This window comes from Methylobacterium sp. NMS14P (assembly GCF_028583545.1).
Classification (GTDB): Bacteria; Pseudomonadota; Alphaproteobacteria; order Rhizobiales; family Beijerinckiaceae; genus Methylobacterium.
Genome location: NZ_CP087106.1, coordinates 3,902,501 through 3,958,630, shown reverse-complemented (window position 1 = coordinate 3,958,630; position 56,130 = coordinate 3,902,501). Strand labels below are relative to the sequence as shown.

The window sequence follows — 56,130 nt, the reverse complement described above, 5'->3', positions numbered from 1 at the left end:
GCAGACCTACTACGAGAGCACCTTCAACCCGGCCCGCACCAACCTGAAGGCCATGCGGGCCGAGATGCCCAAGAAGTACTGGCACAACATGCCCGAGACGGCCGCGATCCCGGCCCTGGTCCGGGCGGCGGCCGGGCGCACCGAAGCCATGATCGAGAGGGAGCCGACCTTGCCCACACGCCGCGAACCCGCCCGGGCCGTCGCCGCCATGGCCGACCAGGATCCCAAGACCCTGGAGGCGCTGAACGCGATCATCCGCCGGACCGAGCCGCTCGTCCCGGGGGCTACCCAGGCCGTGCTCGGCGAGGGGCCGGTCGGGGCAACAGTGGCCTTCGTGGGCGAGCAGCCCGGCGACCAGGAGGACCGGCAGGGCCGGCCCTTCGTGGGTCCCGCCGGCCAGCTGCTCTCCCGCGCCATGGCGGAGGCCGGGATCGACCGGGGCGCGAGCTACCTGACGAACGCGGTCAAGCACTTCAAGTTCGAGGAGCGCGGCAAGCGCCGCATCCACCAGAAGCCGACCGCTGGCGAGGTCAGCCACTACCGGTGGTGGCTCGACCGGGAGCTCGAATTCGTCGGTCCGAAGCTCGTCGTGGCGCTCGGCGCGACCGCCGTGCTGGCGCTGACCGGCAAGGCGATCCCGATCACGCGGGCGCGCGGCCCGTTCCGCTTCGACCGGCACGACAACCGCTTCCAGGGGTTCATCACGGTCCACCCCTCCTACCTGCTCCGGCTGCCGGACGAGGCGAAGGCGGAGGCCTACGCGGCCTTCGTGGACGACCTGCGCCGGGTCGAGGCGCTGGGGCGCGAGCTCGCCGCGTGAGGTCGGACGCGCCGCCTGCTCGGCGACGCCGACACGGCGCGCGTTCGGCCGCTTTCCGCGCAGCGTCGGACGGATGCCCGCCCGACACTTGGCGGGTGCCGCTGGACAACGTTCGGCTCACCGTCCACCACATGCGGCCCGTTCCGGTCGCGGCCTGCCGCGCCGAACTGGACCGCGCACACGACCCCTGATCGCCCCGAGCCGCCTGAGCCCATGACCGACTCGAAGCCCGACTCGAGCCCCGAGACCAAGCCCGTGGGACCCGGCGATCAGGTGATCCTGGTCGACGGCTCGTCCTTCATCTTCCGGGCCTATTTCCAGTCGATCAACCAGGACCAGAAATACAACTCGCGCCCGTCCGACGGGCTGCCCACCGGCGCCGTGCGCCTGTTCTGCACCAAGATCGCGCAGTTCCTGCAGGACGGTGCCGCCGGCACGATGCCGACCCATCTCGGCATCGTCTTCGACAAGTCCGAGGGCTCGTTCCGCAAGGAGATGTTCCCCGACTACAAGGGCCACCGCCCGGACGCCCCCGACGACCTCAAGCGGCAGATGCCGCTGATGCGCGACGCGGTGCGGGCCTTCGGCCTGCACGCGGTGGAGCTGGAGCGCTACGAGGCCGACGATCTCATCGCCACCTACACCCGCCAGGCCGAGGCGCGGGGCGCGGGCGTCATCATCGTCTCGTCCGACAAGGACCTGATGCAGCTCGTCGGGCCGCAGGTCCGGTTCTACGACTTCGAGTCGGGCGCCAAGGGCAAGCCCGGCTACCGACCCGAGCGCAACCTCGACGTCGAGGCGATCGTCGCCAAGTGGGAGGGGCTGCAGCCGAACCAGATCGGCGACGCCCTCGCGCTCATCGGCGACACCTCCGACAACGTGCCGGGCGTTCCCGGCATCGGCCTGAAGACCGCGGCGGCGCTGATCAAGGAGTTCGGCAGCCTCGAGGCCCTTCTGGAGCGCGCGGGCGAGATCAAGCAGCCCAAGCGCCGGGAGACGCTGCTCGCCAACGTCGATCAAGCCAAGCTGTCGCGCAAGCTCGTCGCGCTGATGGAGGACGTGCCCGTCCCGGTGCCGCTGGACGAGCTCGGCGTGCCCGAGCCGAACCCCGAGAAGCTCGTCGGCTTCTTGAAGGCGATGGAGTTCAACACCCTGACGCGCCGCATCGCCCAGATGCTGCACGTCGACCCCGAGGCGGTGAAGCCCGACCCGCGGCTTCTGCCGGGCGCCCGGCCGCACGGCTACGGCAACGCCGCCGGCGGCAGCGACGCGGTGCCGTTCTTCGGCGATTCTGTCCCGCCGGATCCCGAGACCGCGGCGGCGGGGGCCGAGCGACCGCCGGGCGCCGCCCCGCCGGAAGGCGGCGAGATCGACCCCTTCGCCGATCTCGACCTCCCGGACGCTCCCGCCAAGCCCCGGGCACCCGTCGAGGCGACCCCCGGCAACGTGGTGGCGGCCCGGGCCGCGGAGGCCGTGGCGCCCTTCGACACCGCCGCCTACGAGACGGTCTCGTCCCTGGAGCAGCTCGACGCCTGGATCGCCGAGGCCGAGGAGGTCGGCGTGATCGCGGTCGACACCGAGACCGACTCCCTCGACGCCCACAAGGCCGGCCTCGTCGGCGTCTCGCTGGCGGTCGCCACCGGCCGGGCCTGCTACATCCCGCTGGCCCACGTTCAGGCCGCCAAGGTGCAGGCCGACGCCACCGACCTGTTCGGCGAGGGCGCCGCGCCGTCGGACGTGGTCGAGCCGGTGCCGGGCCAGATCCCCCTGAAGGAGGCCGTCGCCCGGCTGAAGCCGCTCCTGGAGAACCCGGGCGTCCTGAAGGTCGGCCAGAATCTCAAGTACGACTGGGTGGTGCTCGCCCGCTACGGCATCGAGGTCGCGCCGTTCGACGACACGATGCTGATCTCCTACGTCCTCGACGCCGGCAAGGGCGGCCACGGCATGGACGAGCTGGCCCGCCGGCATCTCGGCCACCAGCCGATCACCTTCTCGGACGTGGCCGGCACCGGCCGCAACAAGGTGACCTTCGACCGCGTCGCGATCGACAAGGCCACCGCCTACGCGGCCGAGGACGCCGACGTGACCCTGCGCCTGTGGCGGATGATGAAGCCGCGCCTCGTGGCCGAGCACCGGGTCGCCGTCTACGAGACGCTGGAGCGGCCCCTGCTGCCGGTGATCGCCCGGATGGAGCAGCGCGGCATCCGCGTCGACCGGGAGATTCTGAGCCGCCTATCAGGGGACTTCTCGCAGATCCTCGTCCGCCTGGAGGAGGAGATCCAGGAGGATGCCGGCGAGAAGTTCTCGGTCGGCTCGCCGAAGCAGATCGGCGACATCCTGTTCGGCAAGATGGGCCTACCGGGCGCCAAGAAGACACCCTCCGGCCAGTGGGCGACGCCCGCGACCCTGCTGGAGGAGCTCGCCCAGGCGGGCCACGATCTGCCCAAGAAGATCCTGGAATGGCGCCAGCTCTCGAAGCTGAAATCCACCTACACGGACGCGCTCCAGGCCCATGCCGACCGCGAGACCGCGCGGGTCCACACCTCGTTCTCGCTGGCGGCGACCACCACGGGGCGGCTGTCCTCCTCCGAGCCGAACCTGCAGAACATCCCGATCCGCACCGAGGAGGGGCGGCGCATCCGCCGCGCCTTCGTGGCGGCGCCCGGCAACCGGCTGATCTCCGCCGACTACTCGCAGATCGAGCTGCGGCTGCTGGCCCACATGGCCGACATCCCGGAACTCCGGAAGGCGTTCGAGGACGGCATCGACATCCACGCGGCGACCGCCTCGGCGATGTTCGGCGTGCCGCTCAAGGAGATGACCCCCGACCTGCGGCGCCGCGCGAAGACCATCAACTTCGGCATCATCTACGGCATCTCGGCCTTCGGCCTCGCCGACCGGCTCGGCATCGGCCGCGAGGAGGCCTCGGCGTTCATCAAGCAGTATTTCGAGCAGTTCCCGGGCATCCGAGACTATATCGACACCACCAAGAGGAGCTGCCGCGACAAGGGCTACGTCACGACCCTGTTCGGCCGGGTGTGCCACTACCCGCAGATCCGCTCCAACAACCCGTCCGAGCGGGCCAGCGTCGAGCGGCAGGCGATCAACGCGCCGATCCAGGGTTCGGCCGCCGACATCATCCGCCGGGCCATGACCCGGATGGAGGCGGCGCTCGCCGCGAAGCGCCTCAAGGCACGCATGCTGCTCCAGGTGCACGACGAGCTGGTGTTCGAGGCGGCCGAGGACGAGGTGGAGCAGACGATCCCGATCATCCGCGGCGTCATGGAAGAGGCGCCGGCGCCGGCCCTGACGCTGAAGGTGCCGCTGGTGGTCGAGGCCAACGCGGCGGGCAACTGGCAGGAGGCGCATTGACGGGTCGGGTCGGATCGAGGCTCAGCCGGCCGTCTTCGCGAGCGGAGCGAAGCGATCCAGTCGGCGCCACGCTTGCCGACGTCCCGTAGCCCTGGGTTGCTTCGCTCCGCTCGCGAGGACGGCGGCGCGCTGAGACGACGTCGTTGAACCGCGAGCGGGCATCTTGGAGATGCCGCCGAAGACGGTCATACGCCGTACGCGTATGACCTGCATTTCTCAGAGCCCGTGACCGAGCCCTTCCCCTTCCTCTCCGGCGGCGGTGAGGCCGCGCGCATGATTCGCGCGCGCGACTGGTCGGATCATCCCCTGGGGCTTCTGGAGACGTGGCCGGCGGAGTTCCGCGCGGCCCTGTCGCTCGTCCTCAACTCGCCGGAATCGATGATCCTGGCCTGGGGGCCCGACCTCCACTTCTTCTTCAACGACACCTACTTCCCGCTCCTCGGACCCCGGCTACCCTGGGCGATGGGCGAGCGGTTCGACGTGGTCTGGGCGGATGCCTGGGGTCAGGCCAAGCCGATCATCGACGCCGCGATGGCGGGGCGTCCGGAGCGCTTCGTCGACCTGCCGTGGCAGCTCGACACCGATCGGGGCGCCCGCGAGACGTGGTGGACCTTCTCGTACTCGCGGGTTCTCGATGCCGGGGGCCAAGTCGCCGGCCTGTTCATCCTCACCAACGAGACCACCGGCCGCGTCCTGGCGGACGCGGCGCTGAAGGAGAGCCAGGGCCGGCTCGAGGCGGCGCTCGCGGAGTTGCGCGAGCTCAACGCCACCTTGGCGCAGCAGGTCGAGGAGCGGACGGCCGACCGCAACGCCCTGTGGACGCTCTCGTCCGACATGATGCTGCGCTGCCTGTTCGACGGGACGATCACCGCGGTGAACCCGGCCTGGACCGAGGTGCTGGGCTGGCGCCCGGACGAGTTGATCGGGACGAAGCTCATCGCCTTCGTCCATCCGGACGATTTCGAGCGCACCGTCGAGGGCGCGCGCCAGCTCTCCGCCGGGTCGAGCCTCGCGCGCTTCGACAACCGCTACCGCCACCGGGATGGCAGCTATCGCTGGATCAGCTGGGCGGCCCGGCCGGAGGAGGGGGTCATCAACGCCGTCGGCCGCGATTTCACCGCGGAGCGCGAGCGCGCCGACGCCCTGGCCGCGGCCGAGGAGGCCCTGCGGCAGTCTCAGAAGATGGAGGCCGTCGGCCAGCTCACCGGCGGCATCGCCCACGACTTCAACAACCTGCTCGCCGGCATCTCCGGCTCGCTGGAGCTGATCCAGACCCGTCTCGGCCAGGGCCGCGTCATGGATGTGGACCGCTACATCAACGCCGCGCAGGGGGCCTCGAAGCGGGCCGCGGCGCTGACCCACCGGCTGCTCGCCTTCTCGCGGCGCCAGACCCTCGACCCGAAGCCCACCGACGTGAACCGGCTGGTGGCCGGCATGGAGGAGCTGATCCGGCGCACCGTCGGGCCCGCCGCGGTCGTCGAGGTGGTGGCGCCTCCGGGCCTGTGGCCCGCCCTGGTCGACCCGCCGCAGCTCGAGAACGCGCTCCTCAACCTGTGCATCAACGCCCGGGACGCGATGCCGGAGGGGGGCCGGATCACGATCGAGACCGCCAATGCCTGGCTCGACGAGCGCGCCGCTCGGCGCCACGACATGCCGCCGGGCCAATACCTGTCCCTCTGCGTCACCGACACCGGCGTCGGCATGCCGCCGGAGATCGTCGGCAAGGTGTTCGAGCCGTTCTTCACCACGAAGCCGCTGGGGCAGGGTACCGGCCTCGGCCTGTCGATGATCTACGGCTTCGCGCAGCAATCGGGCGGCCAGGTGCGGATCCACTCCGAGCTCGGCAAAGGCACCACGGTCTGCCTCTATCTGCCCCGCCACCGCGGCCCGGTGGTCGAGGAGGACGCGCACGCCGCCGTCGGCGCGCCGCCGCGGGCCGCGCCGGGCGAGACCGTGCTGGTGGTCGACGACGAGCCGACCGTCCGCATGCTGGTCACCGAGGTGCTGGAGGAACTCGGCTACACGGCGATCGAGGCCGCCGACAGCGCGGCCGGCCTCAAGGTGCTGCAATCCGACGTGCGCATCGACCTGCTGGTGTCCGACATCGGATTGCCGGGCGGCATGAACGGGCGCCAGATGGCCGAGGCCGGCCGGGTCACGCGCCCCGGCCTCAAGGTCCTGTTCGTCACCGGCTACGCCGAGAGCGCGGTCTTCGGCAACGGGCCCCTCGATGCCGGGATGCAGGTCATCACCAAGCCGTTCGTGGTGGAGGTGCTGGGAGCCCGCATCCGCGAGATGATCGGAACGGCTTGACCGCACGGCCGGTTCGGGCCTGATCGGCCGGATATTGCCGGGGAGGAGGGACGCCATGCGGGCGCTGCTGTGCACGAGGCTCGACGGGCCGGAGCATCTGGAGATCGTCGAGCGGCCCGACCCGGTGCCGGGCCCCGGGCAGGCGCTGGTGCGGATGCGGCTGGCGGCCCTGAACTTCTTCGACACGCTGATCACCGCCGGGCGCTACCAGGTGAAGCCGGCCCTGCCGTTCTCGCCGGGCGGCGAGGGGGTCGGCGTGGTCGAGGCGCTGGGCGAGGGGGCCGCTGGCGTGTCCGTGGGCGACCGGGTGATCGTCCATGCCGGGCACGGCTGCTGCGCGGAGCTGATCGCCCTCGACGCCGCCCGGCTCACGCCGGTGCCGGACGCCGTGCCGGACGAGCAGGCGGCCGGGCTCACCATCACCTACGGCACCTCGCTGCACGCCCTGGCGAACCGCGCCCGCCTGCAGCCCGGCGAGTGGCTGGCGGTCCTCGGCGCCTCCGGGGGCGTCGGCCTCGCCGCCGTCGAGCTCGGCCGGCTGATGGGCGCCCGGGTGATCGCCTGCGCCTCCTCGGAGGAGAAGCTCGCGGTCGCCCGCGCCCACGGCGCCGAGGCGGGCGTGGTCTACGACCCCGCGACGCTCAAGGACGAGCTGCGCCGGATCTCCGGCGGCGGGATCGACGTGGTCTACGACGCGGTCGGCGACGCCTACGCGGAGCCGGCCCTGCGGGCGCTCGGCTGGCGCGGACGCTTCCTCGTGATCGGCTTCGCCGCCGGCGCCATCCCGCGGCTGCCGCTGAACCTGATGCTCCTCAAGGAACTCGACGTGCAGGGCGTCCACTGGGGCGCCTTCCTGGATCGGGAGCTCGAGGCGCACCGGGCCGATCAGCGCCGGCTCCTCGGCTGGGTCGCCGAGGGCAGGCTCACCGCGCAGGTCCACGGCGTCTACCCGCTGGCGGAATACCCGGAGGCCTTCGGGCTCCTGACCCGCCGCGCGGCGATGGGGAAGGTGCTCCTGCGGCCTTGATCGGGCCGCGGCCACCCGCCTGCGACAGGATCGGCGCTCGACCCGCTGCACGGCGTTGGCGGGCGACGAGTTATGCGCTCCGCGCTGCTCTGCGGCGCGGATCACCTCCGAAGTAGAGGTTGCGCAAGAGTCCGTCCTTCATCTTCATGCGCCTCGATGCGGTGGTGTCGTCATCTGTGGTGCCCGAGATGAAATTTCGAAGAAGTATCGTATCAAAGCTGATACTGCCCTCGATCATCGGCTTTTTACTCTTCTTGGCAAGCTCTAGCATCGGCTTGATGCAAATACAGGCCATCAACGGCGCCGCCGTGGAGACTCGCGACGTCTGGGTGCGCAAGGACAACGATCTCCACACGATTCGATTCCTGATGCTGCGGTACCACACGACGACGATCCGCAAGGTGGTCGCCATCGACGACGGTGAGAATGGGGACCTCGATGCCGAGTTCGTCGAGATGGATCAGACCATCCCCGAGGCCTTCCGGAGCTACCGCGCGCGCGCGACGACGCCCCGGGAGCGCGCGCTCTGGGACGCGTTCGAGAACCGGTGGAAGGTCTATCGCGTCGCCCAGGAGGCCATTCTCGCCCCGCTCAGACGCGGCGACCGGGATGCGGCCCGCGACGCCATCGCGCCGGCCCGCCCGCCGCTGGTGGCCGCCTTCGATGCCCTGGCGGATCTCGCCCAGGTCACCGCCGAGGGCACGAACGTCTCGGTCCAGCGCTCCGAGGACGCGTTCCGGACGGCGTGGTCCGTCACCGTCGCGCTCTCGATCATCGGACTGATCATGACCGGCGCGGCGGTCTGGTGGGTCTGGCACCGGGTCGCCCGCCCGATCCGGTCCCTGGCCGAGATCATGGGTCGGCTCGCGGCCGACAACCTCGACGTGGCCGTCAGCGGCTCAGAGCGGACGGACGAGATCGGCGTCATGGCGGCGTCCGTCCAGGTCTTCAAGGACGGCCTGATCCGGGCGCGCACGCTCGAGCACGAAGCCGCGCAGGCCCGCGCCACGGCAGAGGCGCGGCGGCGGAGCGGCATGCACCGGATCGCCGACGCCTTCGAGGGCACGGTCGGCGGCATCATCGGCACGGTGTCGGCCGCCGTCGCCGCGCTGCAGGACACGGCCTCGGCCATGAACGAGGCGGCCGCCGACACCGCCGATCGCTCCGGCCGGGTGGCGAGCGCGGCCGAACTCGCGGCCAGCAACGTCAGCGTCGCGGCGGCGGCGGCCGAGGAACTCGGCGCCTCCGTCCAGGAGATCAGCCGCCAGGTCGCGGGTTCGACGGCGCTGACCCAGTCGGCGGTCGCGGACGCCGCGGCGACCGCTCACTTGGTTCAGGAACTGAACGGGGCGGCAACTCAGATCGGTCATGTCGTGACCCTGATCTCGACCATCGCCGAGCAGACGAATCTCCTCGCGCTGAACGCCACGATCGAGGCGGCGCGGGCCGGCGCGGCGGGCCGCGGCTTCGCGGTCGTGGCCGCAGAGGTGAAGGAGCTGGCCGGTCAGACCGCGCGGGCAACCGACGAGATCGGCGGCCACGTCGCCCGGATCCAGTCTTCCACCGGCGACGCCGTCTCGGCGATCGGGCGCATCGGCGGTCGGGTCCAGGAACTGAGCGCGGTCGCGACGCGGATCGCCGGCGCCGTCGAGCAGCAGGGCGCCGCGACACAGGAGATCGTCCGCAACGTCTCCCAGGCCGCCCAGGGGGCGGCTGACGTCACCGCCACCATCACGGGCGTCGCCGACGCGGCGAAGGGGACCGGCGCGGCGGCCGATCAGGTTCTCACGGCCGCCTCGGAGCTGTCGCTCCGGTCCGGGCATCTCAGGGACGAGGTGACGCGCTTCCTCGCGACCGTCCGCGCGGCCTGAGCGCGCGGGATCGGAGCGGACGCAACCCTCCGACCGCGCGCCCGGCGCGCCGGCCTAGAGGAGCCCGCGCGCCTTGGCCAGGCCGACGAGATCCGCCTGCGGGCGGGCGCCGATGTGCTGGATGACCTCGGCGGCCGCGAGCGTGCCCAGGCGGGCGCTGGCGACGTTGTCGAGCCCGCGGGCGTGACCGGCGAGGAAGCCGGCCGCGAACAGGTCGCCCGCGCCGGTCGTGTCGACCACCGTCTGGACCGGGCTCGCCTCGACGGCGCGGACCTCGCCACCCTGAACCACCAGGGCGCCGTCGGCCGAGCGCGTGACGAGGCCGAGCAGGTGCCGGCCGCGGGCGTTGCGCTCGTCGCGCAGAGCCGCCACGGCGGCCTCGGGATCGTCGGTCTCGTAGAGGCTCTGCAACTCGGCCATGTTGGCGAACAGGATGTCGATGCTGCCGTCACGCACGAGGCCGAGGAACTCGTCGCGGTAGCGGCCCACGCAGAACGCGTCCGAGAGGGTCAGCGCGACGGCGTTGCCCGCCTGATGGGCGAGCTGCGCGGCCTTGCGGAACGCGTCCTTGGCGGCCGGCGGATCCCAGAGATAGCCCTCGAGATAGACGACGCGGGCCGAGCTCACGAGCGTCTTGTCGACATCGTCGGGCGACAGGCCCTGGCAGGCGCCGAGATACGTGTTCATCGTGCGCTCGCCGTCCGGCGTCACGAGCACGAAGCACCGGGCGGTGGCCGGACCCTCGGCGGCGGCCGGGACGGTGAAGTCGACGCCGGTCGCCTTGAGGTCGTGGCTGAACAGGCCGCCGAGCTCGTCGTTCCGGACCTTGCCGACGAAGCCGGTCTTGGCCCCGAGGAGCGCCGCACCGACCGCGGTGTTGGCACCCGAGCCGCCCGACACGATCGTCGCCGGTCCCATCGCCTGGAACAGCGCCTCGGCCCGCGGCTCGTCGATGAGCTGCATCGCCCCCTTGGTGACGCCCTGCGCCGACAGGAAGGCATCGTCCGTGCGGGCGATCACGTCGACGATGGCGTTGCCGAGCACGAGGAGATCGAGGGGTGCAGTCATCCGGGCGTCCTGATTCGCGTTCGCGCCGCTGTGGCATCCGTCTCGGATCGGATCAAGCTCCGTCGTCGGCGGGCACGAGGTCGGCGAACAGCTCGGGCACGGGCAGGCGCAGGCCGGGCGGCGTCAGGTCCAGCGTCTCCTGGGTCGCGATGCGGGTCTCGATCAGGCCGCCCTGCGCGCGGCGGTGATGGATGACGAGACGCTTCACCGGATCCACGATCAGATAGTGGATGACACTCTCCAGACCGAAGTAGCGGGTCAGCTTCAGGCCCGAGTCCACCGCGCGTGTGCCCGGCGACTGAACCTCGACGACGATGACGGGATCGGTGATCTCGGTCGCATCGGGGTCAGCGCGCATCCCGCAGTAAACGAGGGCGTCGGGCTCGAAGACCGTATCCCGATCGACGCGAACGCTGATGCCATCCGGCAGCGCGTAGCAGGCGCTCCCCGCTTGCTTCAGTGCGGACCGGAGCGCCAGATAGGTGGCCGCCTTGACCTCGGCATGCCGAACGCGCTCCGGCGACATCGCGAACACCTCGCCGTCGACCAGCTCGAAGCGTCCCGGCTGCCCTTCGGCCCAGGCGAGAAACTCGTCGACCGTCATCCGGGATCTCGGCTGAGCGACCATGCCCGAGGCTAGCACGGATTCGGCGTGACGGGAGCCGTGCTCCTCACGAGCCTCACCCCGCGATCTTCTCCAGCGCGACGTCCCGCGTCCGGGGACCCAGCAGCCCGACGAGCAGGCCCGCGGCCAGCATCGCCGCCGAGATGAACAGGAACACGCCCGGCGTCCCGGCCTCCCGCAGCACGAACGCGATGACGAAGCCGGTGAAGATCGCCGAGAAGCGGCTCCAGGAATAGACGAAGCCGACCGCCCGGGCCCGGATGCCCGTGGGGAACAGCTCGGCCTGATAGGCGTGGAAGCTGTACGACATCACGTTCGAGGCCAGCGTCAGGCCGATGCCGAGCGCCACGATGGCGTTGACGTCCCGCGTCTGCGCGAAGGCCAGGCCACAGGCGATGTAGAGGAGGGCGGCGGCCACGATGACGTGCTTGCGCTCGAACCGGTCGGCTATGGCGAGGCCGATCAGGGGCCCGACCGGGGCGGCGAGCGCGATCAGCGCCGTGTAGGCGAGGCTCGACGTCACCGTGATGCCCTGGGCCACCAGGAGGGTCGGAACCCAGTTGGCGAAGCCGTAGAAGCCCACTGTCTGGAAGACGTTGAACCCCGCCATCATCAGGGCCCGGCGCCGGTAGGGCTGGACCCAGAGGTCGCGGAACGCGCCGCGCGGCTGCACCGGCTCCGGCGCGGCCGGTGCGGGCAGCGCGCCGCCGTGCTCGGCCGCGATCCGCGCCTCCAGCCGCCGCAGGACCGCCTCGGCCTCCGCGAGACGGCCGTGCTCGACGAGCCAGCGCGGGCTCTCCGGCAGGCCCGCCCGCATCCACCAGACCACGATCGCCGCCGAAGCGCCGATCAGCACGACCCAGCGCCACCCGTCGATGCCGAGGGGCGCCGTCGGGATCAGCAGGTAGGACAGGAACGCCACGACCGGCACGGCGGTGAAGCCGATGCCCTGGCACAGGGCGAAGGCCCGGCCGCGGATCGCCTTCGGCACCAGCTCGGAGAGGTAGCTGCCGATCGTCACCATCTCCAGGCCGAGGCCGATCCCCGCGATCAGGCGCCAGAGATTGAGGCCGAAGGCGTCGCTCTGGCAGGCCATCACGACGTTGGCGGCGGTGTAGGAGAGCAGCGACCACGTGAAGATCGCCCGCCGACCGAACCGGTCGGCGAGCCAGCCGCAGGCGATGGTGCCGATGAACAGGCCGGTGAAGAGGGCGGCCACGAAGCTCGCGACGCCACTGGCACCGAACAGGCCCGGAGTCGTCGGCGTCAGGATCCCGGCCTTGACGAGGCCCGGAGCGACGTAGCCGGTGAACAGCAGGTCGTAGAGCTCGAAGAAGAAGCCGAGCCCGAGCAGCATCACGAGGCGCCAGACCGCCGGCGTCGCCGGAAGCCGGTCGAGACGGGCCAGGATGGCGCCGGGATCGAGATCTTCATCGGCAGCCCGGACCGCCGTACGCGTCGCCATGCCGATGAGCCTCGTCTCGGCGCCGCGGCGCCCTGCCGGCGCAGTGCCGCGGAAGCGGGCGCCGCGCAAGGGGGCGGGGCGCAGGGGCGCTCTCAGGCCCCGAAGACGGACCAGCCCATGCGCTGCGTCAGCCGCTCGAGGGCGATGCGCCCGAGATGCGAATTGCCCGCCGCGTCGAGGCCGGGCGACCAGACGGCGATGGAGGCCTTGCCGGGCGCGATCGCCAGGATGCTGCCGCCGACCCCGCTCTTGCCCGGGAGGCCGACGCGGTACGCGAACTCGCCCGACCCGTCGTAGTGGCCGCAGGTCAGCATGATCGCGTTGATGCGGCGCGCGCGCTCCGCCGAGACCACCGAGTGGCCGGTCGACGGGTTGACGCCGTTATGCGCCAGGAACCGGCCGGCCCGCGCGAGCTGGCGGCAGTTCATCGCGATGGCGCAGTGATGGAAGTAGACGCCGAGCGTGTACTCGACCGGATTGTCGATGACGCCGAAGGACTTCATGTAGTTGGCGAGCGCGGTGTTGCGGAAGCCCGTGCGCTTCTCCGAGGCCGCCACCGTCTCGTCGATGATGATGCTGGAATCCTGGGCTAGGAACTGCAGGAAGCGCAGGATCTCGCCCAGCGCCTCGCGGGGTTCGTGACCCGAGAGGATCACGTCGGTGACCGCGATCGCGCCCGCGTTGATGAACGGGTTGCGCGGCACGCCGCGCTCGCGCTCCAGCTGGACAATGGAATTGAACGGGTTGCCCGAGGGCTCGCGGCCGACGCGCTTCCAGAGCCGGTCGCCGACCATGCCGAGGGCGAGGGTGAGCGTGAACACCTTCGACACGCTCTGGATCGAGAACGGCGTCTCGCTGTCGCCCCCGGTGAAGACCTGCCCATCGGCGTCGATCACCGCCATGCCGAACTGGTCTGGATCGACCCGGGCGAGTTCGGGGATGTAGTCCGCGACCGCGCCCCGGTCGGGGCGCTGGGCCATCTCCTCGGAGATCTCCCGGATGACGTGGGCAAGGTCGGGCACGGTCGGGCTCGGGCGTCGCGTTGCGTCGGAACCGGGCCGATTCGCGACGTCTCAGGCGATGCAAGGTCCGGTCCGGCCGCGCGGTGATCTAGCAGCGCCGGACGGGCGTGAAAACAGGACCGACCGATACCCCGCCGTCCTCGCGAGCGGAGCGAAGCAATCCAGCGGCGCTGCGTTCGGCGGCGTCGCGCTGCCCTGGCTCGCTTCGCTTCGCACGCGATGACATGGGGGCTTGAGGTCGATGCGTCAGGCGGCGGCGAGCGCCATCGCCATGGATTCCTTCTTCATCAGCTCCCGGAAGAAGCCGTCGAGATGCGTCAGCTTGTCGGGCGAGCCGTCCTGCGCGATGCGGCCGCCGTCGAGCACGACGATCCGGTCGAAATCCTGCAGCGTCGAGAGCCGGTGCGCGATGGCGATGACGGTCCGGCCCTTCATCAGGTTGGCGAGGGCGTGACGGATCGCCTGCTCGGATTCCGCGTCCAGCGCGGAGGTCGCCTCGTCGAGCAGCAGGATCGGCGAGTTCTTCAGGATAGCCCGGGCGATGGCGATGCGCTGACGCTGGCCGCCCGAGAGCTTCACGCCCCGGTCGCCCACGATCGTGTCGAAGCCTTCCGGCAGGGCCTTGATGAAGTCGGTGCAGTGCGCGGCCTCGGCGGCCTGCCAGACCTCCTCGTCGGTGGCGTCGGGCCGGCCGTAGCGGATGTTCTCGCGCAGGGAGCGGTGGAACATCGAGACGTCCTGCGGGACGACCGTGATCGCCTCGCGCAGGGATTCCTGGGTGACGCGCTCGATGTTCTGGCCGTTGATGCGGATCGCGCCGCTCTGCACGTCGTAGAAGCGCTGGATCAGCGAGAACAGGGTCGACTTGCCGCCGCCGGACCGGCCCACGAGGCCGACGCGCTGGCCGGGCTCGATGACGAGGTCGAAATCCGTGAAGACGGGGCGCCCGTCCGGATAGTTGAACGCGACGTGCTCGAACTCGATCTTGGCGCCCTGGCCGGTCAGCGGCTGCGCCTCCGGATGGTCCACGAGGTCGTGGGGCTGGAGCAGGGTGTGCAGCGCCTCGGAGAGACGGGCTGTGTGCTGGGTCGCGTCGACCAGCGCCACCGCGAGGTCGCGGGTGGCGGCGAGGATGCGGATGCCGAGCGTGCAGACCAGGACCACCTGTCCGTTCGTCGCCTGGCCGGCCTCCCACATCTGGATCGCCCAGTAGAGCAGGCCGAACACCGCGAGCACGGTGAGCACCGCGTGCACGATGCGCAGCTTCTCGAGGTAGAGCAGGGACGAGCGACGGGCCCGCATCTCGGTGGCGATGGTGCCCTCGAAGCGCTGGCCCTCGCGCTTGAACGCCGAGAAGGCGCGCACGAGCGACATGTTGCCGACGAGGTCGACCATCTCGCCGTCGACGGAGGCGGCCTTGGCGGCGAAGTCGTGGTGCAGCGGCTTGCCGGCCGCGGCCATCTTGAACATCAGCACGACGACGGCGGCGAACACGCCCGCCAGGATGCCCGCCATGGTGAGGTTGACCGTGGCGATGTAGGCGATCGACCCGAAGGCCGCGACCGTCGGCGGCATCACGTTGAACACGAACATGTTCTCGACCGTGAAGATCGCGTTCGAGGTCGCCGTGATCCGCGACGCCAGGGTGCCCGGCTGCCGGTCGGAGAAGAAGGTCGGGGAGTGGCCGGTCAGGTGCCGGAACAGGTCGCGCCGGATGTCGCCCGTGATCCCCACGAAGGTGAAGGCGCCGGTCAGCGCCGCCACGCGCCAGAGCATGTTGTCGGCGGCGATGAAGGCGATCAGGACCGCCAGCGCGCCCCAGATCACGGTGTTGCCCGGGCCGGGACCCTTCGTCAGCGCGTCGACCACGCCCTTGAGGGCGTAATCGGTGGAGACCGAGAACCCGACGGCGCCGAGCACCGAGATCAGGATGACCAGGTGCGGCAGCCAGCGGCGCCGGAGATACCGCCCGACGAAGGCGAAGGGCCTGTCGGCGTATCGGTGCAGCTCTTCCATCGCGGTGACCATTCCGTATTCGCGCGGCTTTGGCTTACGGGCTGAGGCGGAGTGCAGCGCGGGCGCAGTCTGACCCGCAGCGGCAACGCGAGAGCGTTGCCATATGTTTCACCGGCTCGCACCTTCGTTGCGCTTTTATCCGCAGAACCTGAACGCCGCTTGAGCGGCGCGGAAACACCCAAGCGAATCCGATGCCGCGGCGGGTCAGGCCGGGCGCTCCGACTGGCGCGTCTCCGGCATGATCAGCGCCACCAGCATGAAGGCCGCGAAGCCGACGACCGCGAGCCCCAGGAAGGCGCTGTGGCTGCCGAGATGGTCGGCCATGATGCCGGCGAGCGAGGTCGAGAGGGCCGCGCCGATGCCCATGGCGGTGCCGACCGCGCCGAGGGCGAGGTTGAAGCGGCCGGTGCCGCGGGTGAGGTCCGACACGATCAGCGGCACCATCACGCCCAGCACCGAGGCCGAGATCCCGTCGAGGACCTGGATGGCGACGAGGCCGTACGGGTTGGTCGTGTAGGCGAGCATCAGCCCGCGGACCGGCAGCGCGCCGAAGCCGAACAGCAGGACCGGGTAGCGGCCGAAGCGCTCGGCGGCCCGGCCGACCGCCGGGGCGCTGACCGCCAGGACGGCCTGCGGGACCATGATGCAGGCGGCGACCAGCGCGGTCGCGGTCTCGCTCGCCCGCAGGGTCAGGACGCTCCCGACCAGCGGCAGCATCGCGGCGTTGGCGAGGAAGAACAGCACCATGCAGGCCGCGAAGCACAGGAGGCCGCGATTGGTCAGAAGGGCGCGGATGCCGTCCTGGCCGCGCGTCGGCGCCGCCTGGGCCGCGGCCGGCTCCTTGAACACGCCCGAATCGATGTCGTGGGCGCGGATGCGCGCCAGCGCGATCACCGTCGGGACCCCGAGGGCGGCGGTGAGGTAGAAGACGGCGCCGTTCGACAGGTAGTAGCCGATGGCGCCCATGCCGGCCGCGCCGAGGGCGTTGCCGAGGGCGGCGAAGCTCGCGTTTCGGCCGAGGCGCTCGCCGGCCCGGGCGCGCCCGACCAAGCCGATGCTGATCGCCGCGATGGCCGGCGTCAGCACGCAGCTCGCGGCCGAGTGGAGCGCCATCGCCAGGAGCACGACGAGGAAGCTCGGCCAGACCGCCAGCGCGAAGGCGCTGCCGGCGATTCCGATGACCGCCACGGCGGCGGCGAAGCGCTTCGAGCGCACGACGTCGACGAAGGCGCCCCCGGGCACCTGGCCGAGGAGCGCCACGAGGCTCCCCACCGTGAGGGCGAAGCCGATGTCGGACTGCGTCCACTTGGCCTGGGAGAAGTAGACCGCCAGGAATGGGCCGAACCCCGTCTGCAGGTTGGCCACGAAGAACGCGAAGGCATCGAGGCCGTAGCGGCTCGCCGACGAGATCGCGCGTTCGCCGTGGGCCGAAGCGGCCGGCGAACGCGCGGCCTCGGCCGCCTGATCCTTCAGGCGGGCCGGACGGGAGCGGATGTCCTGCCGGGGCACGTCGCGCTCGCGGGGGGCGGCGGCGGTTCTGACCTTCAACCGGGCCACCGTCACTTATCCGGTGCCTTCTCCGGAGGCAGGGCGGGTGCGGTTGCGGCCGGGGCTGCGGTCGGCGGGGGCGCGGCGGCCGGCGGCGTGGCGGCGCCGGAAGGGGCGTTGCCCGGCGCGGCCGGGGCCGGCTGCGGTGGCGTCGCCGAGCCCGCTGCGGGCGCCGCCGCCTGCTCGCCCTCGGCCGCGGGCGCGGCCGGGCTGGCCGGGCCCAGGACCACGATCGGCTCGCCGGCCTTGTATTCCGGGGAGACGCGGACCTGGTTGCGGGTCAGCGCGACCGACAGCTTGCGCTCCTTCGCGCCGTCCGGCGCGAAGCGCAGGGCGCGCCAGTCCACGGCGATCTTGCGGGTCCCGACACCGAGGAAGCCGCCGAAATCGATGATGGCGGCGCGGGGATGGCCCTCCTTGTCGATGATGATGTCGATGACGCGTCCCAGCTCGTCGCCGCCGGCGCTCCGCACGCTGCGGCCGAGCAGGCTCTCGTAATCCTGGGTGTCGAGGACGGTGGCCGGCGTTCCCTGCTGCTGAGCCGGGGCCGTGGAAGGCGGCGCCCCCGCGGCAGCCGGCGGGCTGGACGGCGGGGAGGCCGGCGTCGCCGCGGCCGGCGGCGTCGGGACCGGTGTCTGCGCCGGTGCCGGGGCCGGAGGTGCGGATTGCGGCGCGGCCGGAGTCTGCGGCGCGGCCTGACCGGCAGGACCCTCGCTGCCGCTCACCTGGGCCTGCGCCGCGGCCCCCGACGCCCAGAGGGCGAGCGTCACGGCCGCGATCATCCGGTTGGTTCTGAACACGCTTCGTCCTCTGAGGAAAGGCCGGGCCGCACCGGCGCCGGCGCGTCCACGACCGCATTCGGCCGGTCCCGGGTCCGCCGCCGGCAGGACCCCGCCTGCGGATGGCGTCGTGCCGCAGGACCTGGGCGAAGTTATGGACCGCGGCGGCCTGACAGCAAGGCTCGGACCGCGCGTGTCGGCCGCGCGGCCGACGGCGTCCGGCGATCATCCCCCGGCGTCCCGCGGCGCTGTCTGGTTTTCGCCGCATCCCCAGCGTAGACAACCGCGCATAAACCCGTGCGAGCCGCGGATGACACCGCGGCCACTGTCGAGGACTACACGATGTCGACCCTCCCCACGTCGCGATGCGCGGCAGCGCGCGGCCTCGCGCTCGGCGCCGCTCTGGCCGGTCTCGTGACCGGCTGTCAGGCGCTCGGCGGCGGCGGCGGCGTGATGCCGGCGACGGAGGTCGGATTGCCGCCGTCGCTGCGCGGGTCCCTGCCGAACCGCGAGCCGCGCAACGCCGCGGTCGATGCCGACGGCCAGCCGCTCCAGACGGCGCCGACGAGGCAGCTCGCGATCCCCAAGAACGCCGGCGGCGCCACGCGGACGGCCGACAGCGGCGAGCGCAGGATCCGGCGCGAGGATCTCGACGGCGGCAACGCGGCCGTCGGCGGCGCCGGCGGCAGCGGCTCGATGGGCCCGATGCTGTCGCCCGGCGGCAGCGTCGGTCTCGGCGGGAAGTTCTGAGCCGAGACGTCTCGGCACCCGCACCGGTCCGGAGCGCGGGCACCCGCACGCCGTGATGAAGGTCGAGCCGGGCGAAGGCCCGGGTCGGCGCGCCACGCCTAGCCGACTGCCTGGCTCGGCGCCTCCGCGAGCACGCCGGGCTCGATGTCGACCACGTAGCCGCCGAGTTCCGTGCTGTAGCTGAGGCTCTTCCAGGGCAGCGGGTGGTGGGTCTCGCCGAGCCCGAGGAAGCCCCCGAAGGCCAGAACCGCGTAGGCGACCTGTCCGGAGACCTTGTCCACCATGATATTGTGGATGGCGCCGAGGTGGCGGCCGCTGCGGTCGTAGACGGCCGTGCCCTCGACCTTGTTGGACGCGATCAGCCGCGGCGTCTCGTCGATCGCCATGCCCTCGCCGGTGGGGTCGAGTTCCAGCGTGCCGGGCTCTCTCAAGGTGCGTTCGTTGGGCAGGTCCGTCGGCATGGTCTCTCCCGGTTCGCGCGCGGAGCAGTGCCCGCGTGGCGGTCCCTCGGCTCACTAAGCGCGCGGGTCGGGACGGGTTCCGCCGGCCGGGCGAGCGTCCGGGCCCGCACCGAGCGCTCAGCGGTCGGGCGGCATGCCGGCGCTCGCCCGCCGCTGGTTGATCCGGTCGCGGACCGATCGGTTCGCCAGCAGCATCTCGAACCCGAAGGCCACGAGGGCGCACAGCGTGCACAGGATCGCCGCGCCGAAAAGGCCGAACAGCAGGGTCGCGACCGTGCTGTCGCGCAGCGCGCCCACGAACAGGGTCAGCACCGAGCCGCAGGTCGCCACGCCGCCGAGCGCGGCCAGGAACACCGCGGCGTCCAGGGCCAGGGAGCGCCGGTGAAGGCGGTCCAGGCGCTGCCCGAGGCGGACGCGCTCGGCATCGCCGGCTCCCGCCAGCAAACCGGAGACGTGGTCGGCCTGGTCCGCCACGCGCGCGAGACGGGCGCCGAAGACGTTGAGGAGCGTCGCGATGCCCGACAGGAGGAAGACGGGGCTGAGCGCAACCTGGACGACGTGGGCGGTGCTCTCCAGGCTGGCGAGGGTGATCGGGTCGGTCATGCGGTCGGGCTGATGCACCCGGCGGACCGGCGCGGCAATCCCGGCGCCCTCAGATCAGTCCGCGGACAGGCGCGATGCCGGAGGCGGTCGTCTCCGCGCGGATCACGAGCCCGAGACCCGTGACGAGGCCGGTGGCGAGCAGAAGCGCGAGCGTGAGGGCCGGGGCGAACATGCCTGTACTTCGCGCGCAGGATTGTTAAGAGCAGGTTTCGCACCCGGCATCTGACCCAATAATCTTCACGACGGCGTCGATCGGGCGGTCCCACAGGGGATTCTCGTGCGTGCCTTGTGGATGAGGGGGCTTCAAAGGCAATTTCCCCTTGGAACGGCGGCGGCACCGCTTAGTTGCTGCTATGCTGGCTCGGCCGTGGGGCGATCATGCCCCGGCCTGCGGCCCGAGAACCGGAGGAAGTTTATGGCCACAAAGACCGAGAAGGCTGCGCCGAAGGCGGCCAAGACCACCAAGACTGCGGAGAAGGCCGCCCCGGCGAAGGCCGCGAAGCCGGCTGCCGCCAAGACGGCCGGCACCAAGCCCAACGCTCTGCAGCAGCCGCTGAAGCCGTCGGCCGAGCTCGGCGCCATCGTCGGCACCAGCCCGCTGCCCCGCGGCGAGGTGGTCAGCAAGGTTTGGGACTACATCAAGAAGAACAACCTTCAGAACCCGCAGAACAAGCGCGAGATCGTCGCCGACGACAAGCTCAAGAAGGTCTTCGGCAAGGACAAGTGCTCCATGTTCGAGATGAACAAGCACCTCGCCGCCCATCTGAAGGCCTGATCACGACCTAGAGCCAAGTCCGGCGATCTCGTCCGGGCCGACGGCTCTAGGCGCCTTCGTGACGCTCCAGTCGGGCCGGAAGACCGGCCGACACGGCTCGGCGCGCCGCGGGCGAAAGCCCGGTATCCAGCGCCACCGGTCGTTCCGGAGGGCTCGGGCCATCCGCAGAGCCGGACGTGCCCCACGGGTCTGGATCCCGGGCTTCCCCGCGCGCCCTCGCCAAGCCGTCGCTGTCCCGTGCCCGCAGGGTCGTCGACAGGGCCCTCGCTTCGGTGACCGGCCGGGCACGCCCGCGCCGATCCTGATCCCGCGTCCCGCCCGATCCTAGGCGAGGCCCTGCAGGACACCGCCATCGACCCGCAGCGCTGCGCCGGTTGTGGCGCTGGCGGCCGGGCTGCAGAGATAGGCGACCAGGTTCGCCACCTCCTCGACCCGTGCGAGGCGCTGGATCAGCGAGGAGGGCCGGTGCTCCGCGACGAACGTGCGGCCCATGGCCTCGAGGTCGGCATCGGCCGCGCCACCGGCCATCTGCTTCATGAACTCCGCAACACCTTCCGACAGGGTCGGGCCGGGCAGGACGCTGTTGACCGTCACGCCGCTGCCGGCCACCGTCTGAGCGAGCCCGCGGGAGATCGCGAGCTGCGCGGTCTTGGTCATCCCGTAATGGACCATCTCGGTCGGCGTGTTGATGCCGGACTCGCTGGAGATGAAGATCACCCGGCCCCAGCCCCGCTCCACCATGCCGGCCGTGTAGGCCCGGGACAGGCGGACGCCGCTCATCACGTTGACGTCGAAGAAGCGCTGCCAGTCGGCGTCCGGGATCTCGAAGAACGGCTTCGGCTCGAAGATCCCGGTGTTGTTGACCAGGATATCCACGGCCGGCAGCGCCTGGATGAGCGCGGACACGCCGTCCGCGGTGGCGACATCCCCCGGCGCCGCGAAGGCGCGGCCGGCTCTCGCCTCGCCCCGCAGCTTCGCCAGCGCTGCCTCGACCCGCTCGGGGGTGCGGCCGTTGATGCCGACCTCGGCGCCGAGATCGAGGAGTTCCTTGGCGATGGCGTAGCCGATGCCGCCGGTCGAGCCGGTGACCAGGGCCTTCCGGCCGGTGAGATCGAGATCCATGGGACGCTCCTGCACGTGACTCGTCGCGTCAACGCGGTCCCGCGCCCGCGGTGGCATACGGGGTCGGTCTAGCCGCTCCGACTCCGCCGCAGGACGCTGGCGCAGCCGCCGATCACCGAGAGTGCCACCGCGCAGGAGAGCGAGATGGTCACGGCCCGCTCGGCCCCGAGCCCGTGCGTCAGGCCGAAGATCACCGCCACCAGCGCCGCGCCGAGCGACTGGCCGGTGAGCCGCGCCGTCGACTGCATCCCGCTCGCCCCGCCGGCCCGCTCGCGCGGTGCCGAGGTGACGATGACCTTGTTGTTGGGCGACTGGAACAGGCCGAAGCCGAGGCCGCACAGGGTCAGCCGCCAGACGATGTCGAGGGTGGCGGGAGCTGCGGGCAGAAGGGTCACGCTGACGAGCCCGGCGGCCATCATGGCCAGCCCGATGCCGCCGAGGATGCCGGGCGGGTAGCGGTCCGCGAGGCGGCCGGAGATCGGCGCCATCGCGGCGACCGCGATCGGCCAGGGCGTGAGGAGGAAGCCGGTCTGGGTGCTGGAGAGGTGCAGCACGTCCTGGAAGTAGAACGGCAGCGCCACGTAGGAGACCATCTGGGCGCAGAACGAGGCGACCGACGTCGCCATCGACAGCGCGAAGGCGGGGATCCGCAGCAGGTCGACCGGCAGGAGCGGGGCGGGCAGCCGGATCTGACGCCGCACGAACACCGCGCCGACCACCAGGGCGGCCGCGAGTTCGACGACGGCGACGCCCCGGGCCTCCGGATCGCCGAGGCCGTCGATCCCGATGATCAGCAGGCCGAAGGTCAGGGCGTTGAGCACCGCGCTCAGGAGATCGAACGGCCGGCCGCTCGCCGGTGTGACCGGCAGGGTCCGGGACGCCACCGCCAGGGCCAGCAGGCCCACGGGGATGTTCACGAGGAACAGCCAGGGCCAGGTCGCCACCGACAGGATCGCCGCCGCCACGGTCGGGCCGGCGGCCGAGGCCACCGCCACCACCAGCGCGACGTTGGCGACCCCCTGGCCGATCATCCGGTGCGGGTAGATGAAGCGCACGAAGCCGATATTGACGCTCATGATCGCCGCGCCCCCGAGCCCCTGGACGATGCGGGCGGCGATCAGCAGCGGCAGGTTCGGCGCGACCGCGCAGGCGAGGGAGGCGGCCACGAACACCGCCAGCCCCGGCAGGTAGACCTTCCGGAAGCCGAAGATATCGCCGAGGGCCGCGAAGGGCAGGAGGCTCGCCGTGACGGCGACCTGATAGGCGTTGACCACGAAGATCGCGTCGGCCGGCCTGACCGCCAGGTCCTTCGCCATGACGGGCAGCGCCACGTTGACGATGGCCCCGTCGAGGACCGCCATGGTCATGGCAAGCCCGATCGCCGCCATGGCGAGGACGCGCTCGCGCGGTGGCAGGCCGTCCTGGACGGGTGCATGCGGGGCGTCCCGGGGGCTGCCCGGCGCGCCGCCTGTCGGACCGTGCGGGACCTGCGCCATGCGTGCGCGCTCCTGCGGCGTCCCGGCGGGTCCGTGACGTCGATGGCTGGGAAAATCCGGACGCGGGACGCGCCGCGGATGCTGCTCCCTGTCGCGCAGGCGGGGAGGCCCGTCGAGGGCCGCCGTGTGTCCTATGTCACGGCGCGGGCGGGTTTGTTGGCGTCGGGCGCGCGCGGCGCGCATCGGGCGCGCGCCGGGGCGTCGCGGCTCCCGATCGGGCTCAGGCCAGCATGTAGGTCAGCAGGGAGCGGAGCTGGGCCGGCTTGATCGGCTTGTGCACGAGTTCCGCTCCGGCGGCGGAGACGCGATCCTCGACCGCGCCGGTATGGTCGGCGGTGGTGACGATGACCGGGAGCGGGTCGGTTCGAAGCGCCCGGAGATAGGCGGCCACGTCGAGGCCGCAGGCGCCGTCGTCGAGATGGTAGTCGAGCACCAGGATGTCCGGTGCCCCGGCGCCCGCCGCGACGGCGGCCTTCACCCCCGCGAGGTCGCGGAAGGTCGAGACCCGGGCGTCCCAGTTCTGGAGGAGGCGCGCGAGGGCGTCGGCCGTCGAGGCATCGTTCTCCACGACGAGGACGTGGGCCCCCGAGAGCCGGGTCGCCACCGGTGCGGGCGGTGCGGCGGCGGCCGGGACCGCGCTTATGGGCAGCGTCAGCGCGACCCGGGTGCCGTGGCCGACCCGGGAGCGCAACCGCAGGGGATGATCGAGGGCCAGGGCCATGCGGCGGACGATCGACAGGCCGAGGCCGAGGCCCGGCTCCTCGCCGCTGCTGGGCCGTTCGCCGCCCCGGAAGAACTCGTCGAAGACGAGATCGCACTCCTCGGCGGCGATCCCGCAGCCCGTGTCGGTCACTTCGATCCGGGCACCGCCGGACCGGCGCCGGGCTGCGAGGACGATCCCGCCGGCGCGGGTGTAGCGGACGGCGTTGGAGACGAGATTCTGGAGGATCCGCTGCAGGAGCACCACGTCGCTGGTGACGGTGACCTCCGGGCAGTGCACCGACAGGCGCAGACCCTTGCGTTGCGCGAAGGGCTCGAAGCTCTCGGCGATCCCCGCCAGCAGGTCGGGCAGGAAGACGGGCTGGAACTGCGGCCGGACGATCCCGGCATCGAGTTTCGAGATGTCGAGCAGCGTCTTGATCAGGTCCTCGATGGTCTGCAGGCCCCGCTCCACCTGGCCCGCGATGGCGCGCGCTTCCGGCGGCACGTCGAGGTCGGCGAGGGCCGATATCGAGAGGCGGGCGGCGTTGACCGGCTGCAGCAGGTCGTGGCTCGCCGCCGCCAGGAACCGGGTCTTGGACCGGTTGGCGGTCTCGGCCTCCTCCTTGGCCGCGGCCAGCGCCTCGTTCGAGCGCTCCAGGCGGTGCATCAGCCCGGTCAGCTCCTCGGTGCGGGTGCGGACCCGGCCCTCGAGCATGATCGCCGTCTGGAACAGCGAGTAGGCGCTGCCCCGCTGATCCATGGAGCGCTCGACATGGGACATCAGCGCGGCGTTGATGCGCTCGAGCTTCTCGATCCGCCGGTGCAGGGACGCGTCGGTCTCGAGGCCGTTCGGGTGCAGGGTCACGACGCGGCCGGAGCGGGGGCCGCGGCCGGCGCGCCCGCGGCGAGTGTCTTGCCGATGGCGATGCCCGTGAAGGTCTGGTTCAGGTGCATCGCCCGGTACTGCTCGCCGAAGGTCTCGAAGCCGACGACGTTGTAGCGGCGGTAGAGGTCGGCGATCCCGTGGCGCACCTGCCGGCTCTCGGCGTCGAGGCGGCGGAGCACGCACTCGAAGCCGATGATCAGGTCGACGCCGCCGAGCACCGCGTCGAGGCGCGCCAGTTCCGCCCGGGTCGAGGCGACGATGTCGCGCGGCTCGGCGAGGGTCAGCACGACGCCCTCGTCCACCGCGCAGAAGAAGCTGAGCGAGCCGTCCTCGTTCATCCGCCGGATCGAGCGGCAGAAATACTCGCCGCCGACCTTCACGGCGAGCGGGTAGGCGGCGAAGCTCATCGGCGACAGGCCCTCGGGATCGAGGCCGATCGCCATCGCGTATTCCCGGGCCGCCGGCTCGGCGTTGAGCTCGTGCACGGTGCGGCGCTCGCCGTCCGAGGCGGTGACCACGAATTTGGTCCGCGTCGGCTCGAAATTGTCGCTCTTGAAGATCTCCACCGAGAAGTCGGTCTCGACGAGCACCAGGACTGCCGCCTTGCGGTGGATCTTCCCGCCGTGGAGCATGACGGCGTCGCGGAAGCGCAGGTCGTCGCCGGCGGAGCCGCCGACGATCGGGATGCCGTCGAGGGCCCAGGCGATCGCCGAGACCACCGTCTCCTCCGCATTGGCGAGCCCGTCGATCAGCGACAGGGCGAAGCGGTGGCCCGTGGCGGCCGCGTCGACCTCGCGGCACCGGTCCAGCGGGTCGAGGGTCCGGCGCAGCGCCCGGACCGCGGAGGCGGTCCGCTCCACGTCGAGGTGATCGATGGCGTCGAGGACGGTCGAGACGATCCGGAACCGCTCGGCCGGGAACGCGATGACGACGAGCCCGCGGTCGAGCCCGCCGGCCGGGGCGATGCCGCCCGACATCGAGCAGCCGGCCACCGGAACGCCGGGGAACCGGGTCTCCAGCGCGCGGGCCAGGATCTCGGCATCGTAGTCGGCGGAGAAGAACGCGACGACTTGCGACAGGGCGGTGTCACCGACCGCGAGCGCGACCTCCGCGGCCGCGTCGGCGGCCCCGGCCGCGTCCGTCCAGGCCGTCCAGATGCCGCACAGATGGCGGCGCACTCCCGATCCTTGAGCCACGTTCCACCCCCTGCGACCCCCTCGGCAGGCTTGGCGCCCGCTCTTCAGCGTCTTGCGCGGAGTATGTCGTGCGCAACCGAGCGGTGCAACGGGGCGTGTTGCCCCCGGTCCGGTTCACGCGCGGTGCCGGACCGGAGGGCGGCGCTCACTTCATGCAGGCATCCTCGGCCTTCTCGAAGGCCGCGGGCTTTGGCTCGTGCTCGGCCGGCCGGTTCCGGCCGAGCGCCCCATCGGAGCGGGCGCGGAGATACGTGTAAATGTCCGGCAGGTAGCACGTGACGTTCTTGTTCTCGCCGAAGGCCGGCATGACCAGCTCCTGCGAGGCGTTCACGTCCCTCTTGCCGCCCACGACGATGCCGGCGAACTGCGCGTAGTCCATGCCCTTGAGGGCGTCGACCAGCGACGGCGCGTAGGTCGAGCCCAGCCCGTCGGGGCCGTGGCAGGCCATGCAGTTCGCACTGTACCGGACGTAGCCGGACATGGTGTACCAGTCGACCATCTTGCCGCCGTCCGTGACGTGGTAGGTCGGATTACCGTTCTTGTCGGTGTACTGACCGTCCTGGACCTTGGCCGGCTGCGTCGGCCCCTCGCTCTTCAGGTCGGTCGCGGGCGGGGCGGCGGTCGGAGCCGCGGCGGAGGCCGGCAGCATCCCCAGGGTTCCCGCTGCGAGCCCGGCCAGGACGAGGCCGGCCACTGTGTCTGCAACGCACCGCATACGTCTTCCTCCTGCCGCCCACAGGCTTGTTCTCGGTGGCGCGGCGCCGGGATAACGACGGATCTCGCTCGAGAACACCTTGGTGCGCCTTCACGTTTTCGCGCCTGACCGGTGAGCGTCACGATGACCGGCCAAGAGTGCGCTTATCCGCGTTGCGCACAGCATTAACCTTTTGTTAATCGGCGGATTGCCGCCGGCCCGCCGGCGTGAGAGCTTTCGTTAACGAGAGCTTAACGGTTGGGTCCCGGCGATGCGGTTCGCGGTTTCCATGATGCAGGGACTGGTCAAGGGACCCGCCTCGCGTCGGCTCTCCCGGAGCCGGCGGGCGACCCTGGCTCTCCTCGCGGCCCTCGGCGCCGCGGGTCTCGCCGCTCCGGTTCATGCGCAGACGCTGGCGAGCCTGCCCGTCGAGGCGGGCGCCCGGGTGCAGGGCGACGCCAAGCCGATCGCGGCGTGGGTGACGTTCTGCCAGACCTACGCGGCGGAGTGCGCGCTGGACCGGGGCGAGCCGGCCCGGATCAGCCTGACGCCGGCGACCTGGGCGACGATCGTGTCGGTGAACCGGCGGGTCAACAAGGCGGTCGAGCCGATGACCGACCAGGACCACCTGCACGTGGCCGACCGCTGGGACCTGGCCGAGGACGGCATCGGCGACTGCGAGGACTTCCAGCTGCTCAAGCGCCACCTGCTGGCCGAGGCCGGCCTACCGCGGCGGGCGATGCGCATGACCGTGGTGATCGACGAGAAGGGTGAGGGCCACGCCGTGCTGACCCTGATCACCGACCGGGGCGATCTGGTGCTCGACAACAAGACCAGCGCGATCCTGCCCTGGCACAAGACCGGCTACGTGTTCATCAAGCGCGAGAGCCAGGACGCCGTCGCCTGGGTCTCCCTCGGCGGCGTCACCTCGCCGGTCACCACCGCCAACCGGTGAACAAGGTACGCGGCCGGCCAAGGAACCCGCGCTGCGGGCGCCGTTCCTTAACGGATCGCTAACCCTGCGGCGCCACTCTGTCGGGTGACGGAGTGCCTTAACGATGCCGCGAGCCCGCAACGTGACGCCGGTCCCGCTTCTCGCGGTCGCCCTCGTCGCCGCTGCCTGCGGCACCGCGCGGGCCGCGAGCGAGACCGAACTCCGCCACGCCGCCTGGCGCGACTGCGTCGGCCGCAACTTCCGGATCCAGGTCGCGCTGACGGACCGGGATCTCGCCGCCGACGCCGCCTTCCGGGCCTGCCGCGCCGCCGAGGACGCCTATCTGGCGACGCTCGCGGCCTCCCCGCTCCTCGACGGCGACGACGTCACGCGCGCCCGGCCGCTCCTCGCCGGCCGGATCCGGGCCTGGCTGGTGGGCGATCGCGGCTGACCGCGGCGGACCTTCGGAGCCGCCCGCGCGACATTCCCCAGGCTCCGGGTCGGCGATCCGCCGCCCGGCGACGCGAGGTCGTCAGGACGGGAGGCCGCCCGCCTAGGGTTTCAATCGCGCCTTGATCCGCCGGGTCAGCCCGTCGCGGACGTCGCGGTAGGCGTCGAGGCGCTGCTCGCGGGACGCGTCCTGCAGCAGCGTCGGGTCGGGGGTCGGCCAGTACTCGACATCGGCCGCGAGCGTGTGCGTCAGGTCCAGTGCGCGGTGGTGCGCCTCCGGCGCGAGGGTGATGATCAGGTCGAAGTTCAGACCCTCCCAGTCCTCCAACTCCTCCACGGTGCGCGGGCGGTGCCGGCTCGCATCGATCCCGACCTCGTCGAGGGCCGCGACCATGAACGGGTCGGTGGGCTCGCCGGAGCGGACCCCGGCCGACTGCACGTAGGTGGACTTGCCGAAATAGGCGCGCGCGATCGCCTCCGCCGCCACGGAGCGCACGGCGTTGTAGTTGCACATGAACAGCACGGACTGCACCCGCCGCTTCTTCGGGGACGCGTCGGGAAGAGGCTCGGGAGGAGGCTCGGGAGCGGGCTCAGCCATCGCCGGTCGGCGCGGAGGGCGCCTAGCCCTTCCAATGCAGCGCGAAGATCAGGGTGAACAGGCGGCGCGCCGTGTCGTGGTCGAGGTCGACCTTGCCGTCGAGCCGCTGCTTGAGCGTCTCGGACGCCTCGTTGTGCAGGCCCCGCCGACCCATGTCGATCGCCTCGATCTGCGACGGCGAGGCGGTGCGGATCGCGTTGTAGTAGCTCTCGCAGATCATCTCGTAGTCGCGGATCACCCGCCGGAACGGCGTGAGCGACAGGAGGTGCGTCATCACCGGCTCGCCGTCCACCGTGGAGATGGCGAAGGACAGCTTGTTCTCGACGAGGCCGAGCGTGAGCGCGTAGGGCCCCTCCCGCCCGGGGATGGTGAAGGAATTGTCCTCCAGGATGTCGAACAGGGCGATCGCCCGCTCGTGCTCCTGATCCGGATTGCCGCGGGCGATGGACGCCTCGTCCAGGCTCACCTTCGCGAGGCGGTTCGGCCCGCGCTGCTTCTCCGCCATCCCCAAAACCTCACAGGTTCAACCGGATCGCGACGGAGCGGGCATGCCCCTCCAGGCCCTCGGACCGGCCGAGGTTTATCGCCGCCGGGCCGAGCGCCCGCAAGCTCTCCGGCGTGCAGGCCAGGATCGTCGTCCGCTTCATGAAGTCGAGCACGCCCAGCCCGGACGAGAACCGGGCGGAGCGGGCGGTCGGCAGGACGTGGTTGGGGCCGCCGACATAGTCGCCGATCGCCTCCGGCGTGTGCGAGCCGAGGAAGATCGCGCCGGCATTGCGCACCTTGGCGGCGAGCGCCTCCGCGTCCTGCGTCTCGATCTCCAGGTGTTCGGGGGCGAGACGGTCGACCAGGGGGACGGCCTCGTCGAAGGATCGGACCCGGATGACCGCGCCGTAGTCGCGCCAGCTCGCGCGGGCGATCTCCTGGCGGGGCAGCGTGGTCAGCGCGCGCTCGACCGCCCCCTCGACGGCGCCGGCGAGTTCGGCGCTGTCGGTGATCAGGATCGCCTGGGCGGCCACGTCGTGCTCGGCCTGGGCCAGCAGGTCGGCGGCGATCCAGTCGGGGTTGGCGTGGCCGTCCGCCAGGATCAGCACCTCGGAGGGGCCGGCGATCATGTCGATCCCGACCTGGCCGAACACCCGGCGCTTGGCCGCCGCCACCCAGGCATTGCCGGGCCCGACGACCTTGGCCACGGGCGCGATGGTGGCGGTCCCGTACGCGAGGGCCGCGACCGCCTGGGCACCGCCCACCCGGTAGACCTCGTGGACGCCCGACAGATGCGCGGCGGCTAGGACCAGCGGGTTCATCTGGCCGTCCGGGGTGGGCACCACCATGACGAGCCGGGGCACCCCGGCGACGCGGGCGGGCAGGGCGTTCATCAGCACCGAGGAGGGGTAGCTCGCGGTGCCGCCCGGGACGTAGAGGCCGACCGATTCCAGCGCGGTCCAGCGCCAGCCGGCCGTGACGCCGAGGGCGTCGGTGGCCCGGTGATCCGCGGGCCGCTGGGCCCGGTGGAAGCTCTCGATCCGCTCGGCGGCGAGGCGCAGGGCCTCGAGGGAATCCGGCGGGCAGGCCGCGACGGCCGCGGCGATCTCCGCGTCCGTGACCCGCAGGTGCGCCGCGGAGAAATCGGCGCCGAGCCGGTCGAAGCGCCGGGTGAAGTCGACCAGCGCGTCGTCGCCGCGGGCGACGACGTCGGCGATGATGCCGCGCACCGCCTCGTCCACGTCCTCGGCGATCTCGCGCTTCGCCGTCAGCAGACGCGCGAAGGCGGCGGCAAAATTCGGATCGCTGCTGTCGAGCCGGACCATCGGGAAGCCTTCTGTCTCGCGTCAGGCCGCCGAACCGGCAGCCGTGTCGGTGTCGATGTCGTGCCCGGGACGGTTCGCCGATTCCCAGACCGGACCGAGATCCTTCATCCGGACCTCGATGCACTCGACCTCCAGCCGCAGGGCCGCGCCGCCGGAGAAGACGAGGTCGATATGCCCGGAGGGCGCGTCCGTCGGCTCGAAGGTGAGGGCGAGCAGGCTCATGGGCGTGGCGTCGTCCGGCGTCAGGCCGCGGCTCCTCACGCCCAGCACGCGCTCGACGTGCAGGCCGGCGAGGCGCCGGCGCGGCGGGGCGTTCGGCGTCCAGTCGAAGCGGCGCGCGGCCATGAGGAAGCGGTGCTCGCCGGCGAGGTAGGTCAGGTCCTGCGGCCGCAGGATCGCGTCCTGCAGATGGGCCGAGATCACGGTCAGGTCCTCGGTGTCGAGGGCGGCGAGCCTGAGCAGCTCCATGCAGAGGGTCCTCGGGGATACGGGGCGCGGGCCGGGCGGCGAGGGCCGGTCCGCGGCACGGCGTAGGTAGCGGCGCGGCCCCGTTCGGGCAACGGCTGGTCTGGGGATCGCGATCCCGGACCGGCACAGGTTCGGCCCAGCGTCGCGGTTTAGACGCGCTGGCGGACGAGCCGAGGCAGGGTCGGAGATGGCCGCACTCACCAAGCACGCGGTTGTGGCGGTGCTGACAATCGGGCTGCAGGCGGCCGGATCCGCCGTCGCGCAGGTCGGCCCGGATGCGCGGCCCTACATCTACGGCCGGCCGGCGCCGGATCGGGACGTCTACGCTCCGCCGCCGCCCGGCGGCCGGATCCCGCCACTTCCGGCCGATGACGGATACGGCAGGGATCCGCCGCCCCCGCCGCTCGACGACGCGTATGACCTGCCCCCGCCGCGCTGGCGCCACCGGGTCGCGCCGCGCCGGTGGGACGACAGCGTCTGCGTGACCGCTCGCGGCACGTGCCTGACGCGCCCGGCACCGCCCAACGCGCCCTGCGGCTGCACCATACCGGGCTTCGGGTACAAGCGCGGGCAGATCGAGGACTGAGCGCGTCAGCTGTCGCGCACGACCCGCAGGGAATGACCCGCCTCGGCGGCTGGGTCCGGCGGCTCGGCGCGGCCGCCGAGATGCCGGGCCAGGAACGCTTCGGCCCGGGCGTAGAAGGCGAGGCGGTTCACCGGGCGGACGAAGCCGTGACCCTCGTCGGGGAACAGCAGGTAGGTCACCGGGATGCCGTTCGCGTCGAGGGCCGCGACCATCTGGTCGGACTCGGCCTGCTTCACACGCGGATCGTTGGCGCCCTGCGCGATCAGGAGCGGTGCGCGGATCCGGCCGGCCCGGTGGACCGGCGAGCGCGCGCGCATCAGGTCCAGCCCCTCCGCGGTGTCCGGATCGCCGATCGCCCGGATGAGCTGCGCGCGAAACGCCTCCCAGTAGGGCGGGACCGTGCGGAGCAGCGTCTCGAGGTTGGCCGGGCCCACGACGTCGATGCCGCAGGCGTAGGTGTCGGGATTGCGCGCGAGGGCCGCCAGCGTCGCGTAGCCGCCGTAGCTGGTTCCCATGATGCCGACGCGCGCCGGATCGGCGATGCCCTCGGCCACGGCCCAGGCCACCGCGTCGAGCAGATCGTCGTCCATGCGGCCGCCCCATTCGCGGTCGCCGGCGTTCACGAAGGCCTTGCCGAAGCCGAGGGAGGCGCGGAAATTGACGCTGAGCGCCGCGTAGCCGCGGTTGGCCAGCCACTGGTGCTCGGCGTTGAACCCGAACGCGTCGCGGCCCCAGGGGCCGCCATGCACCAGCAGGACCAACGGGCCGGGGCCATCCGCCCCGAGGGGCCGGGTGAGATAGGAGACCAGATCCAGCCCGTCGCGGGAGCGGATCACCGTCGCCCGCATCGGTGCCAGCGGGGCCGCGTCGAGCAGGGGGCGCGCGCTGCCCAATCGGCGCAGGGTCCGCGCCCGGCGATCGTACAGGCCGGTGACGCCGCTGCGCGTGTCGGCATCGCCGACCACGAGCCAGATCCGGTCGTCCCGGGTGCGATCAACGACGTACCAGTCCCCGAGATTCTGGCCATCGAGGAACGCGATGTCGTCCCGGACGCGGGCGTCGAGCACGTGCCAGCGCTGGCGGGCGTGCGTGACCGCGTAGGCGAGGGGTTCCTCGGTCTCGATGTCGTAGAGCGCGCCCCCGATATCGGCCTCGTCATGGGCGGCGAGCACCGTGCGGGCCCCGGTGGCGAGGTCGACGCGGACCAGCGCGGCGGTGTCGCGCCCGCGGCTGTCGTAGAGGAACAGGTCCGTGCCCGCGGCATTGACGCGGTCCGGCCCGGACCCGCGGGCATCCTCGGCCGGCAGTGTCAGCCAGGGAATCCAGTCCGAGCCGTCCCGGCGCAGCACCTCCTGCGATCCGTCCGGCGCGTTCCGGCTGGCGAGGTGCACGCCGTAATGCCGGTCGGTCACGAAGCCCAGGAAGCCGGGATTCTCCTGGATCAGGGTGCGGGCCCCGGTGGCGATCTCGACGCTGTAGAGATCGTGGAAGCGCGGATCGCGGTCGTTGAGCGCGATCAGCACGCGGTCGGTGATCGTGCGGCTGATCCGGATGATCGCGGCCGCGACGCCCGGGAACGGCGTCAGGTCCCGGACGGTGCCGTCCCGGCTATCGACCGCGTAGACGTGCTGGTTCTCGTCCCCGCCCGCATCCTGCAGGTAGAGCAGGTGCCGCCCGTCCTGCGCCCAGGTGTAGAACTGGATCCCCCGGCCCCGGTCCGCGGTCACGAAGCGGCCGCGCTCGGGCTCGTCCACCGGCCCGACCCACAGGTTGAGCACACCCGCGTCGGGCGCGAGCCATGACAGCTGCGCGCCGTCCGGGCTGATCCGGAAACTCGCGCGCACCGGCGCGCCGAACAGGTGCGCCCTGGGGATCAGATCCGGCATGTCGCTCCTTCCGCGGCTGCCGCGCGTGCGCGGCGGTCACGGTGCAGACGACACCGGCGGGCGTCCGAAGTCCATCGCTGTTCCGGACCGCGCGCCCCGCTCAGGCCCGGACGCGCTCGATCTGCGCGCCGCAGCGGCCGAGTTTGGCCTCCAGCGCCTCGAAGCCGCGGTCGAGATGGTAGACCCGGTTGATCTGGGTCTCGCCCTCGGCGGCGAGGCCCGCGATGACCAGGGAGACCGAGGCGCGCAGGTCGGTCGCCATCACGGGGGCGCCCTTCAGCCGGTCCACGCCCTCGACGATGGCGAGGTCGCCCTCCAGGCGGATCTTCGCGCCGAGGCGGGCCAGCTCCTGCACGTGCATGAACCGGTTCTCGAAGATGGTCTCGCGGATGTGCGACTGGCCCTTGGCCAGCGTCATCAGCGCCATGAACTGCGCCTGGAGATCCGTGGGGAAGCCCGGAAACGGGTCGGTGGTGACGTCGACCGCCGCGATGCCGGCGCCGTTGCGGCGCACGCGGATCCCGCCCTCGACCTGGGTGATCTCCGCGCCCGTGGTCGAGAGCACGTCGAGGGCCGAGTGCAGCAGGTCGGCCCGCGTATCCTTGAGCACGACGTCGCCGCCGGCCATCGCCACCGCCATGGCGTAGGTGCCGGTCTCGATCCGGTCGGGGAGGACCTCGTGGCGGGCGCCGTTCAGGCGGGCCACGCCCTCGATCTCGATGCGCGGCGTGCCGGCACCGCGGATCTTGGCGCCCATCTTGTTCAGGCACTCCGCGAGGTCGACCACCTCCGGCTCGCGCGCGGCGTTCTCGATCACCGTGGTCCCGTAGGCCAGGGCGGCGGCCATCAGCGCGACGTGCGTGCCGCCCACCGTCACCTTCGGGAAGGCGATCTCGGCGCCGCGCAGGCCGTTCTTGGTCTTGGCGACCACGTAGCCGGCGTCGATCTCGATCACGGCCCCGAGTCGCTCCAGCGCCATGATCAGCAGATCCACCGGACGGGTGCCGATGGCGCAGCCGCCGGGCAGCGACACCTTGGCCTCGCCGAACCGGGCGAGCAGCGGCGCGATCACCCAGAAGCTCGCCCGCATGGTCGAGACCAGATCGTAGGGCGCCGTGGTGTCGATGACGTTCGAGGCGGTGAGCCGGATCGTCTGGCCCGTCTCGGTGGTCTGACCGGGGCGCTTGCCCACGACCATGTGGTCCACGCCGTGGTTGCCGAGGATCCGGGTCAGCGCGGCGATGTCGGCGAGCCGCGGCACGTTGATCAGCTCCAGCGTCTCGCCGGTGAGCAGGCTCGCGATCATCAGCGGCAGCGCCGCGTTCTTGGCGCCCGAGATCGGGATCACGCCGTTGAGCGGCGCGCCGCCGGTGATGTGGATGCGGTCCATCGTGTGTCCTCGCGCGGCGCATCCGCGATGGCGCGCGGCCGGCCGTGATGCTCGCGGGCGCGGCAGCGCCCAGGCTTGGCCGTGCCCTATAGACCGGATTTGTCGGAATCAGGACCGCTTCCGTCGGATTCGCGCGTGCAGGACTGATCCGCACCCGACGACGGTCTCGCCTCGGCCCGTCCGCGGCCCTGCGCCTTGCGGCGGCGCAGATTCTGGCGGAGCGCGGCCTTCAGGCGCTCCGCGCGCTCGTCCTTGGAGCTGGTCACGGCGCGACCCTTGGTCGCCGCAAGGTCGGGGCGGGGCGCCCCCCGCCGGATGAGCCATCTGCTGATGGAGACATGAGCTGTTGCAGGGGGCGGGAGCGAAATTGGGGTCGGAAGATCCTGCCGGACGCTAGCGGGTTCACGCGGGCCTCTCAACGGATGCAACGCTGCGATGTCGGAACCTTACCTTGAACCAGTTCCAGATCCGCGCGTATCTTGCGGCCCTCACGCGAAGGACTGGACCGAGGCCGGACCTCGATCGCGGGCCTGAGACGCCGCTCATGCGGTGTCGCCCGCGCGGCCGAACACGCGAAGGACGCTCGATGACCGTCACCCGGATGCCCAGCACGATGCTCCCCCAGGCGGGATCGACGCGCGCCGGATCCGGCTACGAGCGCTACTTCCGCGGGGCCCTGGATCAGCTTCACGGTGAGCGTCGGTACCGCGTGTTCGCCGACATCGAGCGGATCTCGGGACGCTTCCCGACCGCCAAGTGGCGCCAGCCCGACGGCCGGACCACCGAGATCACCGTCTGGTGCTCCAACGACTACCTCGGCATGGGTCAGCACAAGGAGGTGGTCGCCGCCATGACCGAGACCGCCGCCCGCTGCGGCGTCGGCGCCGGCGGCACCCGCAACATCGCCGGCAACACCTCGCCGCTGGTCGACCTGGAGCGCGAACTCGCCGACCTGCACGGCAAGGAGGCCGGCCTCGTCTTCACCTCCGGCTACGTCTCGAACCAAGCCGGCATCTCGACCATCGCCAAGCTCATTCCCGACTGCCTGATCCTGTCGGACGCCTTCAACCACAACTCGATGATCGAGGGCGTGCGCCATTCCGGCTGCGCCAAGACGATCTTCCGCCACAACGACCTCGCCCACCTCGAGGAGCTGCTGCGGCAGGCCGGCGACCGGCCCAAGCTGATCGTCTTCGAGTCGGTCTACTCGATGGACGGCGACGTGGCGCCGATCGGCGCGATCTGCGACCTGGCCGAGCGCTACGGCGCGATGACCTACCTGGACGAGGTCCACGCCGTCGGCCTGTACGGCCCGCGCGGCGGCGGCATCGCCGAGCGCGACGGCGTCATGCACCGGGTCGACGTGATCGAGGGGACGCTGGCCAAGGGGTTCGGCTGCGTAGGCGGCTACATCACCGCCTCGGCGGCGATCTGCGACGCGGTGCGCAGCTTCGCGCCGGGATTCATCTTCACGACCGCCCTGCCGCCGGCGGTGGCGGCGGCGGCGCGGGCGTCGGTCCGCTATCTGAAGCGCTCGGGCGCGGAGCGTGAGGCGCACCAGCGTCAGGCGGCGGCGACGAAGGCGGCGCTGAGCGCGGCCGGTCTGCCGGTCCTGGAGACCGAGACGCACATCGTGCCGGTGATGGTGGGCGATGCCGAGCTGTGCAAGGCGGCCGCCGACCATCTCCTGGAGCGCCACGCGATCTACATCCAGCCGATCAACTACCCGACGGTGCCGCGCGGGACCGAGCGGCTGCGGATCACGCCGTCGCCGTTCCACGACGCGGCGCATATCGAGCGCCTCGCCGCGGCCCTCGGCGAGACCTGGCAGGCCCTGGACCTGCCCCGCGCCGGCACCGTCTTCGTCGAGGCCGCGGAGTAGGATCCACGCCGCCTTCCTGCGACAGGTTGTGCTGCGGGCGCCCGTCTTCGCGCACGGCGCGAAGCAACCCAGGGATGCCACATCCGCCGGCGGCCTGCTGCCCTGGATCGCTTCGCTCCGCTCGCAACGACGGGTGCGGCGGTGTGCTGAGGCCGGCCTGACCGCGCCGGCTGCGCGCTGAGGAAGCCGCCCGCGCTCCCCTCATGTCCCGTCCCCATCTCGTCTTTTCCGGCGCCGACCTGTAACGACGGCGCCGATCCTCCCCTGCGAAAAGTCCGACCATGATCTCCTCACCCCTCATGACCGTCATGGTCGATGCCGTGCGCAAGGCCGCGCGCGGCCTGCGCCGCGACTACGGCGAGGTCGAGAACCTGCAGGTCTCGCGCAAAGGTCCGGGCGACTTCGTCTCCGCGGCCGACCGCAAGGCCGAGGAGGTGCTGCGCGACGCCCTCATGAAGGCGCGTCCTGGCTACAGCCTCGTGCTCGAGGAGAACGGGATCATCGAGGGGACCGACAAGAGCCACACCTGGCACGTCGACCCCCTCGACGGCACGTCGAACTTCCTGCACGGCGTGCCGCATTTCGCGGTCTCGGTCGGTCTCGAGCGCGAGGGCCAGATCGTGGCCGGCGTGATCTTCGACCCGATCAAGGACGAGCTGTTCGTCGCCGAGCGCGGCAAGGGCGCCTACCTCAACAACCGGCGCCTGCGCGTCTCCGGCCGCCAGGACATGGCGGACGCGCTGGTGGGCTACGGCACGCCCTATCTCGGTCGCGGCAGCCATCCGCGCCTCCTGCGCGAGCTCGGCGCCGTGATGGCGGTGGCCGGCGGCACCCGCCGGATGGGCTCGGCGGCCCTCGACATGGCCTACGTCGCCTGCGGCCGCCTCGACGCCTACTGGGAGCGCGACCTCCAGACCTACGACTTCGCCGCCGGCGTGATCCTGGTGCGCGAGGCGGGCGGCTTCGTGACCTCGGCGGACGGCGCGGCCGAGCCGCTGGCCCCGCGCTCGGTGGCCTGCGGCAACGAGGGGCTGCACCGGGACCTCGTCGCCATCCTCAAGAAGGTCCAGGCGGCCTGAGCCGCCGCGAACTGGTCAGGACGCCGAGCTTCTGCTTTAAGCCCGCGGTTCTCCACGGAAGGCCGAACGCATGGAAGCCCGCCGCCACGTCGCGCTGAAGGAATCGGTCCGCTCGATTCCCGATTACCCGAAGCCGGGGATCATCTTCCGCGACATCACCACGCTGCTGAGCGACCCGCGCGCCTTCCGGCGGGCGGTGGACGCCCTGGTGCATCCCTACGCCGGCGGCCAGATCCACCAGGTTGCCGGCATCGAGGCCCGGGGCTTCATCCTGGGCGGGGCCATCGCCCACCAGCTTTCCTGCGGCTTCGTGCCGATCCGCAAGAAGGGCAAGCTGCCCCACAAGACCGTGTCGATGGCCTACGCCCTCGAGTACGGGACCGACGAGATCGAGATCCACGTCGACGCCGTCCGGCCGGGCGACAAGGTGCTGCTGGTCGACGACCTGATCGCCACCGGCGGCACCGCGATCGCGGCCGTCAACCTGCTCCAGAAGATCGGCGCCGAGATCGTGGCCGCCTGCTTCGTCATCGACCTGCCCGAGATCGGCGGCGCGCAACGCCTGCGCGACCTGGGCGTCGAGGTGCGCACCCTCATGCAGTTCGAGGGTCATTGAGGCCCGCGAAACGTTGACTTCGCGGGGACCATCCGCCATAAGCCCGCCACTCGCGACGTGGCGCCCCGCATGGGCGCCCTTCGTGTTTGCAGACAACCAGGACGCGTGAAGGTCGGGTGCAGCATTAGCTGCCCGCGAGCGCGCCTCGACCTTTGAAGGCTCTGAGCCATGAAGAGAACCTACCAGCCGAGCAAGCTCGTCCGTAAGCGCCGTCACGGGTTCCGTGCGCGCATGGCCACCGCCGGCGGCCGCAAGGTCATCGCGCGCCGCCGCGCCCACGGCCGCAAGCGCCTGTCGGCCTGAGGCCTGATCCTCGCCGGCGCGGACGCCCCCAGGCATTCGCGCCACGAGGCAAGTGGTATCGGCCGGGATCGAACCATCGATGGCGACGATCGAGCGGCTCAAGAAACGACCCGACTTCCTGGCGGCGGCCGAGGGGCGTCGCTTTCACACCGAGCGCATGACCGCGCAGGGGCGTCTCCGGAACCCGGACGTCTGCCCCGGCCTCCGTCTCGGTTTCACCATCACGAAGCGTGTCGGTCACGCGACGGAGCGCAACCGCATCCGGCGCCGCCTCCGCGCGGCCCTGGGCCTGGTCGCGGCCGATCTGCCGAGCGAACTCGCGGGCCTTCCGGCCGACATCGTGCTGATCGCCCGCCGTCCGGCGCTCGAAGCACCCTTCGAGGTCCTCGCCGAGGATCTGCGCCGCGCGATTCCCGCGGTGACCCGCCCGGCGGCCCCCCGCGGGGACAGGCCCTCCGGCCGATCCGGCGGTCGACGCTCCGGACCGATCGCTGACACGACCACATCTCAGACGTCCTCTCTCCCGCACGCAGCCGGCCGCGCCTCCGCGCGGGCGGCCCCGACCGATGGTGCCGACATGGGCCCGTCGCAGGGGTGCGACAGAGATCCCCGAATCACAGGCGCGCGCAGGTCCTCCGGGACCGGCGATGCTCCTGTTGCCACTCCGAACGCGTGCGGCGGTGTCCCTGATGGGCAATGACAAGACGAACATGTTCGTGGCCATCGGCCTGTCGCTGCTGGTCCTGCTCGGCTGGCAGTACTTCGTGGCCGGCCCGCGCATGGAGCAGCAGCGCCAGATCGAGGCGCAGAACAAGGCCGCGCAGCAGCCCCCGGGCGTGACCCCGGACGGCGTGCCCTCGCCGTCCCCGAAGGAGGGCGGTCCGGCAGCGCCCGCGCCCGGCACGCTGCCGACCGCCCAGGGCGGCCCGGTCTCCCGCGAGGCGGCGCTCGCCCGCTCGCCGCGCGTCCGGATCGAGACCCCGGCCCTCTCGGGCTCGATCGCCCTGAAGGGCGGCCGCGTCGACGACGTCTCGCTCAAGAACTACCACGAGACCATCGACCCCAAGAGCCCCGAGATCGTGCTGTTCTCGCCGGCCGGGACCGAGACGCCCTACTACGCCGAGTTCGGCTGGGTCGGTGCCAATGCCGGTCCGCTGCCGACCAACGACACCCTCTGGACCAGCGACGGCAAGACGCTCTCGCCGGGCATGCCCGTGACCCTGACCTGGGACAACGGCGCCGGCCTTGTCTTCAAGCGGATCATCGCGGTCGACGACAAGTACATGTTCACGATCCGCGACGAGGTCGAGAACAAGGGCTCGGGTGCCATCACGCTCTACCCGTACAGCCTCGTCTCCCGCTGGGGTAAGCCGCACACCCAGGGCTACTACGTCCTGCACGAGGGCATGATCGGCTATCTCGGCAACGACGGCCTGCAGGAATTCACCTACGACAAGCTCGCCAAGGAAGGCGCCTACGGTGGTGCCAACACCAAGGGCAAGGCCTGGAGCGGCGTGACCGGCGGCTTCGTCGGCATCACCGACAAGTACTGGGCGGCGGCCGCGATCCCCGATCAGGACACGCCCTACACCGGCGCCTTCACCGACCGGACCGACGGCACCACCAACGTCTATCAGGCGAGCGTGCGGGGCGACGCCCTGAACCTCGCCGCCGGCGCCTCGGCCACCGCGACGCAGCGGCTGTTCGCGGGCGCCAAGGAAGTCAACGTCATCAACAACTACGAGAAGGACCTCGGCATCAAGCACTTCGATCTGATGATCGACTGGGGCTGGTTCTTCTTCATCACCAAGCCGATGTTCCGGGCGCTGGACTTCTTCTACCACCTGTTCGGCAATTTCGGCGTCTCGATCCTGGTGGTGACCTTCTGCCTGAAGCTGCTGTTCCTGCCGATCGCGAACCGGTCCTACGTCTCCATGGCCAAGATGAAGGCCGTGCAGCCGGAGATGGCCGCCATCCGCGAGCGGTACAAGGACGACCGCATGAAGCAGCAGCAGGCCACGATGGAGCTGTACAAGAAGGAGAAGATCAATCCGGTCGCCGGCTGCTGGCCGGTGCTGATCCAGATCCCGGTCTTCTTCGCGCTCTACAAGGTCCTGTTCATCACCATCGAGATGCGGCACGCGCCGTTCTTCGGCTGGATCCACGACCTCGCGGCGCCGGATCCGACGAGCATCGTGAACCTGTTCGGCCTGCTGCCGTTCCCGGCGCCCGACTTCGTGCACCTGGGCGTCTGGCCGCTGATCATGGGCGTGACCATGTTCGTGCAGATGAAGATGAACCCCGCGCCGCCGGACCCGGTCCAGGCGCAGATCTTCACCTTCATGCCGATCGTGTTCACCTTCATGCTGGGCTCGTTCCCCGCCGGCCTCGTGATCTACTGGGCCTGGAACAACACCCTGTCGGTGATCCAGCAGTACGTCATCATGCGCCGCAACGGCGTGAAGGTGGAGCTGTGGGACAATCTCCGGACCACGTTCAAGCGCGGCGGCACCAAGGCGGCCACCACCAAGAGCTGACGGGCGAGACGCCGTGCACGACACAGGGACCGACACCAACGACGACGCGGCCGACCTCCTCGAGGCCGGCCGCCTTCTCTTTGCCGGCGCCGCCGACTTCTACGCGGCCGCCCAGATCCTCGACCGGCTGCCGCCCATGGAGGGCGTCGAGATCGCGTTCGCGGGGCGCTCGAATGTCGGCAAGTCGAGCCTGATCAACGCGCTCACCGGGCGCAACACCCTGGCGCGGACCTCGCACACGCCGGGCCGGACGCAGCAGCTCAACTTCTTCCGGATCGGCGAGCGCCTGTCGCTGGTCGACATGCCCGGCTACGGCTACGCCGCCGTCGAGAAGGCCAAGGTCGAGGCGTGGACCCGGCTGATCCACTCCTACCTCAAGGGCCGCGCGAACCTCGCCCGGGTGTTCATGCTGATCGACGCCCGGCACGGCTTCAAGTCGATCGACACCGACGTGCTCGACGGCCTCGACAAGGCCGCGGTGAGCTATCAGGTCGTGCTGACCAAGGGCGATTCCCTCAAGAAGGGCGAGGTCGCGAGCCGCATCGCCGGGATCGAGGCGGGTCTCGCCAAGCGCCCGGCCGCCTACCCGCAGGTGATCCTCACCTCGAGCCGGGACGATTCCGGCGTGCCGGATCTGCGGGCGGCCATCGCCAAGCTCCTGGCGGAGCGCGGCGCGTGAGACTCGCGGGTGTCGACCGGGCGCTCGCGGCGCTCGCCGGCTTGGCCGGACTGCTCGGCGTCGCGCTGAGCGCCGCCGCGGCGCACATCCCCGGGGCGGACTCGCTGAAGACGGCGGCGCAGTTCCTGCTGTTCCACGCCCCCGCCATCCTGGCGCTGGTCGGCTTCGGGGCCTCGGGCCTCGCCCGGGCCGGCCTCGCGCGCGGCGCGGCCGGGCTCCTGGTCGTCGGCCTGATCCTGTTCTGCGGCGACCTCTCGGTGCGCGCGTGGTTCCAGCACGCACTCTTCCCGATGGCCGCGCCCACCGGCGGCTTCGCCCTGATGGCCGGGTGGCTCTTCGGGATCCTCTGCGCGCTCGTGCCGGCGCGGCGCGGCGTCTGACGGCTCCGACCGGTGGCCCGCCGGCCACCGTCTTTGCGAGCGGAGCGAAGCGATCCGGACGGCGCCAGGCCGAGTGATGCGGGCAGCCCCGGGTTGCTTCGCTCCGCTCGCAATGACGGCGACTTCGCCCCCTAGGCTGCTCTCACCTGCAGGAACTCCAGGGCCGGTCCCTGCGCGTCCGAGAAGATGCCGGCGGTGAGGGTGCCGCCGTAGACGGCCGCGGTGTCGAGATTGGTGCGGAACCGGCGAACCTCCGGGCGCCCGCTCCGCTGCGGCGTGTGGCCGTGGACCACGTGCCGCCCGAAATCGTGGTCGCCCTCGAGGAACGGCTCGCGGATCCACAGGCGATCGTGCGCGTCCGAATCGAGGGCGTCCGCGCCGGGTCGCAGGCCGGCATGCACGTACCAGTGGGCGCCGTCACCGTGCAGCGTCGGGAGCGCCTCGATCCAGTCGAGGGTGTCCCGGGGCAGGCCGGCGGGGTCCCGCGCGCCGAACGAGTCGAGCGTCGCCTCCCCGCCGTTGTACATCCAGTGCGCGGCCGCGCTTCGCGTCTGGAGCGCGTCGAGCAGCATCCGCTCGTGATTGCCCATCAGGCAGACGACGCGCTCCGGCTCGGCCCAGTTCAGGCGGCTCACGGTGCGGAGCACCGCGGCGCTGTCGGGACCGCGGTCGATGTAGTCCCCGAGGAAGACCAGCCGGTGGGGTCGGTCGCCCGCGTGGTCGGCGATCCGCTCCAGCAGCGCGTCGAGGAGGGCGGCGCAGCCGTGGACGTCGCCGATCGCGTAGGTGAGGGGGCCGGAATCCATGGCGCCATCGTCCACCGGGGCGCCGCGCTCCGCAAGGCCGGCCGGATCGGCGCGCTACGCCGCGAGGGCGCGCATCTCCGCGATCAGGTCCGACTTGCCCTCGAAACCGATGCCCGGCAGGTCCGGCATGGTGATGTGACCGTCCTCGACCCGCACCCCGTCGGGAAAGCCGCCGTAGGGCTGGAACAGGTCCGGGTAGCTCTCGTTGCCGCCGAGGCCGAGGCCGGCCGCGATGTTGAGCGACATCTGGTGCCCGCCATGCGGGACGCAGCGGGAGGGCGACCAGCCGAATTCGGCCAGCACCTCGAGGATGCGCAGGTACTCCACCAGCCCGTACGACAGGGCGCAGTCGAACTGCAGCCAGTCGCGGTCGGGCCGCATGTTGCCGTAGCGCAGGAGATTGCGCGCATCCTGGTGCGAGAACAGGTTCTCGCCGGTGGCCATCGGCCCGGGATAATGGGGTGCGAGCGCCGCCTGAAGGGCGTAGTCCAGCGGGTCGCCCGCCTCCTCGTACCAGTACAGCGGGTACTGACGCAGCATCCGCGCGTACGCGATGGCGGTCTCGAGATCGAGGCGGCCATTGGCGTCCACCGCGAGGCGGCCCCGTCCGTCGATCTCGGCGAGCACGGCCTCGATCCGGCGCCGGTCCTCGTCGATCGGCGCGCCGCCGATCTTCATCTTCACGACATTGTAGCCGCGGTCGAGATAGCCGCGCATCTCGGCACGGAGGGCGGAATCGTCCTTGCCGGGGTAGTAGTAGCCGCCCGCCGCGTAGACGAAGACCCGCGGGTTGGCGGCGACGCCGTTCCGCTCGGCGAGCATCCGGAACAGCGGCTTCCCGGCGATCTTCGCCGCCGCGTCCCAGATCGCCATGTCGAGGGTGCCCACCGCCACCGAGCGCTCGCCGTGGCCGCCGGGCTTCTCGTTGCGCATCATGGCGGCCCAGATCCGGTGCGGGTCGAGGTTGTCGCCCGCGTCGACGAGGAGACTGTCCGGATCGGCCTCCAGGATCCGGTCGCGGAAGCGCTCGCGGATCAGGCCGCCCTGGCCGTAGCGACCGTTGGAGTTGAAGCCGTAGCCGACGACCCGCCGGCCGTCGCGCACCACGTCGGTGACCACCGCGACGAGGCTCGTGGTCATCTTCGAGAAGTCGATGTAGGCGTTGCGGATCGGCGAGGCGATCGGCTTGGTGACCTCGCGGACGTCGACGATGCGCATGGCTGTCTCCCCGGTGCGTCCCGGTGCCATAGCGTCGGCCGCACCCGGGCAGCCAATGCCGTTTCCGGAGCGCGCGATGCGCAGACGGCATCGGCCCGGTCCTGTCGGAGAGGCGCGCCATGGATCTGGACTGGGTGAGGGATTTCCTCGCGCTCGCCGAGCACCGGACCTTCTCGCGGGCCGCCGAGGCCCGGCACGTGACGCAGCCGGCCTTCAGCCGACGGATCCGCGCGCTGGAGGAGTGGGTCGGGACGCCGCTGTTCCTGCGGAGCGCCCAGGGGGCGATCCTGACCGCCGCCGGAGCGCGTTTCCAACCGGACGCCGAGGACCTGATGCGGGGCCTGGATCGGGCGCGCCGTGAGGCCCGGGCGGCCGGTGCGCGCGCGGACGCGAGCCTCGCGATCGCGGCCACGCACGCGCTGTCGTTCACGTTCTTTCCGGGCTGGATCCGGCAGCACGCGCCCTTCGAGGCGCTCGGTACCCTCAACCTGGTCTCGGACAGCATGGCGGCCTGCGAGGCGATCCTGCTGGCCGGCGAGGTGCAGCTGCTCCTGTGCCACCATCGCGCGGACCTTCCCAGCCGCCTCGAAGATGGCCGCTGCGAGTCCGTCCCGGTCGGCGCGGACAGCCTGGTGCCGCTCTGCGCGCCGACATCCGGCGGGGCGCCGCTCTGGCCCCTGACCGGGGCTGTCCGCTATCTCGCCTACGGCGAGGCCTCGGGGCTCGGCCGGATCCTCGCGGCGAGCGGGGTGGCGGCCGGCCACGCGCCGGCCTTCACGTCCCACCTGGCGGCGACGCTGATGACCATGGCTCAGGACGGCGACGGAGTCGCGTGGCTCCCGGCGACACTCGCGGAAGCGGCGATTGCCCGCGGACGGCTCGTTCGGGCAGGTCCGGAAGAGCTGGACGTTCCGGTGGAGATCCGGCTGTTCCGGGTGCGGGAGAGCCGAGGCGGCGCGGCCGATGCCCTGTGGCAGCGCCTGCACGCGCCCGAGCGGGACCGGCCCGATCAGCCCTGCGCCACCCGGGCGTAGCGGCCGTCGTAGCGACCGGCCCGGATCTGCTCCAAAACCTCCGCCTCGCGGGCCGCCTGCGCCCGCGCGGCGTCGAGCAGGGCCGCCGCGTCGCTGGGCGGGAAGGACACGACGCCGTCGGCGTCGCCGACCACCACGTCGCCCGGGTTCACCGTCCAGCCTCCGACGCAGACCGGCACGTTGATCGCGCCGGGACCGGTCTTGAACGGCCCCCGCGGCGTCGCGTCGCGGGCGTAGCAGGGAAAGGTCGAGCCCGCGAAGGCCGTCGTGTCGCGCACGGCGCCGTCGATCACGAATCCGACCACGCCCCGGCTCTCGGCGATGGCCTTCATGATGTCGCCCACCAGCGCGCGGCCCGTGTCGCCGCCGCCGTCGACCACGATCACGTCGCCGGGGCGAACCTCCTCCAGAGCCTGATGGATGGCCAGGTTGTCGCCGCTTCGGACGCGGACCGTGAAGGCCGTGCCGACGAGCGAACCGCCGCGGTGGAACGGGCGCAGCCCGGCCAGGACCGGCATCCGCGCCAGGCAGTCGCTGATCGTGGCCGTCGAGACGTCGCGGAACGCTGCCAGCACCGTCGGGTCGACGGCGGGCGGCGGCGGGTTGCGGGTGATGGCGGACATCGGCCTCGACGTCTCCCTGGCGTCATCGCCCCCGCGGCATCGCGGCGAATCGGCGAGGGCCGGGGGATCCTGCCCCAGGTCGCGGCCGGTGTCGCGGTGGAACTCCGGCCCGATCAGTGATCGCCCGCAGGAACCGCGCCGCCGCCGCCGGTCGCGAGCTTGCGTCGGGCATCGGCCTGGCCGCTCGTCGCACCGAAATAGCTGGCCGAGTCGCCGAGCTGCACCGACGGCTGGCAGCTCGGCGTGCAGGACAGGGATTCCCGATCGAGACCGCGCTGCACCGTGATCGTCGAGTCCCGCGACGCCTCGACCCGGATGGTGGTCTCGGCGATCATGGCGCCGCCGTTGTCGAGGGCGATCAGGTTGGTGGAGCCGAAGCTCTTGCCGGTGAGCACGAGGACGCCGTTCTTCTGCGGCGTCACCTCGGCGATGATCGGGTTCCCGACGATGACGGTCGACGTCTTCTCCGGCAGGCGGAGCACCTTGGCGTTGTCCACGAGGACGGTCACGACGGGCAGGAGATCGGGCTGCCCGGCCGCGGCCGCGGCGCCCGTCAGCAGGACGACGAGGCCGGCTCGGCCCGCGATCGACAGGATGCGGCGCATCGGGGTTCCTCAAGGCGGCGGGCGGTCCACGAGATCCGACCCGAGGCCCGAGGCTAGCGCGGAACCCGTGAAGGAAGCGCTAAGCAAGACCAAGTCGCGGCACTGTGCCGTATCGGTGAAACCCAACCTTCACCAAACTCGCAGCGAGACGGCCTTTTACGTCGGTGCGGGATCGATTTAACCGATTTTCAAGGCGTAATCGGCAGTCTGTGCAGGCCGCCGATCGAGACCTGAAAATTCTTCATCGGGCATCGCGCAAGTTTTATCTCGCTCTGTGTTGATCGAAGGATCACCCTCTATGAAGACCCTGTTCACGCGTTTTGCTTCGGACGAGTCCGGCGCCACCGCCATCGAGTACGGCATGATCGCGGCCCTCATCGCCGTGGCCATCATCACCGCGCTGAAGACCGTCGGCACCAGCCTGACCAGCAAGTTCAGCCAGATCTCCGGCAACCTGAACTGATCGAGATCGATCCGATCTGCGGCAGGTTCGAGACATCCTGCCTCTCGCCGAGACTCGGAGAGAGGCGGGGGTTCTCGGCCTGCCGGGATCGTCGTTCTTCGCGGCGGCGCTCGCCGCCCGGCACATCCGAGATCCGGACCGGCAGCGAGACCGCTGGGTCGGATCGAACCCCCTGACGCGACAGGCTTCGACGAGATGGGCGCCGAGATGGTCGGTTCAGCGACGGCAGGCCTGGGACTGATGGGTCTGGGCCCGGCCGGTTTCGGCCTTCTGATCCTGTTCCCCTTCCTGATGGCCTACGCGGCCGCCAGCGACCTGCTCACCATGTTGATCCCGAACCGGATCTCCCTCGCTCTCGTGGCCGGGTTCGCGCTGCTGGCCCTGACGAGCTCGATGAGCTGGACCGAGATCGGATTCCACTGCGCCGCCGGAGCGGTCGTCCTCCTCGTCACGTTCACGCTGTTCGCCTTCGGCATCATCGGCGGCGGCGACGCGAAGCTCGCGGCCGCCACGGCCCTGTGGCTCGGCTTCGACGGCCTCGGCGACTACCTGCTGGTGGCCTCGGTGTTCGGCGGCGCCCTGACCCTGGCGATCCTGTTCGCGCGGACGCACCCGCTGCCTGTCCGGATCGCGCGCATGCCGTTCGCCCTGCACCTGCACGACGCCAAGACCGGGATCCCGTACGGGATCGCCCTGGCCGCCGCGGCGCTCCTCGTCCTCCCCGAGACCGACGTCTGGACCCGGGCCCTCGCCGGCTGAGGTCGCCGTGGCGATTCAGGACGACAGGATCTGGAGCCTCGAGCCCGGCCCAGCTAGAAGTCGCGCATGCCCCTCGCGCTGCTGCGTCGCCCCGATCCCGATCATCTTGAGGTCCAGCACGAGGGGGCCAGCCTCCGCATCGCCCTCCGTCGGCGGCCGACCGCCCGCCGCATCACGCTCCGCGTCTCGGCCGCCACCGGCGAGGCGGTGATCACCCTGCCGAGCCGCACCGCCATCAACACGGCGCAGCGCTTCGCCGCGAGCCACGCGGGCTGGATCGCGGCGCGTCTCGCCCGCGTGCCGACCCGCGTGCTGTTCGAGCTCGGAGCCAGCCTGCCGATCCGCGGTGAGCCCCACCGGATCAGCCAGCGCGGCACCCGGAGCGGTCCGGTTCGCGTCGAGTGCGTGGAGGGAGAGCCGGTGCTCTCGGTGTCGTGCGACGCCGCCCACGTGGCGCGCCGGGTCCGGGATTTCCTGGCCCGCGAGGCCAAGCGCGACCTGACCGATGCGATCGAGCGCTACGCGGCGCAGCTCGGACAGCGGCCGGTGCGCGTCACGCTGCGCGACACCCGCAGCCGCTGGGGCTCCTGCACGGCCCGCGGCGAGCTGAACTTCTCATGGCGCCTGATCCTCGCGCCGCCGATGGTGCTCGACTATCTGGTCGCCCACGAGATGGCGCATCTGCGCGAGATGAACCACTCGCCGCGCTTCTGGGCGCTGGTGCACGCGCTCTGCCCGAGCACCGATGCCGCCGAGGCCTGGCTCAAGCGCCACGGGACCGGTCTGCACCGCTACGGCTGAGCCGTCGTCAGGCCCCGCATCAGCCCTTGGCGCGGAGCACCCGCTGGCGCGTCACGGCATCCGCCGGCCAGCTCGGGCGGGGATCGACCTCGCCAGGGTTGAGGGTGCGCGGGGCGACGCTGTCGCAGATCTCCCGCTGGCGGATGATCACCGGGTTGCCGAACTCGTCCCGGCGGCGGACCAGGCCGCCGTCCCGGCAGTAGCCGGCGATCGCCGCCTGTCCGTTGCGGCGGCCGTACGGGTTGGCCGCGACGGGCGGATGCTCGATCACCAGCGTGTCGGAGCGGTTCAGCGAGCGTTCGATGTAGGTGGTCTCACCGACCGGCAGGGACTGGGCTCCCGCCTGCGTGAGGGCGGCCATCAGGCAGGCGGCCGAGAGAGTGAGCGGGCGCATCACGGCGTCAGGATCCGGCGCTGGAGGAGTGTTCCGACACAATCTAGGCCGTTGACACCCGCGCGGGTAGCACCGACGCGCAACACCGCGCGTGCATCGCTTGACAGCGCGGGGCTGACCATGGTCGGAACACGCCCGATTGTACGGCTCCCGCCGGTCCTCGGCCGGAGCGTTCCGAAGGGATCGGTGGTGCCGCTTCACGCGAGGCTCGTTCGTTTTCGGCGTGCCGCTCGGCGCGCCGCGCTGCCGGTTTTCCTCGCCCTCGTCGCGGCGGCGCTCGCGCCGGCCGGTCCGGCCGCGGCTCAGGGCATGGTGCGCAAGACCTTCGACGATTGGCAGCTGCGCTGCGAGACGCCGGCCGGCGCGAAGGCCGAGCAGTGCGCCCTCGTCCAGTACCTCGCCGCCGAGGACCGCCCCAATCTGACCCTCGTGGTGATCGTCCTCAAGACTGCCGACAATCGCGGTTACCTGCTGCGGGTGGTGGCGCCGCTGGGCGTGCTGCTGCCCTCCGGTCTCGGCCTCAAGATCGACCAGACCGATATCGGCCGCGCGGGCTTCGTCCGCTGCCTCACCACCGGCTGCGTGGCCGAGGTCGTCATGGATGACGGGCTGATCCGCCAGTTCAAGAGCGGCACGCAGGCCACCTTCATCGTGTTTCAGACGCCCGAGGAGGGCGTCGGCATCCCGCTGTCGATGAAGGGCTTCGCGGCCGGGTTCGACAGCCTGAAATGACGGTGCCGTTCGGGAGCCGTACGATGATCGGACATCGGGACAGGGGTCTCACGCGTTCCCCGGACGTCGCCCGGCGCCTGACCGCCGCTCTCCGGCTGGGCGGGCTCGTCCTCGCCGCGTCGCTCTCGGCCGCGGTCCCGAGCCGGGCCGAGGAGGGCAACATCTTCTCCAACCTGTTCAAGTACGGCGGCACGACGGTCCCGCCGTCGCAGCCCGAAGCCCTCGACCCGGCCTATTGCCCTTCTGTCGAGGTGGCCGAAGGCGGGGCCGCCTCGCGCACGCTCGCGGGCGACGCGGTGCGCACCCAGTTCTCCCTCGGCCGTCTCGCCCGTGAATGCGCGCGGCGTCAGGACGGCTCGATCACCGTCAAGGTGGGCGCCGAGATCAACGTCCTGCTCGGGCCGGCGGGCGCGCCGGGCCGGTTCGATGTGCCGGTGACGTTCCAGATCCGCCACGACGGCAAGACCGTCTCGAGCCGCACGGAGCGGGCCAGCGTGATCGTCGCGGCCGGCGAGGCGCAGGGCTTCGCCACGGTCGTGGCCGACGAGCTGCAGGTCCCGGCCGCCATGACGGCCGATTACGACATCGCGGTGGGTGTCGGCACCGGCAAGGGTGCCGGCGGGAAGACCGCCGCGAAACCGCGCCGCCGGAAACCGGCGGTCGCCGCGGCGCCACCCGGCGGAGGCGACGCTGCCCAGTGACGCCGCGGCGCGCCTCGGCGATCCGACCCCGCTGATCGCGAAGACCGGTCGCGACAGGATCTGGCTCGGCCGGCCGACCCGGTTCCGGCTGGAGGCCACGGACGATCCCGCGTTCGATCGCCGCCTCGTGCTCCCGGATCATCCCGCCGGCTGGATCGTGCTGAGCTATGCCGATGATCCGACGGCGGCGCCCCGGCGCCCGATTCTCCGCGTCCTGCGAGGGCCAGACGAGACCGTTCAGGACTTCGTCCTGCCGGGAGCCTCGCAGGGGCTCGCCCACTGGCTCGGGCTGATCCCGCCGGATGCGCGGGAGATCCGCCTCTCGGCCGGTGCCGACTTCGCCCTGGAGCGGGTCGGCGCCCGGCGCGAGGCCGAGGTGCTCGCGCAGTGCCTCCTGCGCCGGCCCTGGCGCTGCGTCTCCGCCCTCTACGAGCGCGCCCGCGGCTCGGAGCGGCGCTACCGCGACATCCTGCGCGGCGCCTGCGCGGTGACGCCGATGGCCCGGTTCCCCTCCTGGGCCGCCGCCCGGACCCGACCCGCCCGCATCGCGCCCTCCACCCTGCGGATCCGCTGCGTCCTGCTCGCACAGCCCGGGGACGCGGCGGCGCTGTCGGCCACGCGAGACGCGCTGGACGCGCAGACGCACCGCCCCGAGTCGATCCAGGTCACCTGGGCGGGCGCGCCGCCCGTATCGGCCGACGGGCCGATGACCCACCAGGCATGGGACGAGGCTGCGGCGTTAGCCGATCTTTCCGGCGATGCGGACGCCCTGTGCCTGCTGCGCCCCGGCGACATCCCGGAGCCCGAGGCCCTGGCGCTGCTGGCCCGCGCCCTGTCGGGCGCGGACATCGCCTACGGCGACGCGATCGGCCCCGACGGTCGCCCGCGGCTGAAGCCGGACTGGAGCCCGGACCTCGCCCTGGCGACGGGGTATCCGGGGTTTCCCCTGCTCCTGTCGAGGGCGTGGCTCGCCAGGGTCCTGGCGCACCCCGCCGGCCGGATGGCCGAGCTCGCGCCGGGCATCGTGGCCGCCGCGACGACCGGTGCCGCGCGGGTGGTGCATGTCCCGCGGATCCTCGCCCGCACTGCCGGAGACGACCTCGACCCGTCGGACCGGGCTGCGGCCCTGAACGCGCTCCGGTCCGAACGGCCGCCGTTGCGCGCCGGGGTCCAAGACGGTGCCGTTCGCCTGGAATGGCCCCTGCCGGATCCGGTGCCGCTGGTGAGCGTCGTGATCCCCTCGCGCGACCGCCTCGACCTGATCACCCGCGTCTGCCGCGGTGTGCTCCACGAGACCGCCTACGCGGCGATCGAGCTGATCATCGTCGACAACGGCTCCAGCGATCCCGCGGTGCTCGACCATTACGCGACCCTGCGCGGCGATCCGCGCGTCCAGATCCTCATGGATCCGCAGCCCTTCAACTTCGCCGCGATGGTCAACGCCGGCGTCGCCGCGGCGTCGGGAACGATCGTCCTGCTGCTGAACAACGACGTCGCCGTGCTGGAGCCCGGCTGGCTCGAGGCCATGGTCCGGCAGGCGTGCCGGCCGGAGGTCGGCGCGGTCGGGGCGAGGCTTCTCTACGGCGACGGCACCCTGCAGCATGCCGGCGTCGTCGTCGGCCTCGGCGGGCGGGCCGGCCACATCCTGCGTCGCCGGCCCGGCGACACGCCGGGCCATCTCGGCCGGCTGCGCGTCGCGCACGAGGTCTCGGCGGTGACGGCCGCCTGCCTCGCCGTCGCGCGGGACAAGTATCTGGCGGTGGGCGGCTTCGACGCCGAGGCGTTCCCGGTCGATTTCAACGACGTGGATTTCTGCCTCCGCCTCGGCGCCGCCGGCTGGAAGACGGTCTGGACGCCGACCGCGAAGCTGGCCCATCTCGAATCCGTCAGCCGCGGTCCGTCGGTCGGGGCCAAGCGCGCCCGCTTCGAGGAAGAAGCCGCCCGCTTCTCCGAGCGCTGGCGGGCCGTGATCCGGCACGATCCGTTCTACCACCCCGCCCTGTCGATCACGACCTTCGGCGAGGATCTGGAATGACGCCGCCCGACGGCGCATCGGGCCGCGAAGCTGCGCGCTATCTCGGACCGTCGCGCCGCTCCTGGTGCGCGCTCGCGGGCGCGACGCGCCGTGTTCTCGCGCATCCGCGGGCGGCGGCCGCGATCCTGCGCGCGCGTCTGACAGGGAAGCGCCTGCGCGCCCGGCAGGCGCTCGCGGCCCTGATCGGGATCGACCATGGGCTGGCCCTGCCGCCCGGGATCCTCGACCGCTTCCCGCCGGCACCGGACAGCCCGGGAGACACGATCCGCCTGGTCGGCGACGGGGTCCTCGTCGCCGGAGCGCCGGGACGGATCGCCGCCCTGTTCGCGAGCCAGCCCGACCTCCATGCGCTGTACGGCGACGCCTTGGTGCAGGAGCGACCCGGCGGCCCTGTGCTGCCGCATCTGCCGCCGGTCTTCGACCCCGACCGGCTCGCGGCCTTCGATTATCTCGGTCCCGTCCTGGCCTGCCGACGGAGCGCCCTCGACTCCGGCGTCGATCCCGGAAGTCCCGCCGAGGCCGCCTTCCGGATCGCGGAGCGGTTCGGCCCCGGCGCGATCGGCCACCTACCGGAGATCCTGTCCGTCCGCCGCGGAACGTCGATCGCCACGACGGATGGTGCGGCGGGACACGCCCCCCATCACGCCGTCGTCCGCGGCCACCTCGACCGGACGGGCCGGGTCGGCCCGCGCGTGACCGTGGGACCCGACGGCCTCGTCGAGGTCGAGCACCCCCTGCCCGAGACGCGGCCCCTGGCCAGCCTCATCGTCCCGACCCGCGACCGCCTGGATCTCCTGCGTCCCTGTCTCGAGAGCCTGCGCAACTGCACCGACTGGCCGTCGACCGAGATCATCGTCTGCGACAACGACAGTCGCGAGCCCGAGACGCTCGCCTACTTGCGGGCGCTGGAAGGGGAGGGGAGGGGGCAGGTCGTGCCCTGGCCCGGGCCGTTCAACTTCGCCGCCATGAACAACGCCGCCGCGGCCCGTGCTCGCGGCAGGCTGCTGGTCTTCATCAACAACGACGTCGAGGCATTCCGGCCCGACTGGCTGTCCCGCGTGGCCCGGGAGGCCCTCCGCCCGGATGTGGGGGCCGTCGGCGCCAAGCTCCTCGACGGCGAGGGCCGGATCCAGCACGGCGGCATCGTGCTCGGCACCGGCGGCCTCGTCACCCACGGACACCGGCACTTTCCCGGCGACGCCCCCGGCTACCTCGGGGCCCTGCGCGTCACGCAGGCGGTCTCCGCGGTGACCGCCGCGTGCCTGGCCGTCGAGGCGGAGAAGTTCCGCGCGGTCGGCGGCTTCGACGAGGCGGTCTTCGCGGTCGACTTCAACGACGTCGATCTCTGCCTCCGCCTGAACGCGGCCGGCTACCGCACGCTCCTGGTCCCCGGGGCGGTCCTTCACCACCGCGAGGCGGCGAGCCGCCGCTGGGCCCCCGAGGCCCGCGCCCGCCACGAGCGCGAGATCGCGGCGCTGAGAACGCGATGGGGGTCGCTGCTGGTGCAGGACCCCCATTATCACCCGGGCTTCGACCCGGCGCTCTCGACCCACGCGCGGCTGCGCGCGGGCTTCCCGGAGGCCGGGCCGGCGCCCCTGCGCCGGCCGACCGCCTGACCGGGTCTACTGCACGAGGCGCGGGCCGCCGCCCTGGACCTTCTCGTTCTCCGACATGATGCCGAGCCGCTTGGCGACCTCGGTGTAGGCCTCGATCAGGCCGCCGAGATCCTTGCGGAACCGGTCCTTGTCGAGCTTGTCGGAGGACTTGATGTCCCAGAGCCGGCAGGAATCCGGGGAGATCTCGTCGGCGACGACGATGCGCATCATGTCGCCTTCCCAGAGGCGGCCGGTCTCCATCTTGAAATCGACGAGCCGGATGCCGACGCCGAGGAAGAGGCCCGACAGGAAGTCGTTGACGCGGATCGCCAGCGCCATGATGTCGTCGATCTCCTGGGGCGTCGCCCAGCCGAACGCCGTGATGTGCTCCTCGGAGACCATCGGGTCGTTCAGCGCGTCGTTCTTGTAGTAGAACTCGATGATTGAGCGCGGCAGCTGCGTGCCTTCCTCCAGGCCCAGGCGCGTCGCCAGCGACCCGGCCGCGACGTTGCGCACCACGACCTCGAGGGGGATGATCTCGACTTCGCGGATCAGCTGCTCGCGCATGTTCAACCGGCGGATGAAATGCGTCGGCACGCCGATATCGTTGAGGTGCTGGAAGACGAACTCCGAGATCCGGTTGTTCAGCACACCCTTGCCGTCGATGACCTCGTGCTTCTTCGCGTTGAAGGCCGTCGCGTCATCCTTGAAGTGCTGGATGAGCGTGCCGGGCTCCGGCCCCTCGTAGAGGACCTTCGCCTTGCCCTCGTAGATGCGACGGCGGCGATTCATAGGCGTGTACCGTGGTTTGAGGAAGTCCATGGGCCGAGGCTCCTGATGCGCGACGATTGGGAGGAATCCGCGGCGCGGCGACCGGACGCGAGGTCGGGCCGCCGGACGGCCTCTGCCCAAGGGCCCCGGCGACCGGCCGCCAAACTAGCGGAAGCGGGCTTCCAGCACAACGCGTTAGCCCGCAGGGCGGGATTGCGGAGACCGGTCGGGACGTGCCCGGAACGACCTTCGCGACCCGTCACGCGGTCGTCTTGGACGGGTAGCGGCAGAGGTCGGCGATGAGGCAGCGCGGGCATTCGGGCCTGCGCGCCTTGCAGGTGTAGCGGCCGTGCAGGATCAGCCAGTGATGGGCATGCAGCCGGTAGGAATCCGGCACGATCGCCTCGAGTCCGGCCTGAACCCTGTCGGTGGTCGCGCCCACGAAGAGCGGGATCCGGTTCGAGACCCGGAAGATATGGGTGTCCACGGCGATCCGCGGAACCCCGAAGGCGATGTTGAGCACCACGCTCGCGGTCTTGGCGCCGACCCCGGGCAGAACCTGCAGGGCTTCCAGGCTCGCCGGCACCGTGCCGCCGTGCTCGTCCAAGAGGATGCGCGAGAGGGCGACGACGTTCTTCGCCTTGGTGTTGAACAGCCCGATCGTGCGCACGAGGTCGCGGACCCTGTCCTCGCCCAGGGACAGCATCTTCTCGGGCGTGTCGGCGACCGCGAAGAGTGGGCCGGTGGCGAGGTTGACGCCGCGGTCGGTCGCCTGGGCCGACAGCACCACCGCGACGAGGAGCGTGAACGGATTGACGTAGTGGAGCTCGCCCTTGGGCTCCGGCTCCGCCGCCTGGAAGCGGCGGAAGATCTCGGCGAGGGTCGCCGCGTCGACGGCCTCGGGGGCCGTGTCCACGCGCGCGGTGGCGGCCGGCCTGATCGCACCCCCGAGCCGCGCCGGGGCCGCGCTCTTGGCCAAGACTTTGGCCGAGACTTTGGTCGAACCTTTGGACGCGCTCTCCGACTTGCCCTTGCCCCGCTTCGGCGGGGCCGTCCGGGATACGGCCTCAGACGAGGCCTCGGTCGGTCCCGCGGTGCCGCGACCGACGCGATCCGTCACGGGTGGGGGAGTCTTTCTGGCGGGCATCGGCGCGTTATATGGATCGCATGGCGAGCGGCAATCCTTCCGTCCACCCGTACGGGCTCGATCCGGACACGATCGACCGGCCCGTCTTCACCGCGACGATCCGACCGCACCAGTCGTTGAGCCGGCGGGGCTTCCGGGTGGTCATGACCGGCTGCTGCGCGGTGTCCCTCGCCGTGTCGATCTGGGCGTGGCGCATGGGATTCTGGCCCGTGGCCGGGTTCTTCGGCCTCGACATG

Annotated in this window: 54 protein-coding genes and 1 pseudogene (2 of these 55 only partly in view); 27 read left to right on the top strand and 28 right to left on the bottom strand. The window is 71.5% G+C overall.

The features are described from left to right. From LOK46_RS18805 to LOK46_RS18785, 5 genes are all read left to right on the top strand, one after another. Positions 1-820, top strand: partial view of a UdgX family uracil-DNA binding protein gene (locus tag LOK46_RS18805; RefSeq protein WP_273559667.1) — the 3' portion only. The gene continues 662 nt to the left of window position 1, outside the view; 820 of the gene's 1,482 nt are visible here — the last part of the coding sequence; its start codon lies beyond the left edge, outside the window; it ends in the stop codon at positions 818-820. A 213-nt stretch (positions 821-1,033) separates the two neighbouring features. Then, positions 1,034-4,192: a DNA polymerase I gene (polA, locus tag LOK46_RS18800; RefSeq protein ID WP_273559665.1), complete on the top strand. Its 3,159-nt coding sequence runs from the start codon at positions 1,034-1,036 to the stop codon at positions 4,190-4,192. A gap of 225 nt (positions 4,193-4,417) precedes the next feature. After that, entirely contained in the window at positions 4,418-6,505 is a 2,088-nt protein-coding gene (locus LOK46_RS18795) for a hybrid sensor histidine kinase/response regulator (protein WP_273559663.1), read from the top strand. Positions 6,506-6,560: 55 nt separating this feature from the next. Beyond that, positions 6,561-7,532 carry an NADPH:quinone oxidoreductase family protein gene (locus LOK46_RS18790; protein ID WP_273559661.1) on the top strand — a complete coding sequence of 324 codons (972 nt, stop codon included), beginning with the start codon at positions 6,561-6,563 and terminating at the stop codon, positions 7,530-7,532. Between the two features lie 188 nt (positions 7,533-7,720). Beyond that, positions 7,721-9,403, top strand: a complete 1,683-nt coding sequence (locus LOK46_RS18785) for a methyl-accepting chemotaxis protein (RefSeq protein WP_273564632.1) — start codon at positions 7,721-7,723, stop codon at positions 9,401-9,403. A gap of 54 nt (positions 9,404-9,457) precedes the next feature. Here the strand turns inward: LOK46_RS18785 and LOK46_RS18780 are convergent, their stop codons facing one another. The 7 genes from LOK46_RS18780 to LOK46_RS18750 all read right to left on the bottom strand — a co-directional run bounded on the left by LOK46_RS18780 (position 9,458) and on the right by LOK46_RS18750 (position 17,929). Then, positions 9,458-10,471 carry an adenosine kinase gene (locus tag LOK46_RS18780; protein WP_273559659.1) on the bottom strand — a complete coding sequence of 338 codons (1,014 nt, stop codon included), beginning with the start codon at positions 10,469-10,471 and terminating at the stop codon, positions 9,458-9,460. A gap of 52 nt (positions 10,472-10,523) precedes the next feature. Next, positions 10,524-11,075, bottom strand: a complete 552-nt coding sequence (locus LOK46_RS18775; protein ID WP_273559658.1) for a Uma2 family endonuclease — start codon at positions 11,073-11,075, stop codon at positions 10,524-10,526. Between the two features lie 76 nt (positions 11,076-11,151). After that, positions 11,152-12,561: an MFS transporter gene (locus LOK46_RS18770; protein WP_273559656.1), complete on the bottom strand. Its 1,410-nt coding sequence runs from the start codon at positions 12,559-12,561 to the stop codon at positions 11,152-11,154. Positions 12,562-12,653: 92 nt separating this feature from the next. Beyond that, positions 12,654-13,583 carry a glutaminase gene (locus LOK46_RS18765; RefSeq protein WP_273559654.1) on the bottom strand — a complete coding sequence of 310 codons (930 nt, stop codon included), beginning with the start codon at positions 13,581-13,583 and terminating at the stop codon, positions 12,654-12,656. A gap of 246 nt (positions 13,584-13,829) precedes the next feature. Further along, the gene (locus tag LOK46_RS18760; RefSeq protein ID WP_273559652.1) at positions 13,830-15,599 is read right to left on the bottom strand and encodes an ABC transporter ATP-binding protein; all 1,770 of its coding nucleotides are present in this window, start codon (positions 15,597-15,599) and stop codon (positions 13,830-13,832) included. A 204-nt stretch (positions 15,600-15,803) separates the two neighbouring features. Beyond that, positions 15,804-17,162, bottom strand: coding sequence for an MFS transporter (locus tag LOK46_RS18755; RefSeq protein ID WP_273559651.1), 1,359 nt, complete (start codon positions 17,160-17,162; stop codon positions 15,804-15,806). Beyond that, positions 17,159-17,929 (bottom strand): PRC-barrel domain-containing protein, encoded by a 771-nt coding sequence (locus LOK46_RS18750; protein WP_273564631.1) that lies wholly within the window; start codon positions 17,927-17,929, stop codon positions 17,159-17,161. Before LOK46_RS18750 ends, LOK46_RS18755 begins: the two co-directional genes overlap by 4 nt. 339 nt (positions 17,930-18,268) lie before the next feature. On the opposite strand from LOK46_RS18750, the gene LOK46_RS18745 reads away from it, so the two are divergent. After that, positions 18,269-18,676 carry a hypothetical protein gene (locus LOK46_RS18745; protein WP_273559648.1) on the top strand — a complete coding sequence of 136 codons (408 nt, stop codon included), beginning with the start codon at positions 18,269-18,271 and terminating at the stop codon, positions 18,674-18,676. 101 nt (positions 18,677-18,777) lie between these two features. On the opposite strand, the pseudogene LOK46_RS18740 reads toward LOK46_RS18745, so the two are convergent. From LOK46_RS18740 to LOK46_RS18730, 3 genes and pseudogenes are all read right to left on the bottom strand, one after another. Beyond that, a pseudogene (locus tag LOK46_RS18740) lies at positions 18,778-19,137 on the bottom strand (PRC-barrel domain-containing protein); the annotation flags it as partial. 117 nt (positions 19,138-19,254) lie between these two features. Further along, positions 19,255-19,740, bottom strand: a complete 486-nt coding sequence (locus LOK46_RS18735) for a DUF2721 domain-containing protein (protein ID WP_012320461.1) — start codon at positions 19,738-19,740, stop codon at positions 19,255-19,257. Between the two features lie 49 nt (positions 19,741-19,789). Further along, positions 19,790-19,912, bottom strand: a complete 123-nt coding sequence (locus LOK46_RS18730; RefSeq protein ID WP_273559642.1) for a hypothetical protein — start codon at positions 19,910-19,912, stop codon at positions 19,790-19,792. 243 nt (positions 19,913-20,155) lie between these two features. Between LOK46_RS18730 and LOK46_RS18725 the strand changes: the two genes are divergently transcribed. Then, positions 20,156-20,515 carry an SWIB/MDM2 domain-containing protein gene (locus LOK46_RS18725; protein WP_273559640.1) on the top strand — a complete coding sequence of 120 codons (360 nt, stop codon included), beginning with the start codon at positions 20,156-20,158 and terminating at the stop codon, positions 20,513-20,515. Between the two features lie 324 nt (positions 20,516-20,839). Here LOK46_RS18725 and LOK46_RS18720 read toward each other — a convergent pair whose 3' ends face one another. The 5 genes from LOK46_RS18720 to LOK46_RS18700 form a co-directional block, all read right to left on the bottom strand. Continuing rightward, a complete protein-coding gene (locus LOK46_RS18720; protein WP_273559638.1) occupies positions 20,840-21,637 on the bottom strand; it encodes an SDR family NAD(P)-dependent oxidoreductase in 798 nt (265 codons plus the stop codon). A 68-nt stretch (positions 21,638-21,705) separates the two neighbouring features. Then, a complete protein-coding gene (locus LOK46_RS18715; protein WP_273559636.1) occupies positions 21,706-23,133 on the bottom strand; it encodes an MFS transporter in 1,428 nt (475 codons plus the stop codon). Positions 23,134-23,353: 220 nt separating this feature from the next. Beyond that, positions 23,354-24,700, bottom strand: a complete 1,347-nt coding sequence (locus tag LOK46_RS18710; protein WP_273559635.1) for an ATP-binding response regulator — start codon at positions 24,698-24,700, stop codon at positions 23,354-23,356. Further along, on the bottom strand, positions 24,697-25,899 hold the full coding sequence (locus tag LOK46_RS18705; RefSeq protein WP_273559634.1) for an FIST signal transduction protein: 1,203 nt from the start codon (positions 25,897-25,899) through the stop codon (positions 24,697-24,699). Before LOK46_RS18705 ends, LOK46_RS18710 begins: the two co-directional genes overlap by 4 nt. A 163-nt stretch (positions 25,900-26,062) precedes the next feature. Then, positions 26,063-26,632, bottom strand: a complete 570-nt coding sequence (locus LOK46_RS18700) for a c-type cytochrome, methanol metabolism-related (RefSeq protein WP_273559632.1) — start codon at positions 26,630-26,632, stop codon at positions 26,063-26,065. 250 nt (positions 26,633-26,882) lie between these two features. Here LOK46_RS18700 and LOK46_RS18695 point away from each other — a divergent pair, with 250 nt between their 5' ends. Beyond that, a complete protein-coding gene (locus LOK46_RS18695) occupies positions 26,883-27,566 on the top strand; it encodes a transglutaminase-like cysteine peptidase (RefSeq protein WP_273559630.1) in 684 nt (227 codons plus the stop codon). Positions 27,567-27,669: 103 nt separating this feature from the next. Beyond that, positions 27,670-27,996 (top strand): hypothetical protein, encoded by a 327-nt coding sequence (locus LOK46_RS18690; protein ID WP_273559629.1) that lies wholly within the window; start codon positions 27,670-27,672, stop codon positions 27,994-27,996. A gap of 102 nt (positions 27,997-28,098) precedes the next feature. On the opposite strand, the gene LOK46_RS18685 is transcribed toward LOK46_RS18690, so the two are convergent. The 4 genes from LOK46_RS18685 to LOK46_RS18670 form a co-directional block, all read right to left on the bottom strand. Continuing rightward, positions 28,099-28,509, bottom strand: coding sequence for an arsenate-mycothiol transferase ArsC (locus LOK46_RS18685; protein ID WP_273564630.1), 411 nt, complete (start codon positions 28,507-28,509; stop codon positions 28,099-28,101). Positions 28,510-28,615: 106 nt separating this feature from the next. Further along, the gene (locus LOK46_RS18680; protein WP_007567961.1) at positions 28,616-29,098 is read right to left on the bottom strand and encodes a UPF0262 family protein; all 483 of its coding nucleotides are present in this window, start codon (positions 29,096-29,098) and stop codon (positions 28,616-28,618) included. A gap of 10 nt (positions 29,099-29,108) precedes the next feature. Then, the gene (gene hisD / locus LOK46_RS18675) at positions 29,109-30,404 is read right to left on the bottom strand and encodes a histidinol dehydrogenase (protein WP_273559623.1); all 1,296 of its coding nucleotides are present in this window, start codon (positions 30,402-30,404) and stop codon (positions 29,109-29,111) included. A 21-nt stretch (positions 30,405-30,425) separates the two neighbouring features. Beyond that, positions 30,426-30,872: a DUF2948 family protein gene (locus LOK46_RS18670; RefSeq protein WP_273559621.1), complete on the bottom strand. Its 447-nt coding sequence runs from the start codon at positions 30,870-30,872 to the stop codon at positions 30,426-30,428. Between the two features lie 187 nt (positions 30,873-31,059). Here LOK46_RS18670 and LOK46_RS18665 point away from each other — a divergent pair, with 187 nt between their 5' ends. Next, positions 31,060-31,458 (top strand): hypothetical protein, encoded by a 399-nt coding sequence (locus LOK46_RS18665; protein ID WP_273559619.1) that lies wholly within the window; start codon positions 31,060-31,062, stop codon positions 31,456-31,458. Positions 31,459-31,463: 5 nt separating this feature from the next. Here the strand turns inward: LOK46_RS18665 and LOK46_RS18660 are convergent, their stop codons facing one another. After that, positions 31,464-33,344 (bottom strand): S9 family peptidase, encoded by a 1,881-nt coding sequence (locus tag LOK46_RS18660; protein WP_273559617.1) that lies wholly within the window; start codon positions 33,342-33,344, stop codon positions 31,464-31,466. A 100-nt stretch (positions 33,345-33,444) separates the two neighbouring features. Then, positions 33,445-34,734: a UDP-N-acetylglucosamine 1-carboxyvinyltransferase gene (murA, locus tag LOK46_RS18655; RefSeq protein ID WP_273559616.1), complete on the bottom strand. Its 1,290-nt coding sequence runs from the start codon at positions 34,732-34,734 to the stop codon at positions 33,445-33,447. Positions 34,735-35,347: 613 nt separating this feature from the next. Here murA and hemA point away from each other — a divergent pair. The 8 genes from hemA to LOK46_RS18610 all read left to right on the top strand — a co-directional run bounded on the left by hemA (position 35,348) and on the right by LOK46_RS18610 (position 42,210). Next, positions 35,348-36,616: a 5-aminolevulinate synthase gene (gene hemA / locus LOK46_RS18645; RefSeq protein ID WP_443192899.1), complete on the top strand. Its 1,269-nt coding sequence runs from the start codon at positions 35,348-35,350 to the stop codon at positions 36,614-36,616. A gap of 281 nt (positions 36,617-36,897) precedes the next feature. Further along, positions 36,898-37,695 (top strand): inositol monophosphatase family protein, encoded by a 798-nt coding sequence (locus LOK46_RS18640; RefSeq protein WP_273559612.1) that lies wholly within the window; start codon positions 36,898-36,900, stop codon positions 37,693-37,695. A gap of 70 nt (positions 37,696-37,765) precedes the next feature. Continuing rightward, positions 37,766-38,311, top strand: coding sequence for an adenine phosphoribosyltransferase (locus LOK46_RS18635; protein ID WP_012320444.1), 546 nt, complete (start codon positions 37,766-37,768; stop codon positions 38,309-38,311). Positions 38,312-38,479: 168 nt separating this feature from the next. Continuing rightward, complete coding sequence (gene rpmH, locus LOK46_RS18630) at positions 38,480-38,614, top strand: 50S ribosomal protein L34 (RefSeq protein ID WP_007558110.1); 135 nt, start codon at positions 38,480-38,482, stop codon at positions 38,612-38,614. A gap of 79 nt (positions 38,615-38,693) precedes the next feature. Further along, a complete protein-coding gene (rnpA, locus tag LOK46_RS18625) occupies positions 38,694-39,314 on the top strand; it encodes a ribonuclease P protein component (RefSeq protein WP_273559601.1) in 621 nt (206 codons plus the stop codon). Then, a complete protein-coding gene (gene yidC / locus LOK46_RS18620; RefSeq protein WP_273559599.1) occupies positions 39,304-41,151 on the top strand; it encodes a membrane protein insertase YidC in 1,848 nt (615 codons plus the stop codon). Before rnpA ends, yidC begins: the two co-directional genes overlap by 11 nt. Before the next feature lie 13 nt (positions 41,152-41,164). Continuing rightward, the gene (yihA, locus tag LOK46_RS18615) at positions 41,165-41,830 is read left to right on the top strand and encodes a ribosome biogenesis GTP-binding protein YihA/YsxC (RefSeq protein WP_273559598.1); all 666 of its coding nucleotides are present in this window, start codon (positions 41,165-41,167) and stop codon (positions 41,828-41,830) included. Beyond that, a complete protein-coding gene (locus LOK46_RS18610; RefSeq protein ID WP_273559597.1) occupies positions 41,827-42,210 on the top strand; it encodes a DUF423 domain-containing protein in 384 nt (127 codons plus the stop codon). The genes yihA and LOK46_RS18610 overlap by 4 nt, the downstream gene beginning before the upstream one ends. 131 nt (positions 42,211-42,341) lie before the next feature. On the opposite strand, the gene LOK46_RS18605 is transcribed toward LOK46_RS18610, so the two are convergent. Further along, positions 42,342-43,016, bottom strand: a complete 675-nt coding sequence (locus LOK46_RS18605; RefSeq protein ID WP_273559596.1) for a metallophosphoesterase family protein — start codon at positions 43,014-43,016, stop codon at positions 42,342-42,344. Positions 43,017-43,070: 54 nt separating this feature from the next. Beyond that, the gene (locus LOK46_RS18600) at positions 43,071-44,234 is read right to left on the bottom strand and encodes a mandelate racemase/muconate lactonizing enzyme family protein (protein ID WP_273559594.1); all 1,164 of its coding nucleotides are present in this window, start codon (positions 44,232-44,234) and stop codon (positions 43,071-43,073) included. Positions 44,235-44,353: 119 nt separating this feature from the next. On the opposite strand from LOK46_RS18600, the gene LOK46_RS18595 reads away from it, so the two are divergent. Then, positions 44,354-45,268 (top strand): LysR family transcriptional regulator, encoded by a 915-nt coding sequence (locus LOK46_RS18595; RefSeq protein ID WP_273559592.1) that lies wholly within the window; start codon positions 44,354-44,356, stop codon positions 45,266-45,268. On the opposite strand, the gene LOK46_RS18590 is transcribed toward LOK46_RS18595, so the two are convergent. Together LOK46_RS18590 and LOK46_RS18585 are read right to left on the bottom strand one after the other, a co-directional pair. Then, entirely contained in the window at positions 45,244-45,891 is a 648-nt protein-coding gene (locus tag LOK46_RS18590; RefSeq protein ID WP_273559590.1) for an RraA family protein, read from the bottom strand. The genes LOK46_RS18595 and LOK46_RS18590 overlap by 25 nt on opposite strands. A 113-nt stretch (positions 45,892-46,004) precedes the next feature. Beyond that, on the bottom strand, positions 46,005-46,496 hold the full coding sequence (locus LOK46_RS18585; protein WP_273559588.1) for a pilus assembly protein N-terminal domain-containing protein: 492 nt from the start codon (positions 46,494-46,496) through the stop codon (positions 46,005-46,007). A 298-nt stretch (positions 46,497-46,794) separates the two neighbouring features. On the opposite strand from LOK46_RS18585, the gene LOK46_RS18580 reads away from it, so the two are divergent. From LOK46_RS18580 to LOK46_RS18570, 3 genes are all read left to right on the top strand, one after another. Beyond that, positions 46,795-46,959, top strand: a complete 165-nt coding sequence (locus LOK46_RS18580; RefSeq protein ID WP_012320434.1) for a Flp family type IVb pilin — start codon at positions 46,795-46,797, stop codon at positions 46,957-46,959. Positions 46,960-47,166: 207 nt separating this feature from the next. Further along, positions 47,167-47,718, top strand: coding sequence for an A24 family peptidase (locus LOK46_RS18575; RefSeq protein WP_273559583.1), 552 nt, complete (start codon positions 47,167-47,169; stop codon positions 47,716-47,718). A 66-nt stretch (positions 47,719-47,784) separates the two neighbouring features. Beyond that, positions 47,785-48,519, top strand: a complete 735-nt coding sequence (locus tag LOK46_RS18570) for a M48 family metallopeptidase (protein WP_273559582.1) — start codon at positions 47,785-47,787, stop codon at positions 48,517-48,519. 19 nt (positions 48,520-48,538) lie between these two features. Here the strand turns inward: LOK46_RS18570 and LOK46_RS18565 are convergent, their stop codons facing one another. Continuing rightward, positions 48,539-48,913, bottom strand: coding sequence for a hypothetical protein (locus LOK46_RS18565; protein ID WP_273559580.1), 375 nt, complete (start codon positions 48,911-48,913; stop codon positions 48,539-48,541). A 186-nt stretch (positions 48,914-49,099) separates the two neighbouring features. Here LOK46_RS18565 and LOK46_RS18560 point away from each other — a divergent pair, with 186 nt between their 5' ends. From LOK46_RS18560 to LOK46_RS18545, 4 genes are all read left to right on the top strand, one after another. After that, the gene (locus tag LOK46_RS18560) at positions 49,100-49,645 is read left to right on the top strand and encodes an invasion associated locus B family protein (RefSeq protein ID WP_441010945.1); all 546 of its coding nucleotides are present in this window, start codon (positions 49,100-49,102) and stop codon (positions 49,643-49,645) included. A gap of 23 nt (positions 49,646-49,668) precedes the next feature. Further along, positions 49,669-50,346, top strand: a complete 678-nt coding sequence (locus tag LOK46_RS18555; protein WP_273559579.1) for a hypothetical protein — start codon at positions 49,669-49,671, stop codon at positions 50,344-50,346. Positions 50,347-50,473: 127 nt separating this feature from the next. Continuing rightward, positions 50,474-52,381: a glycosyltransferase family 2 protein gene (locus LOK46_RS18550; RefSeq protein ID WP_273559577.1), complete on the top strand. Its 1,908-nt coding sequence runs from the start codon at positions 50,474-50,476 to the stop codon at positions 52,379-52,381. Next, positions 52,378-53,997, top strand: coding sequence for a glycosyltransferase (locus tag LOK46_RS18545; RefSeq protein ID WP_273559575.1), 1,620 nt, complete (start codon positions 52,378-52,380; stop codon positions 53,995-53,997). The genes LOK46_RS18550 and LOK46_RS18545 overlap by 4 nt, the downstream gene beginning before the upstream one ends. A 6-nt stretch (positions 53,998-54,003) precedes the next feature. Here LOK46_RS18545 and purC read toward each other — a convergent pair whose 3' ends face one another. Both purC and nth read right to left on the bottom strand, forming a co-directional pair. Then, positions 54,004-54,798, bottom strand: a complete 795-nt coding sequence (gene purC / locus LOK46_RS18540; RefSeq protein ID WP_010684691.1) for a phosphoribosylaminoimidazolesuccinocarboxamide synthase — start codon at positions 54,796-54,798, stop codon at positions 54,004-54,006. Positions 54,799-55,006: 208 nt separating this feature from the next. Beyond that, a complete protein-coding gene (gene nth / locus LOK46_RS18535; protein WP_273559565.1) occupies positions 55,007-55,726 on the bottom strand; it encodes an endonuclease III in 720 nt (239 codons plus the stop codon). 188 nt (positions 55,727-55,914) lie between these two features. Between nth and LOK46_RS18530 the strand changes: the two genes are divergently transcribed. Then, positions 55,915-56,130, top strand: the start of a protein-coding gene (locus LOK46_RS18530) for a DUF2244 domain-containing protein (RefSeq protein ID WP_273559564.1). The gene runs 306 nt beyond the window's last position; only the first 216 of its 522 coding nucleotides appear in the window; it begins with the start codon at positions 55,915-55,917; the stop codon falls past the right edge of the window.

Coding starts and splice junctions, on each gene's coding strand:
- LOK46_RS18685 (WP_273564630.1), bottom strand. CDS start 28,509: ATGTGCAACTACAACGCCGTGCGCTCCGTGGCGGCGGAGGCGATCGCG.
- LOK46_RS18730 (WP_273559642.1), bottom strand. CDS start 19,912: ATGTTCGCCCCGGCCCTCACGCTCGCGCTTCTGCTCGCCACCGGCCTC.
- LOK46_RS18775 (WP_273559658.1), bottom strand. CDS start 11,075: ATGACGGTCGACGAGTTTCTCGCCTGGGCCGAAGGGCAGCCGGGACGC.
- hemA (WP_443192899.1), top strand. CDS start 35,348: ATGCTCCCCCAGGCGGGATCGACGCGCGCCGGATCCGGCTACGAGCGC.
- LOK46_RS18760 (WP_273559652.1), bottom strand. CDS start 15,599: ATGGAAGAGCTGCACCGATACGCCGACAGGCCCTTCGCCTTCGTCGGG.
- hisD (WP_273559623.1), bottom strand. CDS start 30,404: ATGGTCCGGCTCGACAGCAGCGATCCGAATTTTGCCGCCGCCTTCGCG.
- LOK46_RS18700 (WP_273559632.1), bottom strand. CDS start 26,632: ATGCGGTGCGTTGCAGACACAGTGGCCGGCCTCGTCCTGGCCGGGCTC.
- LOK46_RS18555 (WP_273559579.1), top strand. CDS start 49,669: ATGATCGGACATCGGGACAGGGGTCTCACGCGTTCCCCGGACGTCGCC.
- LOK46_RS18635 (WP_012320444.1), top strand. CDS start 37,766: ATGGAAGCCCGCCGCCACGTCGCGCTGAAGGAATCGGTCCGCTCGATT.
- LOK46_RS18715 (WP_273559636.1), bottom strand. CDS start 23,133: ATGGCGCAGGTCCCGCACGGTCCGACAGGCGGCGCGCCGGGCAGCCCC.
- LOK46_RS18750 (WP_273564631.1), bottom strand. CDS start 17,929: ATGATCGCGGCCGTGACGCTCGCCCTCTGGGCGTCGGGGGCCGCGGCG.
- LOK46_RS18720 (WP_273559638.1), bottom strand. CDS start 21,637: ATGGATCTCGATCTCACCGGCCGGAAGGCCCTGGTCACCGGCTCGACC.
- rpmH (WP_007558110.1), top strand. CDS start 38,480: ATGAAGAGAACCTACCAGCCGAGCAAGCTCGTCCGTAAGCGCCGTCAC.
- LOK46_RS18695 (WP_273559630.1), top strand. CDS start 26,883: ATGCGGTTCGCGGTTTCCATGATGCAGGGACTGGTCAAGGGACCCGCC.
- LOK46_RS18665 (WP_273559619.1), top strand. CDS start 31,060: ATGGCCGCACTCACCAAGCACGCGGTTGTGGCGGTGCTGACAATCGGG.
- LOK46_RS18725 (WP_273559640.1), top strand. CDS start 20,156: ATGGCCACAAAGACCGAGAAGGCTGCGCCGAAGGCGGCCAAGACCACC.
- murA (WP_273559616.1), bottom strand. CDS start 34,734: ATGGACCGCATCCACATCACCGGCGGCGCGCCGCTCAACGGCGTGATC.
- LOK46_RS18640 (WP_273559612.1), top strand. CDS start 36,898: ATGATCTCCTCACCCCTCATGACCGTCATGGTCGATGCCGTGCGCAAG.
- LOK46_RS18565 (WP_273559580.1), bottom strand. CDS start 48,913: ATGCGCCCGCTCACTCTCTCGGCCGCCTGCCTGATGGCCGCCCTCACG.
- LOK46_RS18745 (WP_273559648.1), top strand. CDS start 18,269: ATGTCGACCCTCCCCACGTCGCGATGCGCGGCAGCGCGCGGCCTCGCG.
- LOK46_RS18580 (WP_012320434.1), top strand. CDS start 46,795: ATGAAGACCCTGTTCACGCGTTTTGCTTCGGACGAGTCCGGCGCCACC.
- LOK46_RS18570 (WP_273559582.1), top strand. CDS start 47,785: ATGCCCCTCGCGCTGCTGCGTCGCCCCGATCCCGATCATCTTGAGGTC.
- rnpA (WP_273559601.1), top strand. CDS start 38,694: ATGGCGACGATCGAGCGGCTCAAGAAACGACCCGACTTCCTGGCGGCG.
- polA (WP_273559665.1), top strand. CDS start 1,034: ATGACCGACTCGAAGCCCGACTCGAGCCCCGAGACCAAGCCCGTGGGA.
- LOK46_RS18575 (WP_273559583.1), top strand. CDS start 47,167: ATGGTCGGTTCAGCGACGGCAGGCCTGGGACTGATGGGTCTGGGCCCG.
- LOK46_RS18785 (WP_273564632.1), top strand. CDS start 7,721: ATGAAATTTCGAAGAAGTATCGTATCAAAGCTGATACTGCCCTCGATC.
- LOK46_RS18670 (WP_273559621.1), bottom strand. CDS start 30,872: ATGGAGCTGCTCAGGCTCGCCGCCCTCGACACCGAGGACCTGACCGTG.
- LOK46_RS18595 (WP_273559592.1), top strand. CDS start 44,354: ATGGATCTGGACTGGGTGAGGGATTTCCTCGCGCTCGCCGAGCACCGG.
- LOK46_RS18545 (WP_273559575.1), top strand. CDS start 52,378: ATGACGCCGCCCGACGGCGCATCGGGCCGCGAAGCTGCGCGCTATCTC.
- LOK46_RS18605 (WP_273559596.1), bottom strand. CDS start 43,016: ATGGATTCCGGCCCCCTCACCTACGCGATCGGCGACGTCCACGGCTGC.
- yidC (WP_273559599.1), top strand. CDS start 39,304: ATGGGCAATGACAAGACGAACATGTTCGTGGCCATCGGCCTGTCGCTG.
- LOK46_RS18770 (WP_273559656.1), bottom strand. CDS start 12,561: ATGGCGACGCGTACGGCGGTCCGGGCTGCCGATGAAGATCTCGATCCC.
- LOK46_RS18600 (WP_273559594.1), bottom strand. CDS start 44,234: ATGCGCATCGTCGACGTCCGCGAGGTCACCAAGCCGATCGCCTCGCCG.
- LOK46_RS18680 (WP_007567961.1), bottom strand. CDS start 29,098: ATGGCGGAGAAGCAGCGCGGGCCGAACCGCCTCGCGAAGGTGAGCCTG.
- purC (WP_010684691.1), bottom strand. CDS start 54,798: ATGGACTTCCTCAAACCACGGTACACGCCTATGAATCGCCGCCGTCGC.
- LOK46_RS18735 (WP_012320461.1), bottom strand. CDS start 19,740: ATGACCGACCCGATCACCCTCGCCAGCCTGGAGAGCACCGCCCACGTC.
- LOK46_RS18690 (WP_273559629.1), top strand. CDS start 27,670: ATGCCGCGAGCCCGCAACGTGACGCCGGTCCCGCTTCTCGCGGTCGCC.
- LOK46_RS18790 (WP_273559661.1), top strand. CDS start 6,561: ATGCGGGCGCTGCTGTGCACGAGGCTCGACGGGCCGGAGCATCTGGAG.
- LOK46_RS18780 (WP_273559659.1), bottom strand. CDS start 10,471: ATGACTGCACCCCTCGATCTCCTCGTGCTCGGCAACGCCATCGTCGAC.
- LOK46_RS18660 (WP_273559617.1), bottom strand. CDS start 33,344: ATGCCGGATCTGATCCCCAGGGCGCACCTGTTCGGCGCGCCGGTGCGC.
- LOK46_RS18590 (WP_273559590.1), bottom strand. CDS start 45,891: ATGTCCGCCATCACCCGCAACCCGCCGCCGCCCGCCGTCGACCCGACG.
- LOK46_RS18585 (WP_273559588.1), bottom strand. CDS start 46,496: ATGCGCCGCATCCTGTCGATCGCGGGCCGAGCCGGCCTCGTCGTCCTG.